General features: G+C 51.7%; 56 protein-coding genes (2 of these 56 cut by a window edge). 28 read left to right on the top strand and 28 right to left on the bottom strand.

Annotated features, from left to right (window positions below):
- Positions 1-413, top strand: the 3' portion of a protein-coding gene (gene sctO / locus Q394_RS0105510) for a type III secretion system stalk subunit SctO (protein ID WP_028488391.1). 10 nt of this gene lie to the left of the window's left edge; 413 of the gene's 423 nt are visible here — the last part of the coding sequence; its start codon lies off the left edge, out of view; it ends in the stop codon at positions 411-413.
- Here sctO and sctL read toward each other — a convergent pair.
- The 3 genes from sctL to Q394_RS0105525 form a co-directional block, all read right to left on the bottom strand.
- Entirely contained in the window at positions 367-984 is a 618-nt protein-coding gene (gene sctL / locus Q394_RS0105515; RefSeq protein ID WP_028488392.1) for a type III secretion system stator protein SctL, read from the bottom strand. The two genes, sctO and sctL, sit on opposite strands and share 47 nt — an antisense overlap.
- Positions 962-1657, bottom strand: a complete 696-nt coding sequence (locus Q394_RS0105520; protein WP_038140621.1) for a SctK family type III secretion system sorting platform protein — start codon at positions 1655-1657, stop codon at positions 962-964. Before Q394_RS0105520 ends, sctL begins: the two co-directional genes overlap by 23 nt.
- A 92-nt stretch (positions 1658-1749) precedes the next feature.
- Positions 1750-2247: a Crp/Fnr family transcriptional regulator gene (locus Q394_RS0105525; protein WP_245606737.1), complete on the bottom strand. Its 498-nt coding sequence runs from the start codon at positions 2245-2247 to the stop codon at positions 1750-1752.
- Positions 2248-2358: 111 nt separating this feature from the next.
- Here Q394_RS0105525 and Q394_RS0105530 point away from each other — a divergent pair, with 111 nt between their 5' ends.
- The 7 genes from Q394_RS0105530 (at position 2359) to glnA (ending at position 9859) form a co-directional block, all read left to right on the top strand.
- Positions 2359-2595 (top strand): BolA family protein, encoded by a 237-nt coding sequence (locus tag Q394_RS0105530; RefSeq protein WP_028488395.1) that lies wholly within the window; start codon positions 2359-2361, stop codon positions 2593-2595.
- Entirely contained in the window at positions 2595-3320 is a 726-nt protein-coding gene (locus tag Q394_RS0105535; protein WP_028488396.1) for an LOG family protein, read from the top strand. The genes Q394_RS0105530 and Q394_RS0105535 overlap by 1 nt, the downstream gene beginning before the upstream one ends.
- Before the next feature lie 2 nt (positions 3321-3322).
- Positions 3323-3637 (top strand): hypothetical protein, encoded by a 315-nt coding sequence (locus Q394_RS0105540; protein ID WP_028488397.1) that lies wholly within the window; start codon positions 3323-3325, stop codon positions 3635-3637.
- A gap of 16 nt (positions 3638-3653) precedes the next feature.
- The gene (locus Q394_RS19260; RefSeq protein ID WP_169735881.1) at positions 3654-4802 is read left to right on the top strand and encodes a homoserine kinase; all 1149 of its coding nucleotides are present in this window, start codon (positions 3654-3656) and stop codon (positions 4800-4802) included.
- On the top strand, positions 4802-5986 hold the full coding sequence (locus Q394_RS0105550; protein WP_028488398.1) for a cation diffusion facilitator family transporter: 1185 nt from the start codon (positions 4802-4804) through the stop codon (positions 5984-5986). Before Q394_RS19260 ends, Q394_RS0105550 begins: the two co-directional genes overlap by 1 nt.
- Before the next feature lie 152 nt (positions 5987-6138).
- Positions 6139-8313: a glutamine synthetase III family protein gene (locus Q394_RS0105555; protein WP_028488399.1), complete on the top strand. Its 2175-nt coding sequence runs from the start codon at positions 6139-6141 to the stop codon at positions 8311-8313.
- Between the two features lie 136 nt (positions 8314-8449).
- The gene (gene glnA, locus Q394_RS0105560) at positions 8450-9859 is read left to right on the top strand and encodes a glutamate--ammonia ligase (RefSeq protein ID WP_028488400.1); all 1410 of its coding nucleotides are present in this window, start codon (positions 8450-8452) and stop codon (positions 9857-9859) included.
- Between the two features lie 71 nt (positions 9860-9930).
- On the opposite strand, the gene Q394_RS0105565 is transcribed toward glnA, so the two are convergent.
- The 5 genes from Q394_RS0105565 to acuR form a co-directional block, all read right to left on the bottom strand.
- Entirely contained in the window at positions 9931-10716 is a 786-nt protein-coding gene (locus Q394_RS0105565; protein ID WP_084260361.1) for a hypothetical protein, read from the bottom strand.
- A 99-nt stretch (positions 10717-10815) separates the two neighbouring features.
- Positions 10816-11142: a hypothetical protein gene (locus tag Q394_RS22300; protein WP_156946745.1), complete on the bottom strand. Its 327-nt coding sequence runs from the start codon at positions 11140-11142 to the stop codon at positions 10816-10818.
- Positions 11143-11233: 91 nt separating this feature from the next.
- Complete coding sequence (locus Q394_RS0105570; RefSeq protein ID WP_028488402.1) at positions 11234-11524, bottom strand: hypothetical protein; 291 nt, start codon at positions 11522-11524, stop codon at positions 11234-11236.
- A gap of 378 nt (positions 11525-11902) precedes the next feature.
- Complete coding sequence (gene acuI / locus Q394_RS0105575) at positions 11903-12886, bottom strand: acrylyl-CoA reductase (NADPH) (RefSeq protein ID WP_028488403.1); 984 nt, start codon at positions 12884-12886, stop codon at positions 11903-11905.
- A 49-nt stretch (positions 12887-12935) separates the two neighbouring features.
- On the bottom strand, positions 12936-13571 hold the full coding sequence (gene acuR / locus Q394_RS0105580; RefSeq protein ID WP_028488404.1) for an acrylate utilization transcriptional regulator AcuR: 636 nt from the start codon (positions 13569-13571) through the stop codon (positions 12936-12938).
- 160 nt (positions 13572-13731) lie between these two features.
- Here acuR and Q394_RS21325 point away from each other — a divergent pair, with 160 nt between their 5' ends.
- From Q394_RS21325 to Q394_RS0105595, 3 genes are all read left to right on the top strand, one after another.
- The gene (locus tag Q394_RS21325; RefSeq protein ID WP_051542867.1) at positions 13732-14484 is read left to right on the top strand and encodes a WecB/TagA/CpsF family glycosyltransferase; all 753 of its coding nucleotides are present in this window, start codon (positions 13732-13734) and stop codon (positions 14482-14484) included.
- Positions 14481-15716: a glycosyl hydrolase family 18 protein gene (locus Q394_RS0105590; protein ID WP_028488405.1), complete on the top strand. Its 1236-nt coding sequence runs from the start codon at positions 14481-14483 to the stop codon at positions 15714-15716. Before Q394_RS21325 ends, Q394_RS0105590 begins: the two co-directional genes overlap by 4 nt.
- 81 nt (positions 15717-15797) lie before the next feature.
- Positions 15798-17426, top strand: a complete 1629-nt coding sequence (locus tag Q394_RS0105595) for a sulfatase-like hydrolase/transferase (RefSeq protein WP_028488406.1) — start codon at positions 15798-15800, stop codon at positions 17424-17426.
- Here Q394_RS0105595 and ntrC read toward each other — a convergent pair.
- Both ntrC and glnL read right to left on the bottom strand, forming a co-directional pair.
- Entirely contained in the window at positions 17398-18816 is a 1419-nt protein-coding gene (gene ntrC / locus Q394_RS0105600) for a nitrogen regulation protein NR(I) (protein ID WP_028488407.1), read from the bottom strand. The genes Q394_RS0105595 and ntrC overlap by 29 nt on opposite strands.
- Complete coding sequence (gene glnL, locus Q394_RS0105605) at positions 18803-19873, bottom strand: nitrogen regulation protein NR(II) (protein ID WP_028488408.1); 1071 nt, start codon at positions 19871-19873, stop codon at positions 18803-18805. Before glnL ends, ntrC begins: the two co-directional genes overlap by 14 nt.
- A gap of 410 nt (positions 19874-20283) precedes the next feature.
- On the opposite strand from glnL, the gene Q394_RS0105610 reads away from it, so the two are divergent.
- Positions 20284-20538, top strand: coding sequence for a DUF4212 domain-containing protein (locus Q394_RS0105610; RefSeq protein WP_028488409.1), 255 nt, complete (start codon positions 20284-20286; stop codon positions 20536-20538).
- Positions 20539-20549: 11 nt separating this feature from the next.
- Positions 20550-22478, top strand: a complete 1929-nt coding sequence (locus Q394_RS0105615) for a sodium:solute symporter family protein (RefSeq protein WP_028488410.1) — start codon at positions 20550-20552, stop codon at positions 22476-22478.
- A 70-nt stretch (positions 22479-22548) separates the two neighbouring features.
- Here Q394_RS0105615 and nhaD read toward each other — a convergent pair whose 3' ends face one another.
- Positions 22549-23958, bottom strand: a complete 1410-nt coding sequence (gene nhaD, locus Q394_RS0105620; RefSeq protein WP_028488411.1) for a sodium:proton antiporter NhaD — start codon at positions 23956-23958, stop codon at positions 22549-22551.
- 133 nt (positions 23959-24091) lie between these two features.
- Here nhaD and Q394_RS0105625 point away from each other — a divergent pair, with 133 nt between their 5' ends.
- From Q394_RS0105625 to Q394_RS0105645, 5 genes are all read left to right on the top strand, one after another.
- Complete coding sequence (locus tag Q394_RS0105625; RefSeq protein ID WP_028488412.1) at positions 24092-25441, top strand: dicarboxylate/amino acid:cation symporter; 1350 nt, start codon at positions 24092-24094, stop codon at positions 25439-25441.
- 54 nt (positions 25442-25495) lie between these two features.
- Positions 25496-27649: an HAD family hydrolase gene (locus Q394_RS0105630; RefSeq protein WP_028488413.1), complete on the top strand. Its 2154-nt coding sequence runs from the start codon at positions 25496-25498 to the stop codon at positions 27647-27649.
- On the top strand, positions 27646-28515 hold the full coding sequence (locus tag Q394_RS0105635) for an HAD-IIB family hydrolase (RefSeq protein WP_028488414.1): 870 nt from the start codon (positions 27646-27648) through the stop codon (positions 28513-28515). The genes Q394_RS0105630 and Q394_RS0105635 overlap by 4 nt, the downstream gene beginning before the upstream one ends.
- Positions 28516-28645: 130 nt before the next feature.
- Entirely contained in the window at positions 28646-29278 is a 633-nt protein-coding gene (locus Q394_RS19270) for a S1C family serine protease (protein ID WP_051542874.1), read from the top strand.
- Between the two features lie 2 nt (positions 29279-29280).
- Positions 29281-30186 carry a PfkB family carbohydrate kinase gene (locus Q394_RS0105645; protein ID WP_084260364.1) on the top strand — a complete coding sequence of 302 codons (906 nt, stop codon included), beginning with the start codon at positions 29281-29283 and terminating at the stop codon, positions 30184-30186.
- Between the two features lie 12 nt (positions 30187-30198).
- Here Q394_RS0105645 and Q394_RS0105650 read toward each other — a convergent pair whose 3' ends face one another.
- The 5 genes from Q394_RS0105650 to Q394_RS0105670 form a co-directional block, all read right to left on the bottom strand.
- A complete protein-coding gene (locus tag Q394_RS0105650; RefSeq protein ID WP_028488415.1) occupies positions 30199-31260 on the bottom strand; it encodes a succinylglutamate desuccinylase/aspartoacylase family protein in 1062 nt (353 codons plus the stop codon).
- Entirely contained in the window at positions 31260-32165 is a 906-nt protein-coding gene (gene rimK, locus Q394_RS0105655) for a 30S ribosomal protein S6--L-glutamate ligase (protein WP_028488416.1), read from the bottom strand. The genes Q394_RS0105650 and rimK overlap by 1 nt, the downstream gene beginning before the upstream one ends.
- Before the next feature lie 28 nt (positions 32166-32193).
- Positions 32194-32643, bottom strand: coding sequence for an ATP-dependent zinc protease family protein (locus Q394_RS0105660; RefSeq protein WP_038140625.1), 450 nt, complete (start codon positions 32641-32643; stop codon positions 32194-32196).
- Between the two features lie 11 nt (positions 32644-32654).
- On the bottom strand, positions 32655-34229 hold the full coding sequence (locus Q394_RS0105665) for a bifunctional GNAT family N-acetyltransferase/carbon-nitrogen hydrolase family protein (RefSeq protein WP_028488418.1): 1575 nt from the start codon (positions 34227-34229) through the stop codon (positions 32655-32657).
- 83 nt (positions 34230-34312) lie between these two features.
- Complete coding sequence (locus tag Q394_RS0105670; protein WP_028488419.1) at positions 34313-34666, bottom strand: winged helix-turn-helix transcriptional regulator; 354 nt, start codon at positions 34664-34666, stop codon at positions 34313-34315.
- Between the two features lie 103 nt (positions 34667-34769).
- On the opposite strand from Q394_RS0105670, the gene nfsB reads away from it, so the two are divergent.
- From nfsB to Q394_RS0105695, 5 genes are all read left to right on the top strand, one after another.
- Positions 34770-35426: an oxygen-insensitive NAD(P)H nitroreductase gene (gene nfsB / locus Q394_RS0105675; protein ID WP_028488420.1), complete on the top strand. Its 657-nt coding sequence runs from the start codon at positions 34770-34772 to the stop codon at positions 35424-35426.
- 9 nt (positions 35427-35435) lie between these two features.
- Entirely contained in the window at positions 35436-35747 is a 312-nt protein-coding gene (locus Q394_RS19275) for a putative quinol monooxygenase (protein WP_051542877.1), read from the top strand.
- 36 nt (positions 35748-35783) lie between these two features.
- Entirely contained in the window at positions 35784-36458 is a 675-nt protein-coding gene (locus Q394_RS0105685; protein WP_028488421.1) for a haloacid dehalogenase type II, read from the top strand.
- Positions 36459-36568: 110 nt separating this feature from the next.
- Positions 36569-36751: a hypothetical protein gene (locus tag Q394_RS0105690; protein WP_028488422.1), complete on the top strand. Its 183-nt coding sequence runs from the start codon at positions 36569-36571 to the stop codon at positions 36749-36751.
- Positions 36752-36816: 65 nt separating this feature from the next.
- Positions 36817-37356 (top strand): manganese efflux pump MntP, encoded by a 540-nt coding sequence (locus Q394_RS0105695; RefSeq protein WP_028488423.1) that lies wholly within the window; start codon positions 36817-36819, stop codon positions 37354-37356.
- A 42-nt stretch (positions 37357-37398) separates the two neighbouring features.
- On the opposite strand, the gene Q394_RS0105700 is transcribed toward Q394_RS0105695, so the two are convergent.
- The 9 genes from Q394_RS0105700 to Q394_RS0105740 all read right to left on the bottom strand — a co-directional run bounded on the left by Q394_RS0105700 (position 37399) and on the right by Q394_RS0105740 (position 50927).
- Positions 37399-39297: an aspartate ammonia-lyase gene (locus Q394_RS0105700; protein WP_156946746.1), complete on the bottom strand. Its 1899-nt coding sequence runs from the start codon at positions 39295-39297 to the stop codon at positions 37399-37401.
- Between the two features lie 100 nt (positions 39298-39397).
- Positions 39398-40630 carry an efflux RND transporter periplasmic adaptor subunit gene (locus Q394_RS0105705; RefSeq protein ID WP_028488425.1) on the bottom strand — a complete coding sequence of 411 codons (1233 nt, stop codon included), beginning with the start codon at positions 40628-40630 and terminating at the stop codon, positions 39398-39400.
- A gap of 5 nt (positions 40631-40635) precedes the next feature.
- Positions 40636-42999: an ABC transporter permease gene (locus tag Q394_RS0105710; RefSeq protein ID WP_028488426.1), complete on the bottom strand. Its 2364-nt coding sequence runs from the start codon at positions 42997-42999 to the stop codon at positions 40636-40638.
- Between the two features lie 19 nt (positions 43000-43018).
- Positions 43019-43744 carry an ABC transporter ATP-binding protein gene (locus Q394_RS0105715; RefSeq protein ID WP_038140629.1) on the bottom strand — a complete coding sequence of 242 codons (726 nt, stop codon included), beginning with the start codon at positions 43742-43744 and terminating at the stop codon, positions 43019-43021.
- Positions 43745-43798: 54 nt separating this feature from the next.
- Complete coding sequence (locus tag Q394_RS0105720) at positions 43799-45622, bottom strand: SLC13 family permease (protein ID WP_028488428.1); 1824 nt, start codon at positions 45620-45622, stop codon at positions 43799-43801.
- Positions 45623-45694: 72 nt separating this feature from the next.
- Entirely contained in the window at positions 45695-46825 is a 1131-nt protein-coding gene (locus Q394_RS0105725; RefSeq protein ID WP_051542880.1) for a PQQ-dependent sugar dehydrogenase, read from the bottom strand.
- 22 nt (positions 46826-46847) lie between these two features.
- Entirely contained in the window at positions 46848-48176 is a 1329-nt protein-coding gene (locus Q394_RS0105730; RefSeq protein WP_051542883.1) for a mechanosensitive ion channel family protein, read from the bottom strand.
- Positions 48177-48209: 33 nt separating this feature from the next.
- On the bottom strand, positions 48210-49568 hold the full coding sequence (gene mgtE / locus Q394_RS0105735) for a magnesium transporter (RefSeq protein ID WP_028488431.1): 1359 nt from the start codon (positions 49566-49568) through the stop codon (positions 48210-48212).
- 3 nt (positions 49569-49571) lie between these two features.
- On the bottom strand, positions 49572-50927 hold the full coding sequence (locus Q394_RS0105740) for a hemolysin family protein (RefSeq protein ID WP_028488432.1): 1356 nt from the start codon (positions 50925-50927) through the stop codon (positions 49572-49574).
- A gap of 225 nt (positions 50928-51152) precedes the next feature.
- On the opposite strand from Q394_RS0105740, the gene Q394_RS0105745 reads away from it, so the two are divergent.
- The 5 genes from Q394_RS0105745 to Q394_RS0105770 all read left to right on the top strand — a co-directional run bounded on the left by Q394_RS0105745 (position 51153) and on the right by Q394_RS0105770 (position 56071).
- Entirely contained in the window at positions 51153-52337 is a 1185-nt protein-coding gene (locus Q394_RS0105745; protein ID WP_028488433.1) for a hypothetical protein, read from the top strand.
- 180 nt (positions 52338-52517) lie between these two features.
- Positions 52518-53144 (top strand): paraquat-inducible protein A, encoded by a 627-nt coding sequence (locus tag Q394_RS0105755; protein ID WP_028488434.1) that lies wholly within the window; start codon positions 52518-52520, stop codon positions 53142-53144.
- Complete coding sequence (locus Q394_RS0105760; protein WP_028488435.1) at positions 53137-53793, top strand: paraquat-inducible protein A; 657 nt, start codon at positions 53137-53139, stop codon at positions 53791-53793. The genes Q394_RS0105755 and Q394_RS0105760 overlap by 8 nt, the downstream gene beginning before the upstream one ends.
- On the top strand, positions 53790-55466 hold the full coding sequence (locus Q394_RS0105765) for a PqiB family protein (protein ID WP_028488436.1): 1677 nt from the start codon (positions 53790-53792) through the stop codon (positions 55464-55466). Before Q394_RS0105760 ends, Q394_RS0105765 begins: the two co-directional genes overlap by 4 nt.
- Positions 55467-55480: 14 nt before the next feature.
- Positions 55481-56071 (top strand): PqiC family protein, encoded by a 591-nt coding sequence (locus Q394_RS0105770; RefSeq protein ID WP_169735882.1) that lies wholly within the window; start codon positions 55481-55483, stop codon positions 56069-56071.
- Here Q394_RS0105770 and Q394_RS0105775 read toward each other — a convergent pair.
- The 3 genes in view from Q394_RS0105775 to Q394_RS0105785 are tightly spaced (at most 5 nt apart) and all read right to left on the bottom strand, a layout consistent with a single transcriptional unit that may run on beyond the window.
- A complete protein-coding gene (locus tag Q394_RS0105775; protein WP_028488438.1) occupies positions 56068-56958 on the bottom strand; it encodes a mechanosensitive ion channel family protein in 891 nt (296 codons plus the stop codon). The genes Q394_RS0105770 and Q394_RS0105775 overlap by 4 nt on opposite strands.
- A complete protein-coding gene (locus Q394_RS0105780) occupies positions 56945-57190 on the bottom strand; it encodes a hypothetical protein (protein WP_028488439.1) in 246 nt (81 codons plus the stop codon). Before Q394_RS0105780 ends, Q394_RS0105775 begins: the two co-directional genes overlap by 14 nt.
- A 5-nt stretch (positions 57191-57195) precedes the next feature.
- On the bottom strand, positions 57196-57671 hold the 3' portion of the coding sequence (locus tag Q394_RS0105785; protein ID WP_028488440.1) for an RNA polymerase sigma factor. 109 nt of this gene lie beyond the right edge of the window; only the last 476 of its 585 coding nucleotides appear in the window; its start codon lies beyond the right edge, outside the window; it ends in the stop codon at positions 57196-57198.

The raw sequence follows: 57671 nt of genomic DNA on the forward strand, positions 1-57671 counted from the left end.
AACAATTAAAAACCATCCGTTCGCGTCGCATGGAACAGTGCTTCATTGAATTACAGGAACAAAAACGCGTCTTGCAAAAACAACAACAAGACCTGCAACAAAAAGAACAGCAACTTGAAAACTTCGCGAAATGGCGACTGGAACACCAGGAGGCACTATTTGCCAGTCTAAAAAATCAGCCATTTGCGCCACAAATGCTATTCGACTACCAAAAAAACCTAGAAGACTTGCGCTTAGAAGAAGAACGCCTACGCGCTGAGTTAAGCGATGCTTACCAAGGTTTACAAACGGCTGAAACAAACGTTCAAACAGCCCAGAATAATTCGAGCGAAGCCAACTTGAAACTTGAAAAGCTCAAAGAAATTATTAAAACTCAGGACGCAAAAAATGCTCACGAAGAGTCTGTTCAATAACCTGCATCTGTTGCTCCAGACTAGCATTCACAATGCCCAGATCAGATTCCAGAATACAGCCATCTTCTGCCACCTGATCATCACCAATGACGTCCAAACTGGTAAAACGGTGCGGAATGGCATCCAATTGTTCTGAAATTGCCGCCTGCCGCTGAGGATGCACCCGAATCATCAGCTTGTGACTCCCTCGCACCAACTCAAGTCCACCCAACACAGCCTGCCTAACACGCTCATCTGCATCAAAACTATAAATCACTTTGCGGACAGCGCTAGCAACCAACTCTTCCAGCTCACCTTCTAACACCATCAAGGTATCGTTAACGCGCCCAGCAAACAGCACCATTTTCTCAGCTGCTTCCTTATCGGCACGTTCCCGCCCCTGCTCTAAACCTCGCTTGATAGAACGCCCTAACGCCACGGACACAATTTCCTCACGCTGACGGTAACGGTGCTGAAGCTCAAAAGCCATCCGATCATAATCGACCAGCTGCTCATAGTCCGCCGATTTCAAGACCTTTTGGTCGGCACGTAGCTGTGCATCCACAGGCTTAATTGAAAAGAATTTTGCCATCGCGGCTGACTCCCATTTTGATTTCTATTGCCACTTTTTGAACCAGAACAGCACATTCAGAGGTTTGGGAATCCATCTCCACGCCGGATTTCGCATAACGCTTCCACAACACATAGAACTCGCGATCCAACTTATACGCTAAGCGTTTCCAAAAAGCGGGGGGATAACCGACAAATGCTGCTCGCAAACACAGCATTCCCGCTAAAGTGAAACGCTTTTTCAACCCCATATGTGCGGGAAAATCAATATCCGTCGTCACATTATGAGTCAACAATGGCGCACGCTGTTGCAGAAAACGGTAAAGGTCATCACCCAATACTTGCTGAACTTTAAGCAGATCATCACGAATAACGATGCGCCGTAACACCTGAAAGTGGAACACCGCACCAAGACAAAGAATCAGCTGCTCTAGCTCTTGCCCGCGCCATAAAGCCAGCCGTGACAGTGGCTTACTGAAGTCGAAAAATACACTGTCATGCAAACCAAGGCGCTGCATCATATGCTGCACCAAGCGGCTTTCCCCACGTTTTTGCCCAAACAATGCCTGCATCACTTGACCATCTGGCATTGTTGTCAACCAACTAGGATGCAAATAAGAGTCAGGGCGAAAATTAAAACACCATACCGCCTGCGAAAGCTCATTTTTAATATCGAAATGATCGACGATGTTCATGATCCCAACATTATTATGAATATGCGGGTAGTATCGCCTGTCTTTATGGGAATAGACAGACGTTTCCTGACAAAGTCACTCGCTTGCGTGAATCAGCGGTAGCCAAGACCCGTCACTTGCTTATGCAACTTGGCATTTTCATCACTCAGGTGGCGCACCAAATAATCCAGACTGCGCACCACAAACTCCAACAAATTGGTAGCAATATACGGCTCTGCAATACGCAAACGGTTATACATTTGGCGGTTAATTTCCAGCAAACGTACCCCACTACGTCGCGCCTTCAAGCGAACAGTGCGGGGCTGTCGATCAAAAAATGACATTTCACCCACTAAACCACCCGGCTCAACCTGCCCTACTTCAAACTCACGCTCGCCCTCTACATGCAACAACTTAACCGCGCCACCAATGACTAAATAAAAACGATCACTTATTTCACCAATATCAGCCACAACCTCCTGAGAACCTAACTCACGAAGGCGCGTGAACGCTACAAACTTGGCAATTTCACCATCCGTCAAAGCCGCGCAAAACTCTGGGCAAGTGTCTTTCACCTGCTCTAATAACTGAAGATTTACGTTATCCATCATACCCACCCTTAAAAATACCCTAAATTATCACCATTATACGCGCTGAAATAAGCGTTGTCGGCAAGTGCTATAGTATAATGGCGCATTTCACAATAAACGCGGAGCACCCCCATGAGTATTAGCAATGAAGCCGTCGCCAAAATGGTTCAGGATCACATCCCAGACGCACAAGTCACCATCAGCGGTGATGGCTACAAATACGAAGCCGATGTCATCAGCGAAGCCTTTGCAGGTTTAAATACCCTGAAACGTCACCAACTGGTTTACGCCGCCGTCAACGATGCCATTACGGCGGGTCAGCTTCACGCCCTGACGATCCGCGCCAAAACACCGGCGGAAACCGCCTGATGGATGACAAAACCCGTGCTCACCACCCCGTACTGCAACCCATCAGCGATCAGGAACTCGCGCGTGAAAGCTGGAAAATCTTCCAAATCATGGGCGAATTTGTTGACGGTTTTGAACGTCTTGCTCATCTGAGACCTTCGGTGAGTATTTTCGGTTCCGCCCGCACCCCACCCGATGACCCGCTATACCAACTGACCGAAACCATTGCCCACAAACTTTCCGACGCGGGTTTTGCCGTCGTCAGTGGCGGTGGCCCCGGCTTAATGGAAGCCGCCAATAAAGGTGGGCAACAAGGCAAATCACCCAGTATTGGCCTCAATATCCAATTACCGCACGAACAGCACTCCAACCAGTATCAGGATATTTCACTCTATTTCCGGCATTTTTTCTCCCGGAAAGTCATGTTTGTGAAATACGCATCAGCCTACGTGGTCATGCCCGGAGGCTTCGGCACATTGGATGAACTCGCCGAAATTCTCACCTTGGTACAGACCAGCAAAACCCGTAAAATTCCTATCGTACTGGTACACTCACCCTTCTGGGAGGGATTGGTGGGATGGTTCAGGCAAACACTGGTAAAACAAGGTACAATCTCTGCCCAAGACTTGGATCTTTTTGTCGTCTTAGACGATGCAGATGCCATTGTTGATCACATTTTTGCCTACTACGAACGCGCTGTATCGGGGCCATCTGCGGAAGAACGCGCCAAATTCATGGAGTTATAACAATGACAAAACAACTTTTACTGGCACTAAGTCTAATCACACTGTTTGCCTCACCTCTTCATGCTGAGGAAGCCGCTGCTGATGCCGACACGGATGCGGCGAGCAAACTCAAAGTCGAAACCATCCGCATAGAAGATAGTTTCGGCACGATTGAAGAGGAACGCGTGCAAGCCATGCGCAGCGAAATCCGCTACGTCCCGACTGGCAGTACAGACGGCTATAATCTAGTCGATTCTGTTACCTCACAAGGCAAAAGCCAGAATGCCCATCAAAACCAGAACATGATGATTCCAAGCTGGAAGCTATTCTCCTGGTAATAACCAAAGCGAGCCTATGTCAGTTTATACCCCCGTCAGTGTCACCGAGCTGGAACATTTTCTACTGGAATACCCGCTCGGTACGCTGAAGGCGTACACCGGCATTAGCGCGGGCGTCGAAAACAGCAATTTTTTCGTCACCACCACCACCGGCGAATACGTGCTCACTTTGTTTGAGCACCATACCCCGGTGGAACTGGCTTACTTCCTCACGCTGACACAGCATTGGGCTGAAGCGGGAATTCCCGTCGCCCGCCCGCTTGCCAACCATCAAGGGCACTTGCTCAGCCAGTTAAACAGCAAACCTGCTGCATTGGTGATGCGTTTGCCCGGCCAACACATCGAGCACCCAACGCCTCAACAATGTGCTGAACTGGGTACAATGCTCGCACGAATGCATCTCAGCGGCAAAGACTTCCCACAACAACGCCCCCCAGATCGCGGGCATGAATGGCGGTTACACACAGCGGCCGCACTACTCCCCCGGCTGGATACTGACAACGCCACCCTCTTAGAAGCCGAGATTGCTTACCAGCAAACCATTCCCTTTCAGCAACTGCCTGCTGGGGTTATTCATGCTGACTTGTTCCGCGATAACGCCATGTTCCAGCAAGGCACCTTGAGCGGTGTCATCGACCTGTATTTTGCCTGCACCGACAGTTGGCTCTACGATCTGGCCATTGTCGTGAATGACTGGTGCTGCAACTCCGACGGCTCACTGGATATTCCCCGGTCACAAGCCTGCCTCAAGGCTTATCAGGCCGTGAGACCTTGGCAACCACTGGAACACCAGTACTGGCAAGCCACGTTACGAGCGGCCGCCTTGCGTTTCTGGCTCTCACGGCTAGATGCCCAACTCAACCCTCGTCACGGAGACATGATCTTGCAAAAAGACCCCCACGAATTCCGCGACAAACTGCTGCACCGAATTGGGCAGGAAACCATCACACTCGATGCCCGCCGCTTGCTCTGCCCCATGCCCGTCATCCGCGTGCAACAAGCGGTGGAAAATCTACCGGCTGGCATCACCGTCACCGCCATTTGCACTGACCCCGGCGCATTACACGACATTCCCGCCTGGGCACGCATTCACGGTCATACTGTTGTGGAAACCCGCAGCGAAGGCCGCGAACACATCATCGTACTGCAAACAGGACAGCCATAATGGGCGGACATCACCACCATACCCACCACGTCGAAGCACTACCAGAGACTGTCCACGTCAGCCGTGAAGAACGCCAGTCAGCTACCCGGAGAGTTACACTAGTAGGTGCTGTACTTAACACTGTCTTATCAATAGCACAAATTGTAGGTGGCTTTCTCACCCAGTCACAGGCATTGATTGCCGATGGTTTCCACACCCTATCCGATTTAGTCAGTGACTTTGTGGTGTTGTTCGCCTCAAATTTGGCGCATCAGGAAGCTGATGACAACCATCCGTATGGGCATGGGCGTATCGAAACGCTGGCGACCGTTATTCTGGGGCTCATGCTAGCAGGTGTCGCCGTTGCCATTTTCATACAAGCTTGGGGGCGAATGTTTTCTGACATTGCCTTGCCAATACCTCAACCCATTGCTCTTGCCTTTGCCGCCACCGCCATCATTGGCAAAGAAGCGCTATACCATTACACCATGCGCACCGCCAAACGCATCCACTCACCGATGCTTAAAGCCAATGCATGGCATCACCGTTCAGACGCCATTTCTTCGGTCATCGTATTACTAGGCATTGCAGGGGCACAATTCGGTTACCCGTGGCTTGACCCTATCGCCGCCATGGTCGTCGCGGCCATGATCCTTTACATGGCAGGCCAACTGATCATGGAAAGCACCAGCGAACTGGTAGATACCGGCCTAGCACCGGAAGAAGTGCAAGAAATACACGACTTCATCGCAAATATTGAGGGTGTGGAAAACGTCCATCTATTGCGTACCCGCCGCATGGGTGGCCACGTGTTGGCAGATGCGCACTTACAGGTCAACGGCAGAATCAGCGTATCCGAAGGTCATTTCATCAGCGATCAAGTCATGCACCGTTTGCGTAAACGCTTCCCCGATATCAAGGATGTCATTATTCACATCGACCCCGAGGATGATGAAACAAGCCACCCTTGCCAGAACCTGCCCACCCGTAAAGAATTGCTGGCACAACTCCAAGCACTGCCTTCTACTGCCGCACTATGGCCAGACATCGCTGATGTCACTTTGCATTACAATGATGGCAAGATCCAACTCGAATTAATATTGAAAGAAACATCTAGCCCTGAAGCCATTCAAGCGTTCCGACAAGCTTGCAGCAACATCACCTGTATCAAGCAAGTCAAGATTTTCACAAAGTTGGTGCATTAACACTAACGCTCGCACTATTTTAGTGAATTCAAGAAAACACCTGCCAGCCTACCTCCCCAATAAAGGGATGTGGGCAGGGAATTTATGAAATGGCACAAAGTTTGCATCAAATATCATCATTTCTGATTTACTGTATAGAACGAGGTTAATCGATGAGCAGCAATCTAGCGCGTACCCAAGCAATCCATACCATCAGTCAACGTTCCCCGATGGATCTTGGCAAGACCGATCCGCTGAGCAAGATTTGGGCATGTGATGTCTTCAACCTGGCACGCATGGAAGAAACACTTTCCAAGAATGCCTTCAAGGCCATGAAGAAAACCTTCCAAACAGGTGCACCTCTCGACCCTGCAACGGCTGATGTCGTCGCTGCTGCGATGAAAGAATGGGCCATGTCCAAAGGTGCCAAGTTCTTCTCACACATTTTCTACCCGATGACCAATGCCACCGCTGAAAAGCATGACGGCTTCATCCTCACCAGCCCGGAAGGCAATGCCATCACTGACTTCAGTGGCAGCCTGCTGATCAAGGGCGAACCGGATGGCTCCTCTTTCCCTAACGGCAGCCTGCGCATGACCAATGCCGCACGTGGCTACACCGCATGGGATCCAACCAGCCCTGCGTACATCATGCACACCGCCAACGGCGCAACCCTGATGATCCCTTGCGTGTTCCTGTCATGGACAGGCGAAGCACTCGACAAGAAAATCCCGCTGCTGCGCTCTAATGCTGCCATGAACACCGCTGCCCAACGCGTCCTGAAGCTGATGGGTGAAACTGATGTTGCCACCCTGAACTCAAGCTGCGGTGCAGAACAGGAATACTTCCTGATCGACGAAGCCTTCGCTACCGCCCGCCCAGACATCCTGCTGGCAGGCCGCACCCTGTTTGGTGCAGCACCGGCTAAAGGTCAACAATTTGATGACCATTACTTCGGCGCTATCCCTGAGCGCGTGCAAGTCTTCATGCAAGACCTCGAAGACAAGCTCTACCGCCTCGGCATCCCTGCCAAAACGCACCACAACGAAGTAGCACCGGGTCAGTTTGAAATTGCCCCTTACTTTGAATCTGCCAACGTGGCTGCCGATCACCAGCAATTGCTGATGACCCTGATGAAAATCACCGCCAAAGCCCACGGCTTCCTGTGCATGTTGCATGAAAAGCCATTCGCGGGCGTCAACGGTTCTGGCAAACACGTCAACTGGTCAGTCGGCAATGCTACCCAAGGCAACCTGCTCGACCCTGGCCATACCCCTGAAGAAAACCTGCACTTCCTGGCGTTCTGCGGCGCAGTTATCCGGGGCGTACACCAGTTTGGGCCTTTGCTGCGTGCAGTTATCGCCTCTGCATCCAACGACCACCGTCTGGGTGCGAATGAAGCACCTCCGGCGATCCTGTCGGTTTATCTGGGCAGCCAACTTGAACAAGTCTTCCAAGACATCAAAGACGGCAAGCTCCTCAAAACCAAACAAGGCGGACAAATGGATCTGGGTCTGTCCCAAATCCTGAAATTTGACCGTGACCCCGGCGACCGTAACCGTACATCACCCTTCGCGTTCACCGGCAACCGTTTTGAGTTCCGCGCAGTTGGCTCTTCACAGTCTGTCTCTGGCCCACTAATCGCCATGAACACCATGCTGGCTGATTCCCTGAACTGGATTGCTGACAAGCTAGAAGCCGAATTAAAAGACGGCAAAGACGTTGCAACCGCAACACTGGCTGTACTGAAAGTCGTGATGGAACAGCATGGCAATGCAGTCTTCGGCGGCGACGGCTATTCATCCGAGTGGCACAAAGCGGCTGTCGAAGAGCGTGGCCTGAAAAACCTGCCAACCTCTGCTGACGCACTGCCAGAGCTATTAAGCCCTGAAGTGGCTGGCTTGTTTGAACGGACTGGTGTACTAAGCCCCGTTGAACTGGAAAGCCGCTTTGAAGTCTACGCCGAGCAATACATCAACAGCATTGATGTAGAAGCCAAGCTGATGATCAATATGTCTACCACCATGATCTACCCAGCGGCAGTTACCTACTTGTCAGAACTGGCAGCAACTGCTGGCAACCTACAAGAACTGGGCATCACGCTGGACAACGCTGTTGCACAAGGTGTTGCTACTGAAGCGAATGCACTGATGGTTACTGTTGGTAAACTGAGTGAAGCGCGTGCCAAACATGACTTCGCTAGTGTACAAGATCACATGCACTTCCTCGCAGGCACCGTTCGCGGCCTAATGGATGAAGTGCGTGCACATGCAGACACACTGGAAACCCTGATTGCTGACGAAATCTGGCCACTGCCTAAATACAGCGAAATGCTGTTCATCAAGTAAAGTAAGACTTGCTGAGTCGAGGGCGTGATTTATCACGCCCTTTTTTTTGCCCGTTGTTTACAAGAACCCCTTAGTCTGCGTAACATCTCCGGTCATCAGAAAAAGACCATTCCATCAATTCATCAGGAGACACATCATGTCTGCACAAGACGTTCTCAACATGATCAAAGACAACGACGCCAAATACGTCGATTTCCGTTTCACTGACACCCGTGGTAAAGAACATCACGTCACTGTCCCTGCTTACACAGTGGAAGAAGACACCTTCACTGAAGGCAAGATGTTTGATGGCTCCTCCATCGCTGGCTGGAAAGGCATCAACGAATCCGACATGATCCTGATGCCAGACCCTTCCACTGCCTTTGTTGACCCGTTCTTTCAAGACGTTACGGTCAACATTTCTTGCGGCATCGTTGACCCGACCACGATGGAAGGCTATGAGCGCGACCCACGTTCCATTGCACAACGTGCAGAAGCCTACCTACAATCCACCGGTATTGCTGACACGGCCTTCTTCGGCCCTGAACCTGAATTCTTCATCTTTGATGACGTGCGCTGGGGTTCAGACATGAGCGGCTCTTTCGTCAAGATCGACTCGCAAGAAGCAGGCTGGAACTCTGAAAAAGTCTACCCTGACGGCAATATGGGGCATCGTCCAACCACAAAAGGTGGCTACTTCCCCGTACCACCAGTTGACTCCTTCCAAGACATCCGTTCCACCATGTGTAACATTCTGGAAGAAGTCGGCGTTCCGGTTGAAGTGCATCACCACGAAGTCGCCACAGCAGGCCAGTGCGAAATCGGCACACGCTTTGCGACCCTGACGACCCGTGCTGACTGGGTACAACGCCAGAAATACGTTATCCACAACGTAGCGCATCAATACGGCAAAACCGTCACCTTCATGCCTAAGCCTATCGTCGGTGACAACGGCTCCGGGATGCACGTCCACATGTCGTTGGCGAAAGATGGCGTCAACACCTTCGCAGGCGACGGCTACGCAGGCTTGTCTGAAACCGCTCTGTACTACATTGGCGGTGTTATCAAGCACGCCAAAGCCCTGAACGCGATCACCAACCCTGGCACCAACTCTTACAAGCGTTTGGTTCCGGGCTTTGAAGCACCGGTCATGCTGGCATACTCTGCACGTAACCGTTCCGCCTCCATCCGCATTCCATTCGTATCCAGCCCAAAAGGCCGCCGTATCGAAGTGCGCTTCCCTGACCCGTCAGCTAACCCTTATCTGGCCTTCGCTGCCCTGATGATGGCTGGTTTGGACGGTATCAAGAACAAGATTCACCCCGGTGAAGCGATGGACAAAGACCTGTACGACCTGCCACCCGAAGAAGACAAGCTTATCCCACGGGTTTGCCACTCTCTGGATATGGCGCTGGACGCACTGGACAAAGACCGTGAGTTCCTGACTGCCGGTGGTGTCTTCACCAACGACATGATTGATGCTTACATCGACCTGAAAATGGAAGAAGTCACCCGCTTCCGCATGACCACTCACCCGGTCGAGTTCGATATGTACTACTCGCTCTAATCGCTCGCGCAGATTAGCAGCATCAACAGAAACGCCCCATCAAAGGGGCGTTTTTGTGATACCTGCACACACTATTTCAAGCATTGCTCATAAGACACGCGAGTCAGCTTACCGACAATCTCAACCGCCGCCAGCTCCACCAAGGAACGCACCGCTTGCGCCTGTCCCTCATTACGATTCAGGTTTATATCGAAATAGATACCGAACTTGTTAATACTAGCATCTGCATCCAACGAATCACCGCGCTGAAAAATAGCGACTGAATTTTTAGAAGAAACACCCGGCACGACACTCATATCGGCCGTCTTCACCACATTCAAATCCAATGCGACAACGCTTAACGAAGAGCCTCGTGCCGCGCCAAAACCACCATCACTACGCGCAAATAAGCCAACGCTCGCATCGGCACTCACCACTCCCTTATCAAATTGACTAATCGATCCTTGAATATCATATAAGGGAACAGCTTCATACACTTTATTATTATTCGCCGCCTTCAAGAATGAAATAAGATTACCCGAATCCTTTCCATATAGAATGAGTTTAATACCATGACTTTTAAACGTCATTTCGGAAACAGCAGAAATTAGCATATCCCTCACACCCATTTTAATGGCTTCCGTTTTATCTTCAACATCCTCAACCATCACAGGAATATCCCTAATATTGTTTGACAACATTAAGTCATCCATACAGCGCAATGAATCTGAAAAACCAGTCACACTTTTATAAGGCGCTCCACTTGGACCTTTCTTTATTTCCTCAAACTCACTTTCCAACTTTGAATTAAGATTGACGCAACCACTTAAAACCAAACAAATCATTACACCTAACGTGAATATTTTTGATTTTTTCATAATAGGCTTTTTCACTCCAGAATTTTTTATTTTTGAGTAATAGGAGACCACCTCCCCAGCCTAAAGGGAAAGATCATTATTGCAATGTGGCAATATTAACTATCGACAGTTATTAGACTGTATAATATCACCTTGCACAAATACCGTAATATCATTTGGTACACCTGTCGTACTATCCAACACAACATTACCAACATTGAGACTACAACCGGAAGAACCTAAGTCGCCTATCGCGAATAGATCCGTATCGGTGCCTGAACTTCTATAATCTACTTGATAAGCTCTTAATTTTGCTCGGTTCTTGGCAAATTTTGACGACATATTCATCATGGAAGGGGGAGCACTACTGTCAGGTAGCGCTGAGACTTGATTGACTAGCAAAGTTAACACCGAAAACAATGCAAGCTGTATGGGGAAATATTTCATGGCACATCCCTCTTTGATCACGAACCATATTTTCATATAACAATAATATAAAAATGTCCCTGTCTTTCAACAGGGACACAACATTTAAATGTTATTTAGCTTTGGTTGTATCACAATCACAAATGGTTGCAATAGTGGCTGATTGAGTGCCGTTTTGTCCTTTTTGCTTTTGATAGATTTTTGAATTATGGACATAGATTTTTGCCCGCCCATCGAATTGATCATTAACATGTGAAATGACCGCACGTTGTGTCAAATCAGTACCATCTTGTGCTTGGTAAATCTCAACATCATGCACCAGCATATCAATATCAACTTCAGTCGCAAAAGCGGAAGCGCTGGCAAAAACTAACATAGCGGAAAGTGCTGCAATCCTTTTCATAACTTAAATACTCCTAATATTTCACTTATCGACACTCATCCCTCGCTGGGGACTAAATAAGCATAAGTCATATCTTGTAATATTCAAGCAACAATTGTCTTTTTTTTAACACAAATTTTAAATGACAATTTGCTATTTTTTTATATGGAAAATTATAAAATAAATAGACAGAATGCAATCTTATATTTTCTAGATTTAACTACCACTCAATAGCAGATATGGTATATTTTTTACACATAGCACTGCAATTTTTAATAAATTATGTCTATGTGAATTTCATGCACAATAAATCATCATTCTTTGCATCCTAACGCCATGGCTGGCGAACCGAACAGGCGCACCAGCACACAGGATTGACAGTACAACGAATAGCAGAAATCAGCGGCTGATATCAACCAAAACACGTCCGCGTACCTTGCCCTCAAGCAACTCACCCGCCACCTGCATGGCCTCAGTCAGACCAATCTCATGGCTAAGCATTTCCAACTTAGTGGCGTCTAAATCACGCGCCAACCGCTGCCATGCTTCAAGTCGCTCAACCCGTGGACACATAACACTATCGATACCCGCCAAGGTCACGCCGCGTAGGATAAAGGGAGCAACAGAACTGGGGAAATCCATACCCCCAGCAAGCCCACAAGCAGCCACTACACCACGGTATTTCATCGTAGAACACACATTGGCTAGAGTATGACTGCCGACCACATCAATAGCACCAGCCCAGCGTTCTTTAGCAATCGGTTTTGCAGGAGAACTAAATTCGGCTCGATCCAGCACCTCAGATGCACCTAAGCTCTTGATATAATCGGCCTCCTCTGGACGCCCGCTCACGCCAACCACCGTATAACCCAACTTCGTTAGCAATGACACGGCTACACTTCCCACGCCTCCGGCCGCACCCGTCACCAAAATGTCGCCCTTCTCTGGTGTAACGCCATGACGCTCCAGCGCCATAACACACAGCATCGCCGTAAAGCCCGCCGTACCAATCGCCATCGCCTGTGTCGGGCTGAAAGCACTAGGCAATGGCACTAACCACTCCCCCTTGAGACGAGCCTTTTCGGCAAGGCCACCGGGGTGTACTTCGCCGACACCCCAGCCTGTATGCACAACCGTATCGCCAACCTTGTACGCGGCATTGTCACTGTGCTCAACCGTACCGACCAGATCAATACCTGGAATCATCGGAAAGCGTCGCACCACTGGCCCTTTACCTGTAATTGCCAAGGCATCCTTGTAGTTAAGCGTGGAATAGGCCACACGAATGGTCACATCACCGTCGTACAGCACCGCCTCATCGATTTCCTTAAGCTCTGCGCGATAACCGGCATCATCTTTCTCAATCAATATACCTTTGAACATAGTGTGGATCTCCCAATAATAGACCGATCGTCTATAGATCGGCAAAAAACTACCGGCTCAAACCGGCGAAAAATGCTTCAGAAAAAATATCGAGCGGTTTGGCGTTAAGTTCCAGCTTGGCACGCAACACAGCTCCCTCCCAACCAATCCAGAAAAATGTGGCCAAAGCCGCACAATCAGACATTTGGTTTATTGTCCCCTCAGCACGTGCAACCTCCAGACAACGCGCTAAACGCGATTCCCAGTCACCAAACACACCGATCAATTGCTCTCGGTAGGCATCAGGTAGAGCGGACATTTCTTGACCTAGATTACCAATAACACAACCCCGCCGAAATCCATGCCGCTGCATACCTGAACGCGCATCAGCAATGAAATTAGCAATACGCTCCAACGCGGGGAATGACTCATCCAAGAAGTAACAGTCTAACTTCCGAGAAAAATAACGGGCGTAGGTTTCAATAACATCGGCACCAAACGCTTCTTTACTATTGAAGTAATGATAAAAAGACCCTTTAGGCACACCGACACGCCGCAGAATTTCATCGATACCGGTGGCTGTAAAACCCTTTTCTGTTAACACCTCAACGCCAGCACGCAATAAGGCTGTTCTCGTTTCATGCTGCCCCCCAATTTGTTTTGGAGGACGTCCAGGGCGTTTTTTTTGTGGGATAATAGTATTCATGAGCACAATACTAGACCGATCGTCTAATTAACTCAAGTTTAAATTAAGCATTTTCATGAACTTTATCAACTTTATGCCAGATAAGAACTTGCGAGGCAAAACCAAATACACCATTATAACAATAACTTAAATGATTAATTTATTTGCAATGGAGTTGCCCATGACACCTGTTAATTTCTGCGGGATCAATTTTGATTGCCTTGAACATCAACAAGTTTTCAAAGAAGAAAATAAAACTCGATTTGTCGTCACTGTAAACGCTGAATTTATTGTTAAATCCAGTCACAACCAAAAGCTTCTCAACATTATTAATACCAATCATGCGACCTTTGACGGCCAAATACCGTACCTGTTTGCAAGGTTGCTCAACCGACAAAAGCACTTCAATAAAATCAGCGGATCTGACTTGATTTACGAGGCCTGTGAATACGCACAACAACACCAGAAAAGTTTGTTTCTACTAGGGGGTAATAGTGAATCCAATGCTGTAGCTGTTGAAAACATCAAACAACGGTATGGTATACGTGTAGAAGGATATTCCCCACCTTATGAAGATTACCCTTTCACACCAGAAAATGATCGAATTACGCTTGAGAAAATCCAGGAATTCAAGCCAGATTTTTTATTTGTTGGCTTTGGTGCCATCAAACAAGAATACTGGATCAATGATCATTTAAACTTTTTAAATCAACAACAGGTCACACTTGCCGTAGGGTGTGGTGGTACATTCGACTTCGTATCAGGACAAGCCACACGCGCACCACGTTTCGTCCAAAAAGCGGGTTTCGAAGGCGTTTGGCGCTTCATAACAGAACCCCGCCTCTTTCGATTCAAGCGTTTACTCGAAAGTTTCCATTTTTTCAACGTACTGTATAATCACCATATTGCTATAGGTAGGAAACAGTTTCTTTGAAATTTCCCTGGACACAACACCACAAAACCTCTCATTACCGTAAACTTTTCATCACTTTACTTGTTTTACTCATCCTACTGCTCATTCTCAGCATCTGGCACACGAATAGCCGTCGCTCAACGGAAGCACATCAATACAATGCCCACCCCTGGGTAACAGGCTACCTGCCCGCCTATCACCACAATGGGCGGGAAATTTCCTTTATGGATGAAGCCGATTACGCCATGCTAACCCACATCACCCACGCTTCCGCCACCCCCAGCGCGGATGGCTCGCTGGATGTGAATACCAACAGCTACCAACCCGACAGCCGCCGCCTTGCGGTAAAACTTGCCCACGAACACCAACGCCCTATTCTATTGGTGATTACCGGGCAACACGAACAGTTCAGCCTCGCCATCAGCCCGCGTGTGCAACAAACCTTCATCCGCAATATCCTGCAAATGCTGGATGCGGACGGCTATGACGGCGTAGACATCGACATGGAACCCGTCACGCTGGATGAAAACCAAGATAACCCCGACTTCACCGCGTTTATCACCGAGCTGCACAAAGCTTTGCAAACCCGCACCAGCGCCTTGCTGGGACGCCCTCCGCTGTTGACCACGGCCATTAGCAGCCGCGACCGCTACATCATGGCGTCCCTCGCCGACAAATTCGACCAGATCAACCTGATGAGCTACGACATGGCACAACCCTATGAAGGCTGGATTCCGTGGTTCGACAGCCCCCTACACAATGGTGGCTTGATCTTTCCCGGTTACAGCCACCAAGTGCCCTCAATCGACAATTGGGTAAACGATTTTCTGACAGCAGGCGTACCGCGCCGCAAACTGGGCATCGGCATCAGCTTTGACGTGGCTTGTTGGCAAGGCGGCGAAACTGCCAGTGGGCAAGGCGTCACCCGCCCGCGCGAATCCTGGCTCAAGCCCCCGCAGTATTTCAAACGCAGCTTTGCCGACATGCACCACCAAAACCTCATCCCCGCCGATTACCAATGGGATGATGTGGCACAAATGGCGTGGTTCAGTGTCGATGTGGCTGATCCGGCACAAGACATGTTCTGCAACTTCAATGATGCCCGCGCCATTCAAGCCAAGATCGACTTTGCCCGCCAGCAAGGGCTAGGTGGCGTCATCATTTGGGAACTCGCACTCGACCAGCGCAACGACCAACCCGCCGGTCAACGTCGCCCGCTACGTCAGGCACTGGAAAATGCCCTGCAACATTAAAGCGTGAGGACTGCAACTAATGTGACAATTTAATGACAAACTGGTTATTCTTCATCAATCTTTTTTCTGCTTGGAATAATCATGTTGTCATTCAGGCGCAGCCTCATCCCTCTCCTGATTACCGTGCCAGCCACCCTGTGCATGGTGTACATACTGTTTGCCGACAGAGGCAATGCAGGAGCGTGGGGTTTCGCTTATAACCGCCTGTATATCATCCTCACTTGGGCATTGTTATTCAGTGGCGTGCTGTTGCTATCACGCCGCCCCTGGTCTGCGGCTGGTATTGTCTCGGTGATACTCGGCGGGTTATGGATCGGGGCGGGAATAAAATACCAGTATCTCGGCTCACAACTGCTTGCCCCTGATTTAGTGATTGCCGCCCTGAGCGCCGAAACCTTGCTGGAAATGGGCTTGCTGCCCACCTTGCTGGTCAGCGGCTACTTGCTGTTATTGATAGTCAGTTTCTGGCTCGAACCGCCCACCACCGCCTTGGGGCGCAAGCATTTTGCCCTAGGCTTGGCCAGCAGTGCCGTGCTGTTCAGCGCCCTGAACCTGCCGATTTTTTACGTCGACCTGCAATGGACGGCGCAGTACAAACAAACCTTACCGATTCTGGTGCAAAGTATCTGGCGCACTCAACTGGCAGAACCCACGCAACCGCATGAAACCAGCTATTGCTGCTTCAAAGCCGACCAACAAGCCGAAACCTTTACCGAAGCTCCAGACAAAAAGCCCAATATCATTGTGATTCTGGAAGAATCCACTTTCCAGCCGGAACAAGTGCTGGGCTTCAAACCACAAGGTGAATTCTTTCAGGATGCCTACCCGCTGAAGGTGTATACCGCTGGCGGCTCAACGTGGGTACAGGAAATCGCTTTTCTGCACGGCGTTGCCCCACCGCTGTACGGCAATGGCTGGAAGTCGATCAACCTGTTCGCCCCCGGACGGCTGGATGGCAGAATTGCCCAACAACTGGCACAACAAGGCTACAAAACCAAAACCATTTACCCGATTGCCGGGCGCTTTTATGGCGGGCAACGCTTCCATGAACAACTTGGCATTCAGGACTTCATTGACTGCAAGGCCATGCCGGAATGCAATAAACGCCGCTGGAACAAGCTGCCCGATGAAATCTTTTTCGATGAAGCCCTCAAACAGCTCAAGCTCAACGACAAACCCCTGTTTACGTTCATCGCCACCATGCGCCAGCACTCCCCGCATGACAAGGACATAACGCCGGATGCCCGCCGCTGCAAACCGGGTTTATCCGCCAAGCAATGCTCCATCATGCTGGACTACAACGAACGCCTGAAACTCTCGGTCACAGCCTATGAGAACTTCCTTGCGCAACTCAAAAAGTTGCCGGAACGCACCATTGTCGTGGCGTTTGGTGACCATATCCCCGGCGATGTCGCGGCACATTTCCAGGAAAGCGATTTCTACAAGCAAGACCGCTTCCGCACCTATTTCAATGCATGGGATTCAGCAAAGGGTTACGTCACCCGCAAAATGCTCGATGGCATGGCCTTTGAAACCGTCGACATCGCTATGCTGGATGCGCTGACCTTGCGTTATGCCGGGTTTGAAAGCCGTTACCTGACTGACAAACTGGTACACATGCAAGCCTGTTCCGGGGCTTTTTGTGGTTTTGAAGACGCTGTACCCAAAAATCAGGCCATGCTTAAACGTCCTCAACCTCCAACTCCTTGAGTTTACGGGTCAGGGTATTACGCCCCCAACCCAACAAATCGGCGGCTTCAATTTTGCGCCCGCCGGTTTTTTTCAGCGCAGCTTGCAGCAGGATACGCTCGAAAATCGGGTTGAGTTCGGTCAACAGGTTGGTAGCACCTTTGTTGAGCTTGTAATCGGCAAACTGTGCCAGCGCTTTTTCCCAGTTGTCTGGCACTTCGGTTTTAGCCGGGTCGCTGTCCAGCAATTCGGCGGGCAAATCATCCATAACGACTTCACGCCCGGACGCCATCACCGTCAGCCAACGGCAGGTGTTTTCCAATTGGCGCACATTCCCCGCCCACGGCAAGGTCTGCAAATGTTCGGTCACTCGACCGGAGAGGGATTTAACTTCCACCTGCAACTCTTCCGCTGCACGGTGCAGGAAGTGGTTAAGCAGCAAGGGAATGTCTTCACGACGTTCGCGTAACGGCGGGTTGTGAATGCGGATGACATTCAAGCGATGGAACAAGTCTTCCCGGAATTGCCCCTTATGCACCAGCTCTTCCAGATGCTGGTGGGTAGCAGCAATGATGCGCACATCCACCTTCACCGGGGTATGCCCGCCAACACGGTAGAACGTGCCTTCTGCCAATACCCGTAGTAAGCGGGTTTGCAATTCCGCTGGCATGTCGCCGATTTCATCCAGAAACAGTGCGCCGCCATCCGCTTGCTCGAAACGTCCCTTACGTTGTGCATACGCCCCCGTGAATGCACCTTTTTCGTGCCCGAACAATTCGGACTCCAATAATTCACGTGGGATAGCGGCGGTATTCAACGCAATAAAAGGCTTGGTGGAACGCGGGCTGTGGGTATGCAAGGCTTTGGCGACCAATTCCTTGCCCGTGCCGGACTCGCCGGTAATCAGCGCGGTAATGCTGGATTTGGAGAGTCGCCCAATGGCGCGAAACACTTCCTGCATCGCCGGGGCATGACCGATCATATCGCGCCCTCCCAGCAACTCCACCACCGGGTCGGCTGGCTTTTCACCTTCACGCTCACGGCGCATTTTGCAGGCACGGCGCACCAGTTCCAACGCTTCGTTGACATCAAAAGGCTTGGGCAAGTATTCAAAAGCGCCGCCCTGATAGGCCGACACCGCACTTTCCAGATCGGAATGAGCGGTCATGATAATCACGGGAATAGTTGGGTGTTCGCGTTGCATCCGCTCCAGTAAAATCAGGCCATCCGTACCCGGCATTCGGATATCGGTGATCAGCGCATCTGGCTGTTCACTACGCAAGGCAGCAATCACCTGATCCGCCGTCTCGAAACTGCGGGTAGTGATGTCTGCCTTTTGCAAAGTACGCTCTAACACCCAGCGGATTGAGCGATCATCATCGGCTACCCAGACATTTTCAGTGTGCGACATGGTCATCCTCCAGCGGAATCAGAATAGAAAAACAGGTGCGCCCAGCAACGGACTCACAATGGATCAAGCCGTGATGGCGGCGCACCAAGCGTTGGGCAATCGCCAAACCCAAGCCGCTACCTTCGGGATGACCGCTGACCATCGGCAGGAAAAGCTTATCCTGCAAATGTTCTGGCACACCCGGTCCGTTATCACAGATTTCGACTTTCAAAACATGGCGGTAACGAATTTGTTGAATCGTGCACTGCCGCAACACACGAGTACGTAACTCAATCAGACCAGCCCCGTCCAACGCACGGGTAGCATTGTTGACGATATTCAAGACCACCTGCACCAACTGGTTACGATCACCCTGAAACTCTGGCAGACTAGGGTCGTAATCCCGCACAAATCGCACGCTCGCAGGCACTTCAGCACTGACTAGATGCCTCACATGCTCCAGTACCTCATGAATATTGACACTCTCTGTCAAAGGTAAGCGGCTCGGCCCTAACATGCCATCCACTAGATGCTTCAGACGGTCTGCTTCAGAAATAATAATCTGCGTGTATTCCTTGAGTTCCGGGTCATCCAGTTCACTTTCCAGCAATTGCGCCGCCCCTCGCAAGCCTCCCAAGGGATTTTTGATTTCATGGGCAATGCCACGTACCAGCTCATGTACTGCCTGTTGCTGATGAATCACCTGCTCTTCACGCACGATGCGCAATTTGCGATCAACACGATGAACTTCCAGTAGCAAGTGGTTTTGCCAATCACTCAGGGCAAGCGGACTGATCACGCAATCAATGGTTATTTGTTCACCATGCGCTACTTCAATCACGCATTCACGGAGAGATTGTGGGTCACTCAAGCTTAAAGCCAAGCCTAAATGTTCCAGCACTTCGTGGCTACGTAATAACAATGCTACAGGTATGCCCACCGCCCGTTGCTGGCTTTGCCCAAACAGCATCTCAGCCGCTTGATTCATATAAACAACGTGCAAGCCTGCATCCAGCACCACAATGGAGCCAGTCAGGGTGTCCAACAAATCACTTTTATTCACGTTTACCTTATTCATAACCAAAGCATTGCAAATTTAATGCCATTAATTTTTATTGATATTTTTCAATACGATAAGAAACATGCACCACAACACGTCCTCAGTCACCAACTATTTAGCACCATCATGGTGCATCCGTCCAATAGCATGAAATGCTGTCACCCATCTCCCTATTAGGGATAAATACAACACCTATAGGGTATGTGGCACACTCACATAATGCTATACGGTCACACACCGTAAAAATCAAGATTGTCGACAATCCAAAAGTTAATAGGCCTAAAACCTGCCGCTAACCCCTTTAAACACCACCTAAGAATCTACAAAATGTTAGGCAATCCATAAAATTCACGATACTGGCAATTTACATTCTGTTTACATTCAGGCTAAACTCATCGCGTTTGTACAACAACGGAGGAGTCTTAATTATGTTGGATAAATCTGCGAAGGCATATTGGGCAGCGAATGTTCGCTTGCTCACTATATGTCTTGCTATCTGGTTCATTGTGTCGTTTGGTTTTGGTATTTTGTTGTTAGATCAACTGAATACTATCCACCTCGGCGGTTATAAACTTGGCTTCTGGTTCGCCCAGCAGGGTTCCATCTATGTCTTCATTGGTTTGATCACGTTCTATGCATGGCGCATGGGTCAGATTGACCGTGAATTTGACGTTCACGAATAAGGGAGAGACACATGACTGAACTTCAAATCTGGACTTATGTAATTGTCGGCGCGAGTTTCATACTGTACTTCGCCATTGCTTGGTGGGCACGCGCTGGCTCTACCAGTGACTTCTACGTAGCGGGTGGCGGCATCGGCCCTATCCAAAACGGTATGGCCACAGCAGCTGACTGGATGTCAGCAGCATCCTTCATCTCCATGGCGGGTATCATCGCCTTCAAAGGTTACGATGCTTCTGCTTACCTGATGGGTTGGACAGGTGGTTACGTACTGATGGCGATGCTGTTAGCACCTTACCTGCGTAAATTCGGTAAATTTACCGTTCCTGAGTTCGTGGGTGATCGCTACTACTCCAAAACTGCGCGTGTCGTAGCAGTTGTTTGTTTGATCGTTATTTCCCTGACTTATGTAATCGGTCAGATGAAAGGCGTCGGCGTTACCTTCTCGCGTTTCCTCGGCGTTAGCATGGAAATGGGTCTGGTTGTTGGTATGATCATCGTCTTCTTCTATGCTGCCTTCGGCGGTATGAAAGGGATCACCTACACACAGATCGCGCAATACGTTGTATTGATCTTGGCTTACACCGTTCCAGCCGTCTTTATCTCCTTCAACTTGACTGGCAACCCTATCCCACAATTGGGCTTAGGTTCTACGATGGCTGACGGCAGTGGCATGTACATGCTCGACAAACTGGATCAGGTAGTCACGGATCTTGGCTTCAAAGCGTACAGTATCCAAAACGACACAACGATCAACATTTTCATGTTAACCATGACGCTGATGATTGGTACTGCGGGTCTGCCACACGTTATCATCCGTTTCTTCACGGTTGCTACTGTAAAAGACGCACGTTCTTCTGCTGGTTGGGCATTGGTTTTCATCGCACTGCTATACACCACCGCTCCAGCGGTTGGCGCAATGGCTCGCTTGAACTTGATGCAAACCGTTCAAACTGGTGAAGTTGGCTCGGCTGACGGTAACTTGGCATTCGACGCACGTCCAAAATGGATGGCAAACTGGGAAAAAACCGGCTTGATCTCCTTTGAAGACAAAAACGGCGATGGCAAAATCCAGTACTACAACGACGGTGGATTAAGCAAAGCACAAGCTGACTTGGGCGCTGCTGAAAAAGCGTTGAAAGAAGCACAGGACAAAGCTGGTAATACAACCGCAGCGCAAGCTGAAGTTGATAAAGCCAAGACCGCCGCTGATGCAGCCATGACTAAATACATGAGCGACGAGAAAACCAAAAAGTTTGCTGATTTTGGTTGGAAAGGTAACGAAGTCACCAAGGTCGACAACGACATTATGGTACTGGCTAACCCTGAAATCGCTAAACTGCCTAACTGGGTTATCGCGCTGGTTGCGGCCGGTGGTATCGCAGCGGCACTGTCTACAGCAGCTGGCCTGTTGTTGGCAATCGCCTCTTCCGTTTCTCATGACTTGTTGAAAGGTATCATGATGCCTAACATTTCTGAGAAAAACGAACTGATGGCTTCTCGTGTTGCCATTACTATCGCGATCATTCTCGCAGGCTACATGGGTATGAACCCACCGGGCTTTGCGGCTGAAGTCGTGGCCTTGGCGTTTGGTTTGGCGGCATCCTCCATCTTCCCTGTGTTGATGATGGGTATCTTCTCCAAGCGCATGAACACTCAAGGTGCTATCGCAGGTATGTTGGCTGGTATCGGCTTAACACTGCTGTACATCTTCTGGTTCAAAGGCTGGTTCTTCATCAAGGGCACTGAAATGGCACCAAACAAACCAGAAAACTGGTTCCTGGGCATTTCTCCTGAAGCGTTTGGTACTGTGGGTGCGATGGCTAACTTCGCTGTTGCCTTCATCGTGGCCAAGTTCACACCAGAACCACCAGAGCATATTCAACATTTGGTTGAAGATGTACGTATCCCGCGCGGTGCGGGTGGTGCAATCGCTCACTAAACCGAATCTCCACTCGGTAAAAAAGGCTCCCTCGGGAGCCTTTTTTTATGGGCGTTAGTGGAAGATTTTCTTAAATCAACGTGGCATTAATCCACAAATGTGCCCAGATACTCACGACATACCCCAATGCGACCGCCCACGTCCATTTGAGGTGTGAGCCAAAGGTATAGATACCACGGGCTTGCCCCATCAGAGCCACCCCAGCGGCTGAACCAATGGAAAGCAAAGAACCACCCACGCCTGCTGTCAATGTCACCAACAACCATTGCCCATATGACATGTCTGGATTCATGGTAATCACCGCAAACATCACCGGAATATTATCCACAATGGCAGACAAAATACCGACCATCACATTAGCCCAGGTTGCGCCCATATCGGTATAAAGCAATTCTGACACCATGGCCAAATACCCAAACGCGCCCAAACCACCCACACACAGAATAACGCCATAGAAAAACATCAACGTATCCCATTCGGCACGCTGTAATTGATTGAAAATATCAAACCGACCCACACTACCATCTGCGGTATCATTACTGGGGTCATTATCAAACATTTTCAGGTACCAACCGTAGAACTTCAACACACCCAACCCCGTCATCATCCCCAGCACTGGTGGCAAATGCAGGGAATTGTGGAAAACAACCGCCATTGCAATGGTCGCAACAAACAAGCCCAGTACCACAAAGCCGCCTTGTTTGACCCTGATCACTTGACTAATCGCAGCAGGCTTACCCTTCTCAATAAAAAACGACATGATCAAAGCAGGCACTAACCAATTCAGTAGTGAAGGAATAAATAATGCAAAGAATCCCGTAAACTCTACCAAGCCCGCCTGCCAAACCATCAACGTTGTAATATCGCCAAACGGACTCCATGCCCCGCCCGCATTAGCCGCCACCACAATATTGACGCACCCCATTGCCACAAACTGGGGTCTATCTGAAGCCACCGCCACTAACACTGCCGCCATCAACAATGCTGTTGTCAAATTATCAGCGACAGGAGAAATAAAGAAAGCCAAGACACCGGTGATCCAGAAAATCCCGTACAACGAAAAGCCCCGCGACACCAACCAGGAACGCAGCGCTGCAAACATATTGCGTTCATCCAGCGTATTGATGAAGGTCATCGCCGCCAACAAGAACAGCATCAGCTTGCCGTATTCCAGCAAATTGTGGTCGAGAATCGCCTCCACCTTATCGATCTGCCCAATCTCCATATAGGCAATAGCAACCAGCACCCAAATAATCCCGGCTGCGACCATCACGGGTTTGGACTTACGCAAATGGATATGTTCTTCGCCAATTACCAAGGCATAGGCAAATATAAACAAGATCAAGGCCGTCAAACCCAGCCCAGTACCGGTCAGATGCGCGACATCTCCTCCCCCTTCACTCGCCAAGCTGATTACAGGAAACAGGCATGTGACTAGCCCAATCAGACTAACACGCCAAGTGTTGCTTAAGTTTTTCATCATAAAGGATTTTTCATTACTAAAAACAGACAAATAGTAACATTTTTAGCCTCATTTCGCACCATAATCCCGCCTAATCCAGCCCGATGTGTTAACCTACACAGACATACGACGTGAGGAAAAAGGAGAGTAAATGAACACCATCAAATCCAACCTAACACTTCAAGTGATCATCGCCATGCTGGCAGGTATTACTGTTGGCTTATTGCTCAATATCAGCGGCCTCAACAGCACGGGCAGCTTTGTTAATGAATACATCGTCAATGGCCTGTTTCAGGGTATCGGCAAATTATTCATCAATGCCCTTAAAATGTTGGTAGTACCCTTGGTATTATTCTCATTGATCTGCGGCGTGTGCGGCATCGGCAATCTTTCGATCTTAGGAAGGGTTGGCATGAAATCCTTTCTACTTTACATCCTGACCACTGCCATCGCAGTCGCCACAGCCATACTGTTTGCCACGACTACCGGTATCGGGCAAGGGATGCAAGCCAGCGCAACAGCCAGCTTCAGCGCCAAAGAAGCCCCAGCGTTGATCGACGTACTCACCAATATCATCCCCACCAACCCGATCGCCGCAATGGCCAACGGTGAAATGCTGCAAGTCATTTTCTTTGCCATCCTGCTGGGTATCAGCATCCTGATGGTCGGCAGAAAAGCCAAAAGCCTGATTGAAGGCGCTGAGCTTGCCAACGAAGTCATGATGAAAATGGTCTCGATTGTCATGGCTGCCGCCCCCTACGCCGTCTTCGCACTGATAGCCAAGGCCATGGCGGAACTCGGTTTTGATTTACTGAGCGTACTGGCAGGTTATGTACTGGTCTTGATCGCCGCCTTGATGTTCCACCTGTTTGGCACGCTGATGGTGTTATTGAAACTGCTTTCCGGCCTCAGCCCGATGCGTTTCATCCGTAAAATGCGCAATGTGCAGGTATTTGCCTTTAGTACCTCCAGCTCCAACGCCACCATCCCCGTCACGATACGCACCGTAACGGAACGCCTAGGGGTGAATAATTCTGTCGCCTCATTCACCGTGCCATTTGGCGCCACCATCAATATGGACGGCACAGCCATCATGCAAGGCGTTGCCACCGTTTTCATTGCCAATGTCTACGCCGTGCATCTGGGTCTGACGGATTATCTAGTGGTCATTGCCATGGCAGTCTTGGCCTCCATTGGTACAGCGGGCGTGCCGGGCGTAGGTTTGATCATGCTATCCATGGTATTCGTACAAGTTGGCTTGCCGGTGGAAGGCATCGGCCTGATCCTCGGGGTTGACCGTTTGCTGGACATGATCCGCACCGCCGTGAATGTTTCCGGCGACTCTGTGGTATCAGTAATCGTCGCCAAAAGCGAAGGAAAACTCAATGAAACCATTTACAATGACCCAATGGCGGGTGTGACTTCCGATACAATCAAGCTGGATCAGGCGGTAGAAAATGAAATGGCAAATGTCATAGAGACCCTACACTCCCGTCAATAACGAAAGCGCACAGTGCACAAAAATCCTGAATAAACGGGAAAGAGAGTGTCAAACATGTCAACAGAGCAACATCAACCCTATATTGTCCTGATCAGCATCCACGGGCTGATTCGCGGGCAAAACCTGGAACTGGGGCGCGATGCCGACACCGGCGGGCAAACCAAATACGTCGTGGAACTGGCTCGCGCCCTCGGTGAACAAGCCTCGGTAGGGCGAGTAGACCTGCTCACCCGCCGAGTCGTCGATGCAAGCGTCCATAAAGACTACGCCCAAACCTTTGAAGCCCTGTCCGCCAAGGCACAAATTGTGCGGATTGAGTGCGGTGGCGACGGCTACCTTCCCAAAGAAGAACTGTGGGATTGCCTCGACAGCTTTGCTGACTCGGCGATCGAATACCTCAAGCAACAGCCGCGCTTACCTGACATCCTCCATAGCCATTACGCTGACGCCGGTTATGTCGGGGTACGCCTTTCCAACCTGCTGGGCATTCCGCTGGTGCATACCGGGCATTCGCTCGGGCGCAGCAAACGCCGCCAATTGCTGGCAGCAGGCCACAGCAAAGCAGCCCTCGAAACCCGTTACAACATCACCCAGCGCATTGAAGCCGAAGAAACCACATTGGGCGTTGCCGAACGTGTCATTACCAGCACCCAGCAAGAAGTGCAGGAACAATACGGCCTCTACAACCATTACCAGCCCGAACACATGCGCGTCATTCCCCCCGGCACTGACCTGCAACAATTTCACCCACCGACAGGTGATGAAGCCAGCCACCCGATGGCAGCAGAATTGGCACGCTTCCTTGCCAACCCGCACAAACCCATGATCCTCGCGCTTTCCCGCCCCGACCCGCGCAAGAATATTGCAGAACTGGTGTGTGCTTACGGTGAATCACCCGAGCTTCAGCAACAAGCCAACCTGATCATCATTGCAGGCAACCGTGACGACATCCGCGACCTCGACACTGGGGCGCAAGAAGTTCTCAACGACATCCTGCTCACGGTTGACCAATACGACCTGTACGGCAAAGTGGCCTACCCCAAACACCACCAATCCAGCGACGTATCCGCCCTGTATCGGCTGGCAGCCCTCAGCAAAGGCGTATTCGTCAACCCTGCCCTGACCGAACCCTTCGGCCTGACCCTGATCGAAGCCGCCGCCAGCGGTTTACCCATCGTCGCCACCGATGATGGCGGTCCAACCGACATTATCGGCAACTGCCACAACGGCTACCTGATTAACCCGCTAGACCGCGCCGATATAGCCGCCCAGTTACTGCAAGTCCTGACCTGCGGCTCAGCAGCGTGGGAAACCCTCGCCGATAACGGCCTGCAAGGTGTGCAGCACTATTACTCCTGGCAAGCCCATGTGGAAAAATACCTGCAAGTCGTACACCCACTCATCGACCGCACAGAAACCATCACCCCAGTGCCCGTCAAGCGCCGCCAACAATTGCACCACGACCGTGCCTTGTTTTCCGACCTCGACCAAAACCTGCTAGGCAAGCCGGAAGCACTGCAACCCTTCCTCACAGCCTTACAAGCCAACCGCAGTTGCGTGCTGTTTGGCATTGCTACCGGGCGACGGCTGGATTCCGCGCTGCAAGCCATGAAAAAACACGGCATCCCCCAGCCCGACGTGCTCATCACCAGCTTAGGCACGGAAATTTACTACGCCCCCAACCTGCTACCGGATACAGCGTGGGAACGGCATATCGACCACCTCTGGAACCCGCGTATTATTCGCCGCGTGCTCGAAGGGCTACCGGGGTTAAAGCTGCAACCTAAAAGTGAGCAAAGCCGCTTCAAGGTCAGCTATTACATTGACCCACAGATTGCCCCGGACATCCAGCACCTCAACAGCCTGTTGCATCAGGAAGGCCAAGCGGTGAATGTGCTGCAATCGTTTGGGCAATTCCTCGACATTATCCCGGTACGTGCCTCCAAAGGGCTAGCCTTGCGCTGGTTTGCCGACCGCCGTGACATTCCGCTGGAACGCATTCTCGCAGCGGGCGGTTCTGGGGCAGATGCCGATATGATGCGCGGCAATACATTGAGCGTGGTAGTTGCCAACCGCCATCACGAAGAGCTGTCCGAACTGGTGCATGAAGGTGTTAATATTTTCTTCGCGACACAACCGTATGCTGAAGGTATTCTGGAAGCGATTGAACACTATGACTTTTTCCAGACTTGCGAGGTAACGGCTTGAGCAACGACACGAACGCACGGTTGCTGGTTTGCACCGACCTTGACCGCACCCTGATCCCCAACGGGGCAGAGCCGGAGTCCCCCAAAGCACGGGAAATGTTTCATGCACTCGCCGCCCTGCCCGACATTACCCTCGCGTATGTGAGTGGGCGAGATCAAGGGCTGGTGCGGGAAGCCATCCACACTTACGACCTGCCCCTGCCCGATTTCGTCTTGGGGGATGTCGGTTCCAGCATTTACGCCTGCAACGGGCTGGACTGGCAGCAGTGGGAAGCGTGGGAAAGCCACATCGCCCCCGATTGGGCGGGACGTAACCGGGAAGCGCTGGCAGTATTGTTGCAAGATTTCCCTGCTCTGCGCTTGCAAGAAGCCGCCAAGCAAAATACCCACAAGCTGAGCTATTACCTTGACCTTGCCATCAAGCATCAGCGCGTGCTGGACGAAGTGCAAATGCGCCTGTCCGCCAACGGCATCCACGCCAGCTTGATCTGGAGCATTGACGAACCCGCCAATATGGGTTTGCTCGACATCCTGCCCGCACGTGCCAGCAAGCGCCATGCGATTGAATTCCTCATGGAAAAGCAGGGATTTGCGCGGGAAAACACGGTGTTTTCAGGCGATAGCGGCAATGATTTGCCCGTGCTAATCAGCCCGATTCCCGCCATTCTGGTCAATAACGCCAGCCCTGAGCTAAAAGCGGAGGCTGTACAGCTTGCCAACAAAGCAGGTACGGCAGCGGCGCTGTATCTGGCACAGGGCGGCTTTCTGGGCATGAATGGCCATTACGCAGCGGGTATTCTGGAAGGTATTGCCCATTATCATCCGTCGATAACAGCCCGGCTGACAGCGTTGGAAAACGGGGTGTAGTTGCTTATACTGTTGCGAAGAACAGACTAGCCCCCAACTTGCGAAAAACAGGCCCCCGATACTTATGAGAATCCCCCCACTTGCGATAGCTTTGCTTGGCCTATTTTTGACGGGATGCAGCACCCTACAGATGGAGGAACGCAGCACCATTGCTCTCTTCGAGCGTAGCAATCCTTCTGTAGTGTGTATCCATGCCGATGACCAACCAGAAGATGAGTTCGGCACAGTTGCCTCAGGAACGGGTTTCTTGTGGGATAAGCAAGGGCATATCATCACCACCCAACACTTGATTGCAGGTTACAAAACACTGACCGTGAGCTTGGCAGATGAGCGCACGCTGGATGCGGACGTAATTGGCTTCAGTAAAGAATACGACATTGCGGTACTTAGACTACGATCACTGGAAAATTTACCCCCTCCAGCCGTGACGGGTAGTAGCACTAATTTAAAAGTGGGACAAAAGGTTTTCAGTATTGGCAATGCTTTTGACCTTGGGCGCAGCTTCACTACTGGCATTATTTCTGCGGTGGGGCGTAACTTTGGCGACCCGCAAACGGGGGGTATCAGCAACCTGATCCAGACCGATGCCGCCATTAACCCCGGCAGTTCCGGCGCTCCCCTGATCGACAGCAGCGGCCGTGTTATTGGCGTCAATGTCGCCATTTATAGCCTGTCGGGTGGTTCTGAGGGCATTGGTTTTGCCGTACCAATGGATACGGTAAGATCCGTCCTTCCACGTTTACTAGCAGGAGATACTGGCTAACCATGACAATGAATACCACTACATCACACGCTTTACGCCCGGTCATTTTTGGCGAAGTCTTATTTGACCGTTTCCCGGATGGCACAACAGTGCTGGGTGGCGCACCCTTCAATGTCGCTTGGAACTTACAGGCATTTGGGCTGGAGCCACTGTTCATTTCCAGCGTTGGTGATGACCCGTTAGGCACACAAATTCGTACTGCGATGCAAGATTGGGGCATGGATTTATCCGGCTTGCAAACTGACCCAACTCACCCTACCGGGGTGGTGGATGTCAGCATCCAAGACGGCGAACCGCATTATTTGATCGTACCAGACAGTGCGTGGGATTTTATCCAGCCAGCGGCATTGCCTGACTTGCCCGCCAACACCTTGCTGTATCACGGTAGCCTTGCTGTGCGCCAACCCGTTTCCCGCGATGCTTGGCAAGTGTTGATGCAAGCACCACAGCAACGCTTTATCGACATTAATCTGCGAGCGCCGTGGTGGGATGCCGCCAATATCGCAACCTTGCTGAGTGGGGCGCATTTCCTCAAAATCAATGCAGATGAACTGACGGAAATGGTGCCGCAAGCCAGTGATACGGACAGCCGCATCCAGCACCTGTTCGACACTTTGCCGTTGGAATGGCTGGTGGTGACGCAAGGCGCTGCCGGAGCGCTGGCGATTTCAGCCGCTGGGGAACGTTTGCAGATCAAGCCGGAACGCGCTACCCATGTGGTGGATACGGTCGGCGCGGGCGACGCTTTCAGCAGCGTGCTGTTGGTGGGGAAACTCAAGGATTGGGAAATGACGCAAACCTTGCAACGTGCCCAGCAATTTGCCAGTGCCGTGGTGGGTTTACGCGGTGCAACCACCACAGATCCTGAGTTTTACCGAACATTCAAGGCGCAGTGGCAACTGAGCTAAAGCGCTTAAGCCTCAGAAAATAACATGATCATCCCCCTCGGATGGATCAAGTTCGTTGTGGAACTCTTCCAATGACCGGGAAGCAGTATCCAGCATCTCAAAGCGGGCGATATGGAAGATGGCTTCACCTTCATGCACCAACGGCAAGGTGGTTTTACCGATGATCATGCCAGCAGTTGGTGCAATCACAGGTTTTTCGGTTTCCCCAAACGGGTCAGCCACGTAGCCCATAATGGTGCCTTTTTCAACTTTGCTGCCCATGGGTATGATGGAACGCAAAATGCCACTTTGTGGAGCACGCACCCAGCGACTGGAATGGGCAACAGCCGTTTCAATGTATTGTTTGCGAGGGTGACGCTGACCAGACAACATGCCGAGATGACGCATAATGTTCAAGATGCCACGCACCCCGGCGCGAATGGCGATTTCGTCAAAGCGCAGCGCTTCACCCGCTTCATACAGCAATACTTTTGTGCTAGAGGTCTGCGTCAGCGCATGGCGCAGGGAACCTTCGCGCAGCTCGGCATTGAGGATGACGGGGGAATCAAATGCGGCTGCCAACTCCAGTAATTCGGGGTCATCGAAGACCTTGCCGCGTATTTGTGGCAGGTTGTCACGCCCGATGGCTGCCGTGTGCAGGTCAATACCGTATTGGCAACGACGGGCAATCTGTTGCAGAAACACATGCGCCAGCTTACTCGCCATTGAGCCATTTTCCGAGCCGGGAAATGAGCGGTTCAAATCACGCCGGTCAGGCAGGTAACGGGACTTGTTGATGAAACCATAAACATTGACCACCGGAACCGCTATCAGCGTACCACGCATTCGTTTCAGCATGGGACTGTTGATCACCCTGCGAATGATTTCGACACCATTGATCTCGTCACCGTGAATAGCTGCACTGATGAACAATTTGGGGCCATCAGCGCGGCAATGAGTGATATGTACCGGCATACACACCGGAGAATGGGTGTAAAGACCCGGCAATGGTAGCTCAATATAGTGCTCTTCACCTGGCTGGATAATATGCTCCCCCAGTGTGAAGGCTTCTCGATTAGCAGCTCGTTTCGACATTAACCTTTGCCTCGTGTACGGGTTTTGCCATGAGAAGCATGGGCAGCAATGAATTTGATGATCATACCCGCCACATCTTTTTCTGTGGCGGCTTCAATACCCTCCAGGCCCGGTGATGAATTGACTTCCATCACGACTGGGCCGTGATTGGAACGCAGAATGTCCACACCTGCCACGTTCAAGCCCATGATATGGGCGGCACGCACGGCGGTGGAGCGTTCTTCCGGGGTAATTCTGACCAGCGACGCACTCCCGCCACGGTGCAAGTTGGAACGGAATTCGCCCGGTGCGCCCTGACGCTTCATCGCTGCAACCACCTTGTCGCCGATAACAAAGCAGCGAATGTCGGCACCACCGGCTTCCTTGATAAACTCCTGTACCAAAATATTGGCTTTTAACCCCATGAAACCTTCGATGACGCTTTCGGCTGCCTTGTCGGTTTCTGCGAGTACCACGCCGATGCCCTGAGTGCCTTCCAGCAATTTGACCACCAGCGGCGCACCACCCACCAGTTTAATAACGCTTTTGACATCATCAGGCTTGTTGGCGAAACCGGTTATGGGCAGGCCAATACCTTTGCGTGACAATAACTGGATAGAGCGCAACTTGTCTCGGGAGCGGGTAATGGCAACCGATTCGTTCACCGGGTAGACCCCCATCATTTCAAACTGGCGCAGTACCGCTGCCCCGTAAAAGGTGACGGAGGCGCCAATACGCGGGATAACGGCATCAAAACCTTCCAGCGCCTCCCCCTTGTAATAGACCATCGGATTATTGGCGGCGATGTTCATGTAGCAACGTAGCACGTCAACAACTTTAACTTCGTGTCCTTGTTGTTCGGCAGCTTCGACTAAACGGCGTGTGGAATACAATTTGGCATTGCGCGACAGGATGGCTATTTTCATCCGGGATTCCTCCATGAATGTATCGTTATTATGCGTAAATTTTTCGGTAATTGAGTTTTCCCATGTAATAGGAGGCTGAAGGGTCGACCAGTGCCTTATTTTCCATGGCGGTTCTTCCCAACAACATGCGGAAGCGCATGGAGTCACGGTTTGTCAGGGTGAGTTCGATAGGCCATTCGTACCCTCCCATAACCAGACGGGTTTCAATGACATAACGTAGCTCTCGATGACCACCTGAATCACTGACCATACGTTGATCCAGTAATGGAGCGTAGCACTCCAATGCGGGCGTGTCGCGTAGCTGAAGAGGGTGAAGCGCGAAACGGACATAATCTTTTTGCTGGCGCTGAAAACGCTCCAGCTCGAAGGCATGTAAGGCCGATGTTTTCGCACCGGTATCCACCTTTGCCTTGATAGCGGGGATGCCCAGATCGGGCAACGCCAGCCATTCCCGCCAGCCTAACAGGACTTTTCCCATACAGCTTTGGCTCACTTGCCTTTCCAGCGTACCTGATAGAGGTCGTGGCGGCGGTCGCGCAGGTTTTGCACCGTGCCGCTGTGACGGGCAGTGAGTAAGGTTTCCGGGCGCAGGTCAGCAATCGCGACCATTTCAGTATTAGGCGTGGTATCCGCCGCAATCCCGTCACGTGCAAACGGCAGGTCGCACGGGGTGAGGATACAGCTTTGCGCGTATTGGATGTCCATATTGGCGACGTTGGGCAGGTTGCCACAGTTACCGGACATGACCACGTAAATCTGGTTTTCGACCGCGCGTGACTGGCAGCAATAACGTACCCGCAGGTAGCTTTGGCGTTCATCAGTACAGAATGGTACGAATAGGATTTGTGCGCCCTGATCGGTGAGATGACGCGCCAGTTCCGGGAATTCTGAGTCGTAGCAAATCAGTACGCCGATGGGGCCGCAATCGGTCTGGATCACGTCGAGTTCACTGCCGCCTTCGATGTTCCACCAGTAGGCTTCGTTGGGGGTCGGGTGAATCTTGGCCTGTTCGTGGATAGTGCCGTCGCGCAGAAAAACGTAGCAGATGTTTTCCACCCGTCCGTTCGGCATCCGCGTCGGGTGCGAACCGCCGATGATGTTGATGTTGTAACGCAGTGAAAGGTCACGCAGGGCTTCTTTCAGTTGTGGGGTGTATTTGGTGAGCGCTTCGATAGCTTGTACCGGGGTAAGCTCCTGCGATTCCATCGACAGCAATTGCAGGGTGAAGAGTTCGGGGAACACCACGAAATCGCCTTTGTAATCCGCCACTACGTCAACGAAATAACGCACGATGTCGATGAATTCCTCAAAGGATTCCACCTTACGCTGCTTGTATTGCACAGAACCGACCCGCACGCTGTCAGGAAGACGGCTGCCGTAGGTTTTCTTTTTGTGCGTTTCTTGCTCCTGCGAAACTTTGGGGTTGCGCCACGCCATGTGAATGCCATAGCCGAGAGACTGTTTGTCAGCGTCAAGGTAATGTGGCATCACACCGAGGAATTCAAAGCCATTGCGCAATTGGAATGACAGCACCAGGTCACGTTGCTGTTTTTTCTGTACCGCTTCCACATAAGCTTCCACCGTGCCGAAACGCTTGATGCGGGTGGCGAGGGTGGGCAAGCGCCCGACGAACATAATGCCGCGCAGCTCCAGCTTTTCCGCCAGTTGCTTGCGGGCGTTGTAGAGGCGCTGACCGATGCGATAGCCCCGGTAAGCGGGGTCAACACACACTTCCATACCGTACAGCCATTCGCCCTTGGGGTCGTGAGTCGAAGCGTAGCCGTTGCCGGTAATGCTTTCCCATGTGTGCTGCTTCATGCCGACCTGTTCTCTGACGCGCAGGGTGGCGCAATAGCCGATAACCTTTTCACCTGCCACCACCACAAACTGGCCTTCTGGGAAGTGGTTGAGCTGACCGATCAGCACCGGTTCTAAGTAGCCATGCATACCTGTTCCTGCGTAGACACGGCTGGAAAGATCGGCAATTTGTGGAATATCGGCGACAGTAGCATTGCGGACGCTGAGCTGGGTTTTCGGGTTGGAAAGCGTGTTAGCTGATTTCATATAGGGTTCTTTTTTTGCCAGTAAAGTAGCTATCATACGCTGAACTTGCGCCCTGTCGAAATACTGCCAGACAATCCCGCTCTCTATTTCAGCAACTTCGGCAAAGCATGTTGCTCACCCCAGTCCTTGAGAGCCAAGAGAATCGGCTCCAGCGTGCGACCGGTTTCTGTTAGGCTGTACTCCACTTTCGGGGGAATTTCTGGATAGATCTCGCGGTGAATCAATTCAAATGACTCCAATTCCCTAAGCTGCTTGGTCAACATACGCTGCGTCATGTTACCGACGCGGCGCTTGAGTTCGTTAAAGCGCAACGTACCTTCCAGCAAATGGTAGAGGATCATGCCTTTGCCTTTACCACTAAACAATTCCAGAGAAGCCTCTACGGGACAACCTGCTCCAGCATAAGACGCATAACGTGGGCGTTTTACAGTATCCATTATGTACCTATAGCACAAAAATGTGCGTACTTGTCAGACGAAATTATAAGGTTATTATAGATACCAGAAGAAAACATTACCAATCTATCAGGAAAAATCCTTTATGAACTTGACCGATGCCGCCAACTTTCGTTATTCCACCAAAGAATTTAGGACGGATAAGAAAATCCCCGAAGCGGACTTCCAGCAAATTAAAGACTTGTTACGATTAAGCCCATCCAGTGTCAACGGCCAACCATGGCACTTCATTATTGCGAACACGGATGAGGGCAAACAACGTATTAGCAAAGGCACGCAGGGTATGTTTGTGTTCAATACTGCCAAGGTATTAGATGCTTCTCATGTCATTGTATTCTGCGCGAAAACAGATTTTGATGATGCCTACCTGAATCATCTGTTGGCAGTAGAAGACCGCGACGGGCGTTATGTGGAGCAAGCGCATAAAGACATGATGAATGGTGGACGTACTATGTTTGTTAACATTCATCGCAACGATTTACAAGATACACAGCACTGGAACGAAAAGCAGCTTTACCTAAATATCGGCACGGCACTATTGGGCGCTGCTGCATTGGGTATTGATACCCTCCCCATGGAAGGTATTGATGTTGAAGCGCTGAATGCGGAATTCGGTCTGCGTGAGCAAGGTTTGACAGCGGTTGCGATTGTTTCCTTTGGGTATCGTAAAACTACTGACTTTAATGCCACACTACCCAAATCCAGACTACCTGAAACCGAAATTTTCACCCTGTTATCTTGAGGAAAAAGCATGACTATCAACTTAATCGCAACCTTACACGCAGCCCCGGCATTACATGAGCGTATCAAGGCTGACATGAACCAGTTAGTGCCGTTAAGTCGGGCAGAACCGGGTTGCCTGCAATATGACTTTTACGCAATTAATCAAGAAGGTGCACCCGGCATAGACAATACTGGTGGCGATTTCGTGGTGATTGAAAAATGGCAGGATGGCGAAGCCCTGCAACAACATGGCGCTAGTCAGCACTTCCAAGCATTCATGACGGCCTATACGCCTGAGCAATTGCGCCTAACCGTGCAGGTGCTAGCTGAGGCAGTTTAACATTCCGCTTAATTGAGATCGCTAGGAGAAATGCTCATGCCAACCGTACTGGCCTTTGATGTCTACGGCACCTTGATCGACACCCACGGTGTAGCAGTCAAACTACAAGAATTTATCGGTGACAAAGCCGATGCGTTCTCCCGAAGTTGGCGTGAGAAGCAACTGGAATACTCGTTCCGGCGTGGCTTGATGCGCACCTATGCGACGTTCGGGGTATGTACCAGCCAAGCGCTGGACTACACCGATGCTTATCTCGATACGGCACTAACCGCTGAACAAAAAGCGGCGCTGTTGGCTGAATACCGTGTGCTACCGGCATTCGCTGATGTAACCGCCTCGTTAGAACGCTTAAAAGCTGACGGGTATGCGCTGTACGCCTTCTCGAACGGCACGGCTGATGCGGTTGAAACCTTACTCGCAACGGCAGGCATCCGCGACCTGTTCGACGGCGTGGTTAGTGTCGATGATCGCCAGACCTTCAAGCCGAATCCTGACGTTTACCAGCACCTGTTGGATACCACGGCAGCCGTGGCCAGTGAAACATGGCTCATTTCCAGCAATCCGTTTGACGTGATCGGCGCGGCTTCTCATGGTTTGAACAGTGCATGGGTACGCCGTTCTGACAAGGCCATATTTGACCCTTGGGGGATTGCACCGACGCTGACCATTAGCAGTTTGCGTGAGCTTGCGGACGGCATTGGTGGTTTGTAAGACGACCATTGTCCACTGGAAAGTGCACAGTTTCTTCACAGCCTCTCCATAATTGCCCCACTTTGTGAGCATACACTGCTCAACAGTCAAAACAATTAAGGAAGACTGTTATGAACATTTTGCAAAAATATCCCTTCGCCCTTGCGATTACGCTGAGCTTGGTGCTTATTGATATTGGCTCTTCGCTGGTCATGGCTTACACTATCGCTGAGACAGCGCAAACCACTTATTACGACAATAGCCATGAAATCACCTGCCCTGCTACGGGAAAAGCCTTTAAGCAATCATGTTAAAATAGGCAATGTCTTTCAGTTCGCGAAAACACAACCAGATCACCAAATAAACGGAATTTTACCAAATGATTGAAGTGCTCATTCTCGCCGTGGCGTTAAGTATGGATGCCTTTGCGGTTTCTATCGGCCTTGGTTCAAAGCACAAGGGCAAAACGTCATCGCTGGCACTGATGTCAGGTGTTTATTTTGGGGTTTTTCAGGCAGTAATGCCCCTGATAGGTTACCTCGGTGGCAAGGGCGTTTTAGGCTGGATAGAAGCCTATGCATCCTGGATTGCGTTTCTTTTACTGCTAGTTATTGGCGGAAAAATGATTTATGAATCCTTCGCGGAGGGTATTGAAGAGGACATAGCCATCATTACCCACCGAGTCATGCTGATACTGGCAATAGCCACCAGTATTGATGCCATGGCGGCTGGTTTTACCTTGACAATACTGGATGTAAATCCCTTGATGGCCTGTGCCATCATTGGCATGACAACATTTGCTTTTAGCTGGGCTGGGGTCTTTATTGGGAAAACAAGTGGTACGTGGCTGGAAAGCAAAGCAGAATTATTTGGTGGCATCACCCTGATATTGATTGGCTTAAAAATATTATTGTTTTGAACAAACCCACCCTTGTCATCCGGTGGGTTTATTCATGTAATGTCAGTGCTTAGGTCGATACGGCTTGGTCAGGTTATCGGCGTGCATGAAACTCTCCCATTCCGCCGCGTCCATAATCCCCTGCGCCAGCACCACTTCCTTCACGGTCTGCCCGCTGCTGATGACTTCCTTCACAATCGCCGCCGCTGCTTTGTAGCCGATACGCGGAATCAGAAACGTCGCCAAACCGGGGCTTTGTTCCACACGCAGGCGCAGGCGTTCGCGGTCTTTTTCAGTCACGGTAATGCCGCCGACGTGTTCCGCCAGTGTCTTCATGGCGCGGGTCATCATCTCGATCGACTGGAACATGTTGAAGGCGATGATCGGTTCAAACGCATTCAACTGAAGCTGCCCACCTTCCGAAGCAATGGTCACCGTCAAATCATTGCCAATCACCTGAAACGCCACCTGATTGACCACTTCGGGGATCACCGGATTCACCTTGCCGGGCATGATGGACGAGCCGGGCTGCACATGCGGCAAGCGAATATCGCCGAACCCCGCCAATGGCCCACTGTTCAATAAGCGCAAGTCATTACAGATTTTCGACAGCTTCACCGCCACCCGTTTGACAATGCCGGAAAACAGCACAAACGCGCCAGTATCCCACGTCGCTTCCACCAAATCGGCGGCCTGACGTAATTCAATATGGGTGGCCTTCATGTCGGTATGCAACAGCTTATTCAGTTCAGCAATTACCCGCGCCGGGTATTCCGGGCTAGCCAATGCACCCGTGCCAATCGCCGTGCCACCCAGATTGACTTCACCCAACAGCGGCGCATTACGATCCAGTTTGTCGATGTCTTCTTCCAACGTAACACCGAACGCGCGGAATTCCTGCCCCAACGTCATCGGTACAGCATCCTGCAACTGCGTGCGCCCCATCTTGAGAATATGGCTGAACTCTTCGCTTTTGGCGTAAAACGCCTGAATCAAGGTTTCCATTGCCGCCGTCAAGTCGGTGTAGGTCAGCGCCAACGTCAGGCGTAAAGCCGTGGGGTAAACGTCGTTGGTCGATTGCGACATGTTCACGTCGTCATTCGGGTCAACGATTTTTTCCGCCGTGTAATGGCGCGGATAGCCCAACAATTCGCGGGCGCGTTTGGCAATGACTTCATTAGCATTCATATTGGTGGACGTGCCCGCCCCGCCCTGAATCACATCCACCTTGAACTGGCTGTGCAGGAACTGGTTGCCCGCAATGATTTCATCACAGGCGCGGATAATGGCATCCCCCACCGTCAAATCGAGGGTGGGATTGGGTTTGCGTAGCAAATTGTCTGCGTCAGCATTGGCACGCGCTGCCGCCTTTTTGATTAAGGCCAGACTTTTCAGCAGTACCGGGAAGTGCGAAATCGGCAAGCCAGTGATCTTGAAGTTGCGCAAGGCACGTTCGGTCTGCGAGCCATAATAGGCATGATTGGGCACTTCAATATCACCGAGCGAATCGGTTTCGGTATGGCTGCGGATAAGGTCTTCACCCTCCAGCCGCTGGTAAGCGTTCATCGCCAGTTGGCGGTAAATCTTGCGTGCCATATCCGGTTCGGCCTGTAGCAATGCCTCAATATCAATGCGGCGGATCACCAGCACTTCGGACTCGACAATGGTACGGCAGGAAACGTGATGGGCTTTTTCCGGCTCCAGCAGCATTTCCTCGCCGAGAATTTCGTTCTCGTAGCGGGAGGCCACGTGTTCCAGAAAGCCGTTGCGGGCGCGGAAAATCTCGATCTCGCCGCGTCGCACAATGAACAGGGTACGGCGCGGGCGGCCTTCCTCCATGTCATATTCCTGCGGGACAGCGACATCGCCCTCCCTCAGTGTTTTCAGGCTGGCAATGGCTTGTAGCTTTTCAGCCTCGGCATCGCTGAGTTCGGGGAAAACGGTTTTGAAGGTTATTAGCACTTGAGTGATTTCCTTTGTAGCGGAACTTGGCAGGCTCAGAACGCTTCCAGCCTGTTCGATTTACGGTGTTTTGTCAAAACTAAACATTGGTTCAGGCAAACTAACCCGACACCCGCTGTGCGACCTGCATCCCCTCAACCAAGCCAGAGCCGGGATACAAAATCACGCTTTCCCCCGCGTTCACCCCTTCGGTAATTTGCGCCTGACTCCCGTTATTCTGCCCAACCTTGACCATTTTCAGGTGCGCGACTCCGGCATCGACCGTAAATACTGCCCAGCCGCCTGCATCGCGGAACAGCGCACTGGATGGCACGGTGAGCACATCCTTGGCTTCCCACACCACAATTTGTGCTTCCACCCGGAAGCCGTGGCCGAGGCTGGCACGCCGTTCCACCGGGTCAGTAAACTGGATGATGGCATTAACACGCTGCTCTTCAACCCCCAGCGCAGAAACCTTGGTAAAACCCCACGGTTCCACCCGTTCGACAATGCCGTTAAGGGGATAAGCCCCACCCCAGTTGTCGATCAGGACACGGTTGCCCACCGCGACCTTGATGGCATCGGTGGAAAGCAATTCCACCAATACTTCCAGATCATTGGTGACATCACCGATTTCCAGAATGGGCGTACCGGCAGTAAGGGTGGTGGCACTGCGTTGCATGACTTGCAGTATCCGCCCGGAAACCGGCGCTTTCAGCGGAATCGCGTGCTGGTCGGGCTGTTTGCTGGTAGCCGGAGTGCTTTTGTCATCAAAACCGATCAATTGGGCGCGGGCATTGGCGAGGTCAGCTTCGCGCATTGCAATGGCGGCCTTGCTCATGTCGGCGCTTGCTCCAGCGGCGCGGGCGGCATTGTTGGCTTGGTCGAAAGCGGCCTTGGCAATCAGGCGGCGGGCGTAGAGCGTGCTGGTACGTTCCCGTTCCGTATCCGCCAAATCCTGATTGGCACGGGCTTTGTTGAGGTCGGCACGCGCCATGCGCAGCCCGGCTTCTGCCGAGTTGATGGCAGCTAACCCTTGCTGGCGGGTGCGGATGTCGAGCGCCGCCGGGTTAACCGGCAACATGCGGGCAACGGTTGTCTGCCCACCTTCCACGGAGTCGCCCGGTTCCACATCGACGCGCAGCAATTGCCCGGCAATCGGGGCTGACAGCACGTAAGTATCACTCACCTGCGTTTTGGCTTCTTCATCAATGGTCACGACCATGTTGGCCTGAGTGGCTTGCCCCATATCCACCAGCACCGGGCGCGGCCAGAAAGCGTAGGTCAGGGCTACTGCCAGCAGGATCCCCGTCCCCAATATCATCCATGTGCGTGATTTTTTCTTGTTTGCCATACGGTTTACTCCCGTGTTTTGAGTGCGGATACCAGATCGAGCCTGTCCACATCGCGTTTGACCAGCCACCCGGAAATGGCTGATGCGCCCAGCACGGCGAGTGCGGCGACGCCATAACTTTCCGGCACGAAGATCGCCGGGATACTGTAAAGGTCGGTGCTGAAGGCGACCGATACCGCCATCGACAGGTAATACCCCAGCAGCGAGCCAAGCGGCAGTGCCAGCAGGGTAATAATGCCCAGCTCACCCAGCAGGATGAACCCGGTTTCCCCCGTGGTCAGGCCAATAACCCGCAAACTGGCAAGGTCACGGGAACGTTCCGCAAAGGTGATGCGGGCGCTGTTGTAGACAATGCCGAAGGTGATGATCCCCGCAATTGCTGCCATGACATAGCGGATCGCTCCCGCGCCGGTATCCATCACTTTCTTGAAAGCCGCGCGTGATTCTTCCCGTAAGCTAACGCCTGCTACAGCGGGCATGTCCTTAAGCTTGTGGTAAATGGCAGCACTGCGGGCGCTGTCGATACGCAAATAAGCGCCGGATACACGGTTCTGTTCCTTGAGCGCCTGATTCAGTGTGCCAATCTGCATGTAAGTCGGCGCACCCAGCAAGGCTTGGGCAACACCGACCACGGGTACTTGCAGCACTGGCCTGCGGCCTTCGCGCACCTCGACGGTCAGCGTTTCACCGGGCTGGATATGCAGGATGTCTGCCAGCGATTTCGCCAGAATAATGCCGTCTGCACGCACGTAAATGGCCTGCATCTGGTCATCCACCGCCCGGTTGAGACGCGGTTCCGCTACCAGCCCGCTGATGCCGCCACGATAGGTGTACAGGCCATGGCGCAAGGTGGCGGAAACACTGCGGAACGGTTCCACTTCAATCACCCCTTCCATCCGCTGCAATTCATACACAGTCTTGTCCAGCAGCGGCTCGACAAAACTGACGGTGACATCACTGCGCTCAATCACCCCGAAATTCATGTCCAATACCCGGTCAAAACCACTCATCAGGCTGATCATGGCGACGGACAACGCCATCCCCGCGCTAATCCCCACCACCGCCGCCAATGCCCGCCCCGGCTGGCGGATCAGCCCGCGCACCACAATGCGGCTGGGCTGGTCAAGCACTGCCTTGAGGGTTTTGCCGATCCCCACGGAACGGCTGTAATCCGCTGGTGCGGGCGGGCGCATCGCCGTCGCTGGTGTCAGCGCAAACACCTTGCGCAACACAAACACCCCACCAACCGATGCCGCCAGTACACTGACGGCAACCCCCGTCAAGAAAGCCGCCGGGTCAACCTGAAACACCAGAAGCGGAAACTTGTAATATTCCTGATAAACGCTGCTAAGGCTCCTGCCCGCCAGCACCCCCAGCAGGCAACCCAACAATGCCCCGCTGATAGCAATCGCCATAATAAACTTGAAATAATGCACCCCCACTTCCCCGTTGGAATAGCCGAATGCCTTAAGCAAGCCGATTTGCTCGCGCTCGGATTCCACCATCCGCGAAATGACGATGTACAACAGGAAAGCCGCCACCCCCAGAAATATCGGTGGCACGCCTTTGCTCGACATCGCCAAACCCTTGATTTCCTCACTCACAAAGCGGTCGGAAAAATGGTCATCCACCCCATACGCACCGAGACCGCCATAACTCGCCAGCATCCGGTCAAGCTGATCCAGCACCTCAGGCAAGCGGGCATCCCGCGTCAGGGTCAGCAGCGCCTCATTAAACGCGCCCTTCAGATCGTAGGCCGCCGCCAGCGAGTGTTCCCCCATCCAGATCACCGCAAAGCGGGCATCATCCGGCATCAACTCCCCCGGCGGGGTGGAATACAGGAACTCCGGGGCTTGCGCCAGCCCGACAATCTGAAAGGTACGCTTTGCCCCGCTCATGGTGGCGGAAAGTTTGTCACCGGGCGACAGGCCATGCACCTTGGCAAAGCCTTCCAGCAAGAGGATTTCATCAGGACGTGCGGGGTCAAGACGCCGCCCCGCCGCGAGGTAAAGGTCATTCAGGCGCGGCGGTACAAAGTCGGGCAGTGACACCGCTTGCGCCCGCACCGGCACGGCAATGCCGGGCAAATTGATCAGCGCCCCGGCATTGATGCGCCCTGCCACGGCGGCCACACCGGGAATTTTGGCGATATTGTCCAGCAGGTGTTCAGGCGCACGTTTGACCGGCGCGAACACTTCAGCAAAACGGTAACGCTCGTAATAGGTGCGCTTGGTTTCTGTCAGTGAATTGATCAAGCCATCCATCATCACCAGCATCAACACACCGAGGGCGATGACCACCGCAATCGCGATGGCTTGGCCTTTTACCCGCCACAAGTCACGCAGCAGCTTGTGGTCAAGCGGTGTCATGGGTTTGCCCCTGCCTGCCTTACCATTGGATGTCCTCCGCAGACAGTTTGGTGGTGTTCACCACCACTTCGCGGATACCGCCATCGGCAAAGTCGATCACCCGGTCGGCCATCTTGGCGGTCGCGGCGGCGTGGGTAATGATCAACACGGTCGTGCCCAGTTCGCGGTTCACATCCTGCAACACGCGCAACACGGCGCGGCCTGTGTGGCTATCCAGCGCCCCGGTTGGTTCGTCGCAAAACAGGATGGTCGGGCGTTTGGCAATGGCGCGGGCAATGGCAACACGCTGTTGTTCACCGCCGGACATTTGCGCGGGGAAGTGATCCAGCCGCTGCTCCAACCCGACCAGCGCCAGCGCCTCGGCTGGCTCCAGTGGGTTGTCGGCGATTTCAGTGACCAGCTCGACATTTTCATAAGCCGTCAGGCTGGGCATTAGGTTGTAAAACTGGAACACGAAGCCAACGTGGTGGCGGCGGTACAGGGTAAGCTCGCGATCACTCATCGCGGTCAGGTCATCCGCAAAGAAATGCACCACACCATCCGTAGCGCGATCCAGCCCGCCGAGGATATTCAGCAAGGTGGATTTGCCACTGCCGGATGCGCCTAACAGCACCACCAGTTCACCGGCGGGGATGTCAACATCCACCCCGCGCAGGGCGTGTACGGTTGACGCGCCCGTGCCGTAGACTTTGGTGACACCTTGTGTCCTGAAAGCAGGGAGCGTTTTGTCGATGAGATGCGGCATAAATACATTCCGTCACCCGTCGGGATTGCGCTTGCTGACTGAACAGGTGATTTTCTAGTGTGGCAAGTAATAAAACATCGGCAATAACACACTGTACGCCAACCACATGATGATGGTTAGCGGCAGGCCGACACGCACAAAATCCATGAACTTGTAATTGCCCGCAGCCATGATCAGCAGATTGGTTTTGTAAGCCATCGGCGTCATGTAGCTCATGTTCGCACCAAACAGCACCGCAATCACAAACGGTTCCGGGCTTAATTGCAGCGAATGGGCAATACTGATGGCAATCGGCGTACCGATGACTGCTGCGGCATTATTGGAAACCACATTGGTCAGGATAGCCATCAGCAACATCAAGCCACTGAGAATGATCGCGGGTGGTGCTCCCGCTGTCAGATGCAGGAATTGCCCCGCCAGAAACTCACTACCCCCCGTCACTGTCAAGGCGTGCCCCAGCGCAAGACTGGAGGCGACAATCATAATGACCGGTAAATTCAAGCCACGGACAACATCCCCCCAATCAATACAGCGGGTGAGGATCATCAGCAACACCCCAGCAATCGCGCTAATCGCAATCGGCAGAATTTTAAATGCCGCCAGCAGGATAATGCCGAACATGATCAGTAACGCCAACGGGATTTTTTTAGAATACGGCAGGTCAGTCGTGCCTTCCAGTACGAAAAAATCTTCCATCAGCGAGAGGGCATTAATGCGCTCGCTGGCACTTTGCACCAGCAAAATATCGCCCAGTTGCAGGGTCAAATTACCCAGACCATTTGGCAAGGCTTTGATCTGGTGGTGACCATCGCGATGCACACCGAGTGCTACCAGATGATACCTGCTAACGAAATCTACCGATTGCAGACTTTGCCCCAACAAAGGCGAACGTTGGTGAATGAGGATTTCAGCGAGTTGTTGTTTGCCATTATTGAGGTGTTCATGCCCGTCAAAATCCGGGTCATCAGGGTGCAGAATGACCCCCAGCACTTGCTCAAACTGTTTCAGTTTATCCGGGGTGTAATGCACCAGCAGGCGGTCATTGGCACTCAATACTGTGTCGGGCAGGGGTTTTAAACCTTCCTTGGCACTGCGACGAATCGTAATGATTTTAAGTTCACCGTCGGTTTTTGCGATGACTTCCTGCACTCGCTTGCCATCGGCAAAACTGCCAGCGGGAATATGCAGGTGGGCAGTGTAAACGCGGTTGATGACATTGTTGGCTGTGGCAGGCTGCTTGGGTAACATACGCGGGGCAATCAGCCACAGAAAAGCCATACCAATGCTTCCCGCAATCGCGGCGGGCAGGACAAAATCAAACATTTCAAACTTGGTCACGCCCATTTCCGCCGCCACGCTCACTACCAGCAAGTTGGTGGACGTACCAATCGTCGTGCCCATTCCACCCAGCAAGGTCGCAAACCCCATCGGCATCAGGATGCCGGAAGCCGAACTTTTGGTACGCGCCGCAACGTTAATCAGGATAGGAATCAGCAATACCACAATCGGCGTGTTATTGATGAAAGCACTCAGTACAGCGGAGATTAGCAAGGTCGCTAGCAAGGACAGTACAGGATGCTTACCCCAGAGTTTAGCAAGTATATAACCGACGGGTTCGAGCGCCCCGGTACGTACCAACCCTTGCCCCGCCACCATCAAGGCACACACTGCAATCAGCGCTTCATGCCCGAAACCGTAGAAGAAATCGACGGGTTCCACCACACCTTCAAGCCCTTGGTAAGGAAACAACTCAAAACCTACCGCCAGCACCGCGAGGATCAGCAAACAGGAGGTCGCCAGCGGGATACGCTCTCGGCTAAACAGGAATAGGGCTAGAACAGTTAAGGCAAGCACCGCAATCGTGTGGTTATCGAGCATCGGACGCTCCTTATTTAACGGGTAAAAATGCCTAGACATTACCCTGTGCTCACGCCTACCGCAATATCTGATTTACGTTCCCTGCTCCACCAACTCCAGCCGATACAAGCCGCCCTTGTCCTCATCAGTCAACACGTACAGATAACCATCCGGCGCTTGCTGAATGTCGCGAATGCGTCCGATCGTATTTTCCAGCAAGCGTTCTTCATTGACGTAGCGGTTGCCATCCAGTATCACGCGGGAAACCAGCTCAGACTTGAGTGCGCCAACAAATAGATTACCGCGCCAAGCAGGGTATTTATCCCCCGTATAAAAAGCCATGCCGGAAGGTGCAATGGAAGGTTTCCAGAAAAGCACGGGCTGTTCCATGCCCTCCTGTTGCGTTGCCCCTTTCCCGACGGCACCGCCACCGTATTCCTCGCCGTAAGTAATCACAGGCCAGCCGTAGTTGGCTCCGGCGCGTTCAATATTGACCTCATCACCACCTTGCGGCCCATGTTCACACGTCCAGACCTGTCCACTAACGGGGTGCAGCGCCATACACTGCATATTGCGGTGGCCATAGCTGTAGATTTCCGGTTTCGCGCCAGGTGTATTAACGAAAGGATTATCGGCAGGAATGCGCCCGTCATCATGCAGGCGAATCACGCTGCCCGCATGGCTGGAAAGGTCTTGCGCACTATCACGCTCTCCCCGATCGCCGAGGCTGAGATAGACATAACCAGAGCGGTCGAATACCACCCTTCCACCGAAATGCTGCCCTGGGTCTGATTTTGGCGTGGCTTCAAACAGCACTTGCCACTGGGTGAGTGCGCCATCCTGATACTGCCCGCGAGCCAGATGGGTGCTGTAACCCCCTTTACCCTTACCGGCATAGGCAACATACAGCCAGTGGTTTTTAGCAAATTGGGGGTGAAGGGCAAGACCCAGCAAGCCGCCTTGCCCGTGTTCTTCAATGGCGGGCAAGCCGCTAACGGGTGCATCCAGCAACTTGCCATTGTGGATGCGGCGCAAAGTGCCGGAACGTTCGCTGATGAGGATGTCACCATCAGGCAGAAAAGCCATGCCCCACGGTTGCTTGAGGCCATCAACGGTTTTCACGGCACTTACCTCTGCCGCCACGGGAAAAGGCAGCATCAACAGTAAAACCAGCGTAAATGCCAGTAACCAGCAACCAAACAATCGTTGTTCAGGGTGGTACATAGATACCTCGCTAATACCTCGCCTATTTCGGCAAAAACTGTTTCACCACCGCCTCATCCACACTACGCACATGCAAATCACGCTGCGGGTAAGGGATCTCAATACCGTGCTCGTGGAATTTCTCCCAAATTCGTAACATCAAGGCACTCTTAACATTAGCACAACCATTCATCGGGTCGCTGACCCAAATGCGTTGTTCCAAGTCCACCGAGTTGTCACCGAAACCTTTCAGCAGGCAAACCGGCCCCGGATGTTTGAGTACCCGAGGGGTTTCCGAAGCCGCTTCGACACACAAAGCCATCGCTTTTTTGACATCGGTATTGTAATGCACACCCACCGGGATTCTAAGACGTACATTATTGTCACTGTACGACCAGTTTTCCACCTGATTATTAATCAGCTCATCATTAGGGATCAAATGTTCCGTACCATCCCGTGTGATCATAGAAACATAACGGGCGCTCAGCAGGTTTACCCGCCCATAACGACCGCCCACCACAATGGTATCCCCCGGCTTGATGGATTTATCCATCAACAAAATAATGCCCGCAATCAGGTTGGAAAAGACTTTCTGCAAGCCCAGCCCGATCCCGATACCCACAGCACCGCCAAAGAATGCAAAGGTCGTTAAATCTACCCCCACCATGTTCAAACCGATCAAGAACGCCAGCATCAGCAACATGAATTTGGAGACTTTCCCCAGCAAGGCTTGGGTGGAAACGCTCAGGTTGGGATTATTGTACAGCGACCGCTCAATCAGATTCGCCGTCATCAAAGCCAACCAGACAAACGCCGCCACTGACAAACTCGAAGACACCACGTCATACAAGGTAAACGCATCTTTATCAGAACCCAGCTTGATGCTTTCCAGCCAGTCGATAATTTTGGACAAGTAACCAAGAATATCGAGCGCCGCAATCCCCCAGATCAAGGTTGCCACAGAACGGCTCACCGTCGGGTTAGTGATAAACGCAGAAACCAAGCGAATCATTGCCCAAGCAAAGGCCAAATCATTGATCGTATTCAGGATCACGTAGGGTATTTTCAGCTCATGATAGATAAGCATCGCCAGACGTGTCCACAGCACAAGAATCAGTGGAAAAGAAAGGCGGCGTAACAGCCGATACAGCAATTGTTGTAGTAGCAGATGTTTGCCTTCGACGGGTGCCTGAAAACGTTTGCGCACCCACTGGCTGATATAAAACGCCACCAGCAGCCCCAAAATAGCCACACCATACTGAATAAGGCGATCAAGACTGAACAGGTTGGTGATGACCCAATCCTGCACTATATCAGTGGTTTCCAGTAAGTCTTCTTTACCCGACGTCAAGAGTTCTTTGGGTTCAGCCATGTTTTTCCCCTAAATTTTTGTTAGCCCGTTTTCTCACAGCAACAGCCACGTTGCCAAACCGAGAAAGCTCATAAAGCCTACCACATCTGTTACCGTTGTGAGGATAACCGAACCTGATAGGGCTGGATCAATTCCCATGCGTTCCAACACCAAAGGCACTGACAACCCGGCAATCGCAGCCGCAAACTGGTTGATGATCATTGCCGCCGCCAACACACCTGCAATTTTGGGGTCATGGAACCACAACCAGGCAATCATCCCGACCACCACCGCCCACACTACCCCGTTAATGCCTGCAATCACCACCTCCTTGATCGCCAGCCAGCGGGTATTAGCGGCACTGATTTGCCCCAGCGCCAAACCCCGGATGGCAAGCGTCAGGGTTTGGCTGCCCGCAATACCACCCATGCTGGCAACAATCGGCATCAACACGGCCAGCGCCACCAGTTTTTCCAGCGTGGCAGCAAACAAGCCAATCACCGAAGAAGCCAGAAACGCTGTTAGCAAATTAATCCCTAACCAGAACATACGGCGTTTAGCAGAAGGAATAATCGGGGCAAACAAGTCCTCATCCTCATCCAAACCCGCCATTTGCATGACCTGATGGTCTGCCAGTTCGCGGATAATATCGAGGGCATCGTCAACCGCAATACGCCCCACCAGCTTACCGTCAGCATCCACCACAGCGATGGACTCGGTTTCGCGCTCCTCAAACAAATCCACCCAGTCTTCGCTTAAATCCAGCACACCCACTTTGTCAGCATCAACCTGCATGACATCGGCAACGCGCTTGCTACCATGCCCGGTCAACAGACTACTGAGGGAAAGTTTGCCTTGGTAATAGCCTTCGCGGTCAATCACCATCAGGCCGTCGGTATGCGGGGGCAAGGCATCCAGACGCTTGAGGTAACGTGCCACCACATCCAGCGAGACATCAGCGCGGATGGCAATCCACTCGGTATCCATGTAACGCCCGGCGGACTCTTCCGGGTATTCGCGGCGCTGCTGGATAGCGGTACGAGCACCTTCCGTCAGGGATTTGAGGATAGCGCCTGCCAACCGATCAGGAACGGACTCCAGCAAATCCACCAACTCGGCCTCTTCCATTTCCCGGATGGCGTGGATAACACTGGCTTCTGGCAAGGCTTCCAGCAGGTTGTTGCGTACCCCGTCATCCAACTCTTCCAGCACGTCGGCTTGACAGGCTACCGGAATGAAATCCCAGATGTACTGGCGTTCACGGGGTGGCAGTGACTCCAGCAAGTGAGCCACTTCAACTTCATCCTGTTCCTGCAAAAAATCGCGGATACGTTGCGGCTCATTGCGCTCATGTAAATCAATGACCAGCGCAATCGGGTCAAACTCGGCAGAGTGGCGGGTGCTGCTTGTCATGGGTTAAATATCCGCTACAGGTGGGGTAATCGCATCTGCCTTGGGGGTTTCTGCACTCATGGCTTCCAACTGCACTTTTTCAACACGATGCCCATTCAATGACATGACCTTGAGCTGAAAACCACAGCAGTCAACCGTGTCCCCCACCACCGGTATACGCTGTAAATGCAACATGAACAGGCCAGACAAGGTGTTGGCATCGAGATCGGCAGGAACATCAACGCCCAGCGCTTTTTCCATATCGCTGAGGGGTAACAAGCCATGTGCCTCCCACACATCATCCGCTATCTGGGTGATGGGATACTCGGATTCGTTTTCATCCATTTCGTCAGCAATTTCACCGACAATTTCTTCCAGCAGGTCTTCGAGCGTGAGTTGGCCGACGAATGCGCCGTACTCATCCACCACAAAAGCCATGTGGTCTTGCTGGCTGCGCATCGTGTCAAATAAACGCGCAACCAGCAGCGTTTCCGGCACAACCAATGGCGGGCGGATGTAATCCTGAAGGTGTTCCCACGGCTTTTCCTTACCATCCAACATGGCATTGAACAGGTCTTTAGTCAGCAACAAACCCAGCAGGTTATCGGTGTCACCATCCACCACCGGGAAGCGTGAGTGCGAGGTGCGCCGAATCATCTCCATATTCTCCTCTGGCGTATGCTGGATATTCAGCATATCGGTCTCCTGAGTAGACACCATGACTTCTTGCACCGTGCGTTCATCGAATTTGAACAGGTTGTGCAACATTTCAGCCTGTCCGGTTTCGATAGCACCATGTTCGCCGGACACCCCAATCATGTCGCGCAGCTCTTCCCCCGTCATGACATCACCGTGGGAAGCTTCTTCCACCCCAAAACGGCTCAGGATGAAAGAGGTCGTCAGGCTCAGCAGACGATTCAGCGGCCAAGCCATCAGATAAAATCCCTGTAACGGGTAAGCCACCCACAAGGACATTGGCTCCGGCTTACGGATCGCAAAGGTTTTCGGCACTTGCTCACCCACCACAATGTGTAGTGACGAAAACAACAAAAAGCCCAACAGGAAAGAACTGGTATGCAAGGTGTCTTCCGACATCCCCCAGTCGCGGAACACAGGTTCCAGCAAAGCGGCAATGGCAGGCTCACCGACCCAGCCCAAACCGAGGGAAGCCATGGTAATACCCAACTGGCAGGCTGCGAGGTAGGATTCCAGATTCCCCAGAATCTTGCGGATCAACACTGCGGAGCGGATGCCCTGATTGGCCAGTTGGTCAATACGCACACCTTTGGCTTTGACGAGCGCAAACTCAGCCGCGACGAAAAAGCCATTGATTACCAATAATAAAACAGCAATGGTTAGGCTAGTGAGAGGGTTATCCATTTGTTTTTTTCCAGAAAGATGAGCAAAAGTAGTTCGACAGATTCAGCAACAGTAAAGTCACACAGTAGACAATGCTGTACGCAATTCAAGTTTTTTAAAAAAAATTGTGACTTTATTACAACATGGGGCGTCTTACCTACAAGTGATGCAGAAACACCAACAGGCTTGCTGGTCACTGCGAAACATTTTTCGGTAAGTTTTATGAAAGTTTATGGAGATTAAAACATGAAAAAGCACATTCTGACATTAAGCGTTGCCGCTGCGGCTCTGGGCATGACAGCCACTGCAATGGCTGATGTTACCCTGTATGACTATGAGCAACCAACCAGCGCTTATGAAGATGCCTACGTATCAGGCCAACTGAATGTCAACAGTGGCAACCAAGGCCAAACCAGCCACGATCTGAACCTGGACACCAGCTATTCCCGTGTATTCAGCTCACCTGATCGTGATATCAAAATCGGTGGCGATTTGCAGGCATCTTCCAAGCGTGGTGCGAATGCAGGCGACGAAGCCCAGGAAAACTATATTGGTACCGCTTCTGCCGGTATGAATAAGTATTTTCAGCCCAATAATAGCAAAGGTGCGTTTTGGTACGGTGATACAGAATTAGGCATTAAAAAAGGCGCTGATGACCCATTCCTCAAAGCTGGCGTAGGCTTGGGTTATGGCCGCGTTGTCAACGTTACTCCAATGGCACAAGCGATCCGTTTGGTAGAAGCCCTGCGTGCCAATAACAGCCTGACAGGTGACTTGACCAAAGCTGAATACAACCAGATTGCTCAAATCATTGCCAAAGAATCAGAGTACAACACCAAGTATGGTTCCACTGATTACCGTCAAAAATGGATTGGTGACATGGAAGCAGTGCTGCAAAGCTCTGGTAAAACAGCAGGCACGTTAGGTGCTGTTGGCATCCTCAAAGCCTACGATGTATTGGTTAATGAGCGTATTTCTACCCGTAAGAATGGCTGGTTGGTCAAGGCGGGCGTTAGTGAAGTTGTCAAAGACTATAACGGCGATGGTGGCAAGCCAGCGCTGGATATCGCAGGTGAATACCATAGGCCATTAAGCAACCTCACCCAGTTTTCCAATGAAACCGCTGTTTCTGCCATTTTGAAAGATAATGATGACAGCTATACCCTCAAGAACCAAATGAGTCTGAACCATGAAGTTTCTGATCGGGTAGACTGGTTGAATAAATGGGCGTTGGATTATGACCACAATGGCGCAACCGACCAGAACACCACCACTAACGCAGCAAGCTCTACTTACCGTTACTACATCAGCAACAAGCTGGCATTTGACACAGTAGCAGCGCTGACTCAAGTTGAAGATAAAATTGACAACAATGGCAATGATGACGTGGACAAATCTTTATTCATGGGTGTCACTTACCGCCTGAAATAATTATATTTTTCATCACGTTTTGTTCGTCTGACGTTATGGTTTCCTGTCAAGAGCCAGCGTCGGCTGGGGGGAGCTTAGGCTCCCCCGTTTTTGATTATAGTGTCGTCGTATTTTATTACCCTGAATTCCATTACACTGATGATAGTTTTAAATGGATGGCTATAAGCCAAAATTTTTCCCATGAACCAATCCCCCAACATTGCTTGCCCGGAGTGTGGTCAATTGCACCATTACCGCCCTATTGCGCCGGGTCAAACAGCGTTTTGTACTTTTTGTGGTGAAACCCTCTACCGTAACCGTACTCATATGATTGATGCTGTCATGGCATTGACGCTGGCGGGGCTGATTTTGTTTGTCATGACTAACCTCTTTCCCCTGTTAGGGCTACGGGCACAAGGCCAAGAGCAGGAAATGCACCTGTTTGGAGCCAGCATGACCTTCTGGAATCAGGAATACCGGATTCTAGCCGTGTTAATCGTGCTAAATATTATTGTCTTTCCGTTGTTTGAGTTACTTGCCTTGTTGGTCGTGACACTCACCATTCGCAATCACTGGGAATCGTCATTCGCTATATTCCTGTACCGCTGGATGCGTGAAATCAAGCCGTGGGGAATGTTAGAAATTTTCATGCTGGGCGTGTTAGTCGCCGTCGTCAAACTGGGCGACGTAGCCACCCTCATTATTGGTACATCGCTGTGGTCGTTTGCAGGACTGATTGTCACCATGACTGCGGCCAGTTCCATACTCGATCCATTCACTGTTTGGCGCGAATTGGACAAAACTCACAAGGTAAAGCCACATGAGTAACGCATCTGAATTACATACCGCTCATGACGCCGGTTTAGTGCAGTGTCAGGTTTGTGGAAACCTAAGCAAAGCCCCTGCACACTTGAGCAAATATGATGTGATGTCCTGCCCACGTTGCGGTGCTCGCATCAAGCGGAGGGAACAAAATAACAGCGTGGAAGTGACTTGGGCATTACTAATTGCCTCCACCATTCTGTATATTCCGGCGAACATGCTGCCGGTCATGAGTGTTTACATGCTAGGAAAAGGGCAGCCGGACACCATTATCAGTGGCGTATTGCACTTGCTGGAAGCAGGGCAGTGGCCGCTGGCACTGATCGTGTTCGTCGCCAGTGTGTTTGTTCCCTTGCTGAAACTATTTTCCATCGCATTTTTATTGATCAGCATCCAGCGGAAATCACGCTGGCGTCCGCATGACCGAATGCGCTTATACAAAATAACCGAATACGTGGGACGCTGGTCAATGGTCGACATATTCGTGATTGCCATCCTCACCGGACTGGTGCAGTTTGGTAATCTCGCCCGTATTGAGGCGAATGCTGGGGCTTTTTCGTTTGCGGGGGTGGTGGTATTAACCATGTTTGCAGCGCGGATGCTGGATGAACATTTGATCTGGGATATTTCCCGTAAAGAGGAGCCTGCTGCATGAGCAATCCTATCGAACAACCTGATAACCTGCCTGATGTCGACGTGCGCGAAGAACGAGGCATTTCACCCGTTTGGCTTATTCCTCTGGCAGCAGTAGCCATTGGGCTATGGCTACTTTTTCAGACATGGTATGAGAAAGGCCCCACCATTACCGTACAATTCCCCAGTGCTGAAGGCATCGAAGCGGGCAAAACCGAAGTGCGCTACAAAGCCGTCACTGTCGGTAAATTACGCAATCTGCGTCTGAGCGATGACCTACAAACCATCGAAGCCACGCTAGAGCTCAACAAGGAAATTGGTCGACACCTCGGTAGTGATGCCCGTTTCTGGGTCGTCAGCCCACGGGTGAACCGCTCTGGCGTTTCCGGCCTAAGTACTTTTTTTTCCGGCACTTATGTTGGCATGGACCCCGGTACAAATACCGATGATCAGAGTTTCTATAAGGGAGAAGGTCGCCCGCCCGTCATTGCCCCCACAGAAAGTGGCAAACGCTTCTTCCTATTATCAGATTCACTAGGCTCGATGGATGTGGGTGCACCCGTTTTCTACAAGCAATTACAGGTCGGTGAGGTCATTGACTACCAATTATTGCAAGATACCAGTCAGGTACGCATGGAAATTTTTGTGCGTGACCCATACTTCGACTTCGTGCGCACCACGAGCCGTTTCTGGAATGCCAGCGGTGCCGAATTCAAAATGAGTGCTGCCGGGGCAGAATTCCGCATGGAATCACTGGCCTCCTTACTGATTGGGGGGATTGCCTTTGAAACGCCCACCTCTCTATCTACTGGAGATGTCAGCAAAGAAGGAGACGCTTTCCCGCTCTACAACAAGTACTCCGATACACAAGAAAAGCAATTTACCCAACGCCTGTATTACGTCATGTACTTCAATGGCTCAGTACGTGGCTTAAATGTAGGTTCACCACTGGAATTCCAAGGCATCCCCGTCGGACAAGTCGAAAATATCGACATCAGAATGGACAGAAAATCATTGGATGTAAAAGTCCCTGTGTTGGTTTCTATTCAACCGCAAAACTTTGACCCCGAAATTGATCAGGGCGAAGCTGAGGAAGCGATGCGTAAACTGGTAGAAAAAGGGCTACGCGCCAAACTCGAAACAGGTAGCTTGCTCACAGGCCAAAAGCTCATCAGCTTAAGCATGGAAAAAGATGCCGAACCGGAAAAAATCGTCAAAACCCAGTTCTACAGCGAATTCCCGACCACTGGCTCGGCGTTTGATGATTTACCCTTGATGGCAACCGACATCATGGCCAGCTTGCAAGATACGCTGGATGGCATTGAAAAATTGGTCAACAGCGGCAAGCTCGACAAGACCGTGGATAACGTCAACGGCGTGCTGACAGAATCTGAACAAACCATCAAGGCTGCCAAGGAAGCCATCAAAGCTGCCGAACAAGCCATCAAAACAGTGGACAAAAACACCCTGCCCAGCGTCACCAAAGACGTGAACCAGATCACCATTGATTTGGGTAAAACCCTGCAAAAAATTCAGGGGTCAATGGCACAGGTTGACCGCATGACTGCACAGAACTCACCCACCCAGTTCCAGTTAAAGGAAATGCTGGAAGAAGTGACTTCGGCTTCCCGCTCAGTGCGTAGCCTGACCGAAACCCTGCAACGGAACCCAACCTCGCTGATCCGGGGCAAGTAAGGAGCATGATGATTATGTTGAACAAGAAAACGGTATTGTTGCTAGCCCTGTCATTGACCTTGGCTGCCTGCTCCAGCACCCCGACGCTGTACCACACGCTGGCGGCAGGTTCCGCAGGGGCGGAAGTCGCCAGCGCCACTTCCCAACGCATCAAAAGCCTGGGGGTAGGCCCCATCAACCTGCCTACCCTGCTGGACCGCGAAGGCATGGTGATCCGCAAGGATACCACCACGGTGGAAGTCTCCGACGATCATCTGTGGGGTGGGCAACTCGAAGACGAGTTCCTGAGTGCGCTTTCGCAGCAATTGCAATTGCGCCTGCCTGCCACACGGGTGCAAACCATCCCGTGGGAAACCAGCCAAACGCCGCAATATCAGGTCGTGGTTAAGCTCGATCAGTTTGATGGAATGCCCGGCGACAAAGCCGCCTTACGCGGGCTATGGCAACTTCAAGCGGGTGATGATGGCAAGATCCTGACCACCGAGCCAGTCGCGCTGGAACGTAAAGTCACCGAACCCGGTGTCGATGCCGTGGTCAAGGCGCAAAGCACCTTGGTTGCCGATCTCGCCAACCAGATCGTGCGGGGACTGGCAGCAGCACCTTAATCCTGTTCAGCACTAACCTCTGGTTGCGTCACCCGCACCAGATGCTTGAACAAATGGCTGTTGGGAATGGAAATGAGCTTGCCATCAGCCATTTCCAGCAGCGTACTCTGTGCCTGCACTTCGCGTAAAACGCCGTTGTATTCACCGAAACCGATCTCCTGCCCCGGCATAAAACTTTCACGCGCATAAAAACCGGCGACCAGATTATGCGCCATCTCACGCCCCCCCAACCCTACCGCCAAGGCAATCGCCAGCCCCATCGACGCAATAATGGTGATCAACACGGTGTAGAGCAATTGCGTGTCCATCCCCATCTGCCCCAGCGCCACCACGATGGTAATCGCCACCGTCAGGCCATACACCAAACCGCCAATGGTTTTGGTCGACGTTAACCCAAGACTGCTACTGCTACCCTGCACTGCCTGACGCAAGAAATTGGCGACCACAAAACCGAACACCACAATAATGATCGCCGCAATAATTTTGGGCAGGAAATTGACAAAACTGGCCATGAGCTGAGTCAACTCACGGATCCCCAGCAATTCAGAAGCAGGCATCAACGTAGCAAAAAACACCAGCCAGAACACCACCTTACCAATCAAGCGCGAAGGTGTGCTGGTCAAACCACCTTCTGACATCATCGCATCGACTCCGGCATTGCGACTGAGTTTGTCTATGCCCATTTTGTGCAGCACCGAACGGGTAATCATCGACAGCACGATCCCAATCAGCAAGCCGACGAACAAAATCAGCACAGCCGCAATCGCTTTCGGCAAAAAAGCAATCAGCAAATCCCACTGTGAAAACAGCGGCTCCAACAAGCGTTTATTGAACAGCTCATCAAACTTGAGCAAATCGCCAAACTGGCTAGGTTCACTTGGATTCATGGTTATTGTCCTTCGGGTTAGCGACCACTGCGTGCACTACCGCACCAAACAGTTGAAAAAAGGCAAGTGACAAGAAGCCAGCAAACTGAAACAGATCACGCAACGACAATTCCGCCCGTGACCGCTTCAGGATGCGGCTAATACGCTGCGTTGAAGTGGCTTTACGGGTATTCGCCGCTTGTTGCCACAGGGTGCGCAATTCCTGTTCGAGTTGTTCGTGTGGGTCATTCATAATGATTACAGGCACAATTTTTCATACAGTTTCTTGAATTGCTCCATTGCGCGGTAAAACCGCATTTTGGTGGCGCTCAGTTTAGTATCCAGCGTGCTGGCAATGTCTTCCAGCGACAATTCGCCCATAAAGCGCAGGCTGAGGATTTCGCTCTCGGCAGGGCGCATTTCACCCAGCGTCTTTTGCACACAGTCCTGTTCTTGCGTGGCGCTGTAATCATCCTGTGGGGTGTGTTCATCCACCAACAGGTTGTCAAACAGGCTGCCACCGTCGCCGTCATCCGTGTCGCGCACAAAGTGTTTACGCTTTTCCACCGCGCTGTGGCATTGGTTCATCGCAATGCGGTACAGCCAAGTTTTGAACTGTGCACGGCCTTCAAACTGGGGCAGAGCATGAAAAACCCGCATGAATACATCTTGCGTGACATCCTCTGCCTCCTCTTCCGTGCCCAGATAACGGCGGCACAGATTAAATACATAAC

Source organism: Thiothrix lacustris DSM 21227, assembly GCF_000621325.1.
GTDB classification, from domain to species: Bacteria; Pseudomonadota; Gammaproteobacteria; order Thiotrichales; family Thiotrichaceae; genus Thiothrix; species Thiothrix lacustris.

Bases quoted from the DNA above. Each gene is read 5' to 3' on its own strand.
- sctL (WP_028488392.1), bottom strand. From the start codon at position 984: ATGGCAAAATTCTTTTCAATTAAGCCTGTGGATGCACAGCTACGTGCC.
- Q394_RS0105520 (WP_038140621.1), bottom strand. From the start codon at position 1,657: ATGAACATCGTCGATCATTTCGATATTAAAAATGAGCTTTCGCAGGCG.
- Q394_RS0105525 (WP_245606737.1), bottom strand. From the start codon at position 2,247: ATGATGGATAACGTAAATCTTCAGTTATTAGAGCAGGTGAAAGACACT.
- Q394_RS0105530 (WP_028488395.1), top strand. From the start codon at position 2,359: ATGAGTATTAGCAATGAAGCCGTCGCCAAAATGGTTCAGGATCACATC.
- Q394_RS0105535 (WP_028488396.1), top strand. From the start codon at position 2,595: ATGGATGACAAAACCCGTGCTCACCACCCCGTACTGCAACCCATCAGC.
- Q394_RS0105540 (WP_028488397.1), top strand. From the start codon at position 3,323: ATGACAAAACAACTTTTACTGGCACTAAGTCTAATCACACTGTTTGCC.
- Q394_RS19260 (WP_169735881.1), top strand. From the start codon at position 3,654: ATGTCAGTTTATACCCCCGTCAGTGTCACCGAGCTGGAACATTTTCTA.
- Q394_RS0105550 (WP_028488398.1), top strand. From the start codon at position 4,802: ATGGGCGGACATCACCACCATACCCACCACGTCGAAGCACTACCAGAG.
- Q394_RS0105555 (WP_028488399.1), top strand. From the start codon at position 6,139: ATGAGCAGCAATCTAGCGCGTACCCAAGCAATCCATACCATCAGTCAA.
- glnA (WP_028488400.1), top strand. From the start codon at position 8,450: ATGTCTGCACAAGACGTTCTCAACATGATCAAAGACAACGACGCCAAA.
- Q394_RS0105565 (WP_084260361.1), bottom strand. From the start codon at position 10,716: ATGAAAAAATCAAAAATATTCACGTTAGGTGTAATGATTTGTTTGGTT.
- Q394_RS22300 (WP_156946745.1), bottom strand. From the start codon at position 11,142: ATGAAATATTTCCCCATACAGCTTGCATTGTTTTCGGTGTTAACTTTG.
- Q394_RS0105570 (WP_028488402.1), bottom strand. From the start codon at position 11,524: ATGAAAAGGATTGCAGCACTTTCCGCTATGTTAGTTTTTGCCAGCGCT.
- acuI (WP_028488403.1), bottom strand. From the start codon at position 12,886: ATGTTCAAAGGTATATTGATTGAGAAAGATGATGCCGGTTATCGCGCA.
- acuR (WP_028488404.1), bottom strand. From the start codon at position 13,571: ATGAATACTATTATCCCACAAAAAAAACGCCCTGGACGTCCTCCAAAA.
- Q394_RS21325 (WP_051542867.1), top strand. From the start codon at position 13,732: ATGACACCTGTTAATTTCTGCGGGATCAATTTTGATTGCCTTGAACAT.
- Q394_RS0105595 (WP_028488406.1), top strand. From the start codon at position 15,798: ATGTTGTCATTCAGGCGCAGCCTCATCCCTCTCCTGATTACCGTGCCA.
- ntrC (WP_028488407.1), bottom strand. From the start codon at position 18,816: ATGTCGCACACTGAAAATGTCTGGGTAGCCGATGATGATCGCTCAATC.
- glnL (WP_028488408.1), bottom strand. From the start codon at position 19,873: ATGAATAAGGTAAACGTGAATAAAAGTGATTTGTTGGACACCCTGACT.
- Q394_RS0105610 (WP_028488409.1), top strand. From the start codon at position 20,284: ATGTTGGATAAATCTGCGAAGGCATATTGGGCAGCGAATGTTCGCTTG.
- Q394_RS0105615 (WP_028488410.1), top strand. From the start codon at position 20,550: ATGACTGAACTTCAAATCTGGACTTATGTAATTGTCGGCGCGAGTTTC.
- nhaD (WP_028488411.1), bottom strand. From the start codon at position 23,958: ATGAAAAACTTAAGCAACACTTGGCGTGTTAGTCTGATTGGGCTAGTC.
- Q394_RS0105625 (WP_028488412.1), top strand. From the start codon at position 24,092: ATGAACACCATCAAATCCAACCTAACACTTCAAGTGATCATCGCCATG.
- Q394_RS0105630 (WP_028488413.1), top strand. From the start codon at position 25,496: ATGTCAACAGAGCAACATCAACCCTATATTGTCCTGATCAGCATCCAC.
- Q394_RS19270 (WP_051542874.1), top strand. From the start codon at position 28,646: ATGGAGGAACGCAGCACCATTGCTCTCTTCGAGCGTAGCAATCCTTCT.
- Q394_RS0105645 (WP_084260364.1), top strand. From the start codon at position 29,281: ATGACAATGAATACCACTACATCACACGCTTTACGCCCGGTCATTTTT.
- Q394_RS0105650 (WP_028488415.1), bottom strand. From the start codon at position 31,260: ATGTCGAAACGAGCTGCTAATCGAGAAGCCTTCACACTGGGGGAGCAT.
- rimK (WP_028488416.1), bottom strand. From the start codon at position 32,165: ATGAAAATAGCCATCCTGTCGCGCAATGCCAAATTGTATTCCACACGC.
- Q394_RS0105660 (WP_038140625.1), bottom strand. From the start codon at position 32,643: ATGGGAAAAGTCCTGTTAGGCTGGCGGGAATGGCTGGCGTTGCCCGAT.
- Q394_RS0105665 (WP_028488418.1), bottom strand. From the start codon at position 34,229: ATGAAATCAGCTAACACGCTTTCCAACCCGAAAACCCAGCTCAGCGTC.
- Q394_RS0105670 (WP_028488419.1), bottom strand. From the start codon at position 34,666: ATGGATACTGTAAAACGCCCACGTTATGCGTCTTATGCTGGAGCAGGT.
- nfsB (WP_028488420.1), top strand. From the start codon at position 34,770: ATGAACTTGACCGATGCCGCCAACTTTCGTTATTCCACCAAAGAATTT.
- Q394_RS19275 (WP_051542877.1), top strand. From the start codon at position 35,436: ATGACTATCAACTTAATCGCAACCTTACACGCAGCCCCGGCATTACAT.
- Q394_RS0105685 (WP_028488421.1), top strand. From the start codon at position 35,784: ATGCCAACCGTACTGGCCTTTGATGTCTACGGCACCTTGATCGACACC.
- Q394_RS0105690 (WP_028488422.1), top strand. From the start codon at position 36,569: ATGAACATTTTGCAAAAATATCCCTTCGCCCTTGCGATTACGCTGAGC.
- Q394_RS0105695 (WP_028488423.1), top strand. From the start codon at position 36,817: ATGATTGAAGTGCTCATTCTCGCCGTGGCGTTAAGTATGGATGCCTTT.
- Q394_RS0105705 (WP_028488425.1), bottom strand. From the start codon at position 40,630: ATGGCAAACAAGAAAAAATCACGCACATGGATGATATTGGGGACGGGG.
- Q394_RS0105710 (WP_028488426.1), bottom strand. From the start codon at position 42,999: ATGACACCGCTTGACCACAAGCTGCTGCGTGACTTGTGGCGGGTAAAA.
- Q394_RS0105715 (WP_038140629.1), bottom strand. From the start codon at position 43,744: ATGCCGCATCTCATCGACAAAACGCTCCCTGCTTTCAGGACACAAGGT.
- Q394_RS0105720 (WP_028488428.1), bottom strand. From the start codon at position 45,622: ATGCTCGATAACCACACGATTGCGGTGCTTGCCTTAACTGTTCTAGCC.
- Q394_RS0105725 (WP_051542880.1), bottom strand. From the start codon at position 46,825: ATGTACCACCCTGAACAACGATTGTTTGGTTGCTGGTTACTGGCATTT.
- Q394_RS0105730 (WP_051542883.1), bottom strand. From the start codon at position 48,176: ATGGCTGAACCCAAAGAACTCTTGACGTCGGGTAAAGAAGACTTACTG.
- mgtE (WP_028488431.1), bottom strand. From the start codon at position 49,568: ATGACAAGCAGCACCCGCCACTCTGCCGAGTTTGACCCGATTGCGCTG.
- Q394_RS0105740 (WP_028488432.1), bottom strand. From the start codon at position 50,927: ATGGATAACCCTCTCACTAGCCTAACCATTGCTGTTTTATTATTGGTA.
- Q394_RS0105745 (WP_028488433.1), top strand. From the start codon at position 51,153: ATGAAAAAGCACATTCTGACATTAAGCGTTGCCGCTGCGGCTCTGGGC.
- Q394_RS0105755 (WP_028488434.1), top strand. From the start codon at position 52,518: ATGAACCAATCCCCCAACATTGCTTGCCCGGAGTGTGGTCAATTGCAC.
- Q394_RS0105760 (WP_028488435.1), top strand. From the start codon at position 53,137: ATGAGTAACGCATCTGAATTACATACCGCTCATGACGCCGGTTTAGTG.
- Q394_RS0105765 (WP_028488436.1), top strand. From the start codon at position 53,790: ATGAGCAATCCTATCGAACAACCTGATAACCTGCCTGATGTCGACGTG.
- Q394_RS0105770 (WP_169735882.1), top strand. From the start codon at position 55,481: ATGTTGAACAAGAAAACGGTATTGTTGCTAGCCCTGTCATTGACCTTG.
- Q394_RS0105775 (WP_028488438.1), bottom strand. From the start codon at position 56,958: ATGAATCCAAGTGAACCTAGCCAGTTTGGCGATTTGCTCAAGTTTGAT.
- Q394_RS0105780 (WP_028488439.1), bottom strand. From the start codon at position 57,190: ATGAATGACCCACACGAACAACTCGAACAGGAATTGCGCACCCTGTGG.